Source organism: Paenibacillus qinlingensis (genome assembly GCF_031455095.1).
In the GTDB taxonomy this organism is placed as follows: Bacteria; Bacillota; Bacilli; order Paenibacillales; family NBRC-103111; genus Paenibacillus_E; species Paenibacillus_E qinlingensis_A.
On sequence record NZ_JAVDSB010000003.1, the window covers coordinates 403,002 to 460,672 of the forward strand.

At 44.9% G+C, this 57,671-nt stretch carries 50 protein-coding genes, 2 tRNA genes, 1 pseudogene and 1 other annotated feature (2 of these 54 cut by a window edge); of the genes and pseudogenes, 43 read left to right on the plus strand and 10 right to left on the minus strand.

Annotated elements, in window-relative coordinates:
• The 24 genes from J2736_RS12620 to ileS all read left to right on the plus strand — a co-directional run.
• On the plus strand, positions 1 to 1,135 hold the final stretch of the coding sequence (locus J2736_RS12620) for a penicillin-binding transpeptidase domain-containing protein (protein ID WP_310227009.1). 1,154 nt of this gene lie to the left of the window's left edge; 1,135 of the gene's 2,289 nt are visible here — the last part of the coding sequence; its start codon lies beyond the left edge, outside the window; the stop codon is at positions 1,133 to 1,135.
• An 89-nt stretch (positions 1,136 to 1,224) separates the two neighbouring features.
• Positions 1,225 to 3,153 carry a stage V sporulation protein D gene (locus tag J2736_RS12625; protein WP_310227011.1) on the plus strand — a complete coding sequence of 643 codons (1,929 nt, stop codon included), beginning with the start codon at positions 1,225 to 1,227 and terminating at the stop codon, positions 3,151 to 3,153.
• Positions 3,154 to 3,262: 109 nt separating this feature from the next.
• Complete coding sequence (locus J2736_RS12630) at positions 3,263 to 4,753, plus strand: UDP-N-acetylmuramoyl-L-alanyl-D-glutamate--2,6-diaminopimelate ligase (protein WP_310227012.1); 1,491 nt, start codon at positions 3,263 to 3,265, stop codon at positions 4,751 to 4,753.
• Positions 4,750 to 6,132, plus strand: a complete 1,383-nt coding sequence (locus tag J2736_RS12635) for a UDP-N-acetylmuramoyl-tripeptide--D-alanyl-D-alanine ligase (protein WP_310227013.1) — start codon at positions 4,750 to 4,752, stop codon at positions 6,130 to 6,132. The genes J2736_RS12630 and J2736_RS12635 overlap by 4 nt, the downstream gene beginning before the upstream one ends.
• A 127-nt stretch (positions 6,133 to 6,259) precedes the next feature.
• Positions 6,260 to 7,195 carry a phospho-N-acetylmuramoyl-pentapeptide-transferase gene (gene mraY / locus J2736_RS12640; protein WP_310499114.1) on the plus strand — a complete coding sequence of 312 codons (936 nt, stop codon included), beginning with the start codon at positions 6,260 to 6,262 and terminating at the stop codon, positions 7,193 to 7,195.
• A gap of 3 nt (positions 7,196 to 7,198) precedes the next feature.
• Entirely contained in the window at positions 7,199 to 8,593 is a 1,395-nt protein-coding gene (gene murD, locus J2736_RS12645; protein WP_310227015.1) for a UDP-N-acetylmuramoyl-L-alanine--D-glutamate ligase, read from the plus strand.
• 100 nt (positions 8,594 to 8,693) lie between these two features.
• The gene (gene spoVE, locus J2736_RS12650) at positions 8,694 to 9,791 is read left to right on the plus strand and encodes a stage V sporulation protein E (protein ID WP_310227017.1); all 1,098 of its coding nucleotides are present in this window, start codon (positions 8,694 to 8,696) and stop codon (positions 9,789 to 9,791) included.
• A gap of 7 nt (positions 9,792 to 9,798) precedes the next feature.
• A complete protein-coding gene (locus J2736_RS12655) occupies positions 9,799 to 10,869 on the plus strand; it encodes an undecaprenyldiphospho-muramoylpentapeptide beta-N-acetylglucosaminyltransferase (RefSeq protein ID WP_310227019.1) in 1,071 nt (356 codons plus the stop codon).
• 202 nt (positions 10,870 to 11,071) lie between these two features.
• The gene (gene murB, locus J2736_RS12660; RefSeq protein ID WP_310227021.1) at positions 11,072 to 11,977 is read left to right on the plus strand and encodes a UDP-N-acetylmuramate dehydrogenase; all 906 of its coding nucleotides are present in this window, start codon (positions 11,072 to 11,074) and stop codon (positions 11,975 to 11,977) included.
• Between the two features lie 15 nt (positions 11,978 to 11,992).
• Entirely contained in the window at positions 11,993 to 13,261 is a 1,269-nt protein-coding gene (murA, locus tag J2736_RS12665; protein ID WP_310227023.1) for a UDP-N-acetylglucosamine 1-carboxyvinyltransferase, read from the plus strand.
• Positions 13,262 to 13,356: 95 nt separating this feature from the next.
• Positions 13,357 to 14,169 carry a cell division protein FtsQ/DivIB gene (locus J2736_RS12670; RefSeq protein ID WP_310227026.1) on the plus strand — a complete coding sequence of 271 codons (813 nt, stop codon included), beginning with the start codon at positions 13,357 to 13,359 and terminating at the stop codon, positions 14,167 to 14,169.
• Positions 14,170 to 14,468: 299 nt separating this feature from the next.
• Positions 14,469 to 15,713 carry a cell division protein FtsA gene (ftsA, locus tag J2736_RS12675; protein WP_310227028.1) on the plus strand — a complete coding sequence of 415 codons (1,245 nt, stop codon included), beginning with the start codon at positions 14,469 to 14,471 and terminating at the stop codon, positions 15,711 to 15,713.
• 30 nt (positions 15,714 to 15,743) lie between these two features.
• Positions 15,744 to 16,871: a cell division protein FtsZ gene (ftsZ, locus tag J2736_RS12680; RefSeq protein WP_310227030.1), complete on the plus strand. Its 1,128-nt coding sequence runs from the start codon at positions 15,744 to 15,746 to the stop codon at positions 16,869 to 16,871.
• A 232-nt stretch (positions 16,872 to 17,103) separates the two neighbouring features.
• Positions 17,104 to 18,027, plus strand: coding sequence for a sigma-E processing peptidase SpoIIGA (spoIIGA, locus tag J2736_RS12685; protein ID WP_310227033.1), 924 nt, complete (start codon positions 17,104 to 17,106; stop codon positions 18,025 to 18,027).
• A gap of 139 nt (positions 18,028 to 18,166) precedes the next feature.
• Positions 18,167 to 18,889, plus strand: coding sequence for an RNA polymerase sporulation sigma factor SigE (sigE, locus tag J2736_RS12690; protein ID WP_310227034.1), 723 nt, complete (start codon positions 18,167 to 18,169; stop codon positions 18,887 to 18,889).
• A 160-nt stretch (positions 18,890 to 19,049) separates the two neighbouring features.
• Complete coding sequence (gene sigG, locus J2736_RS12695) at positions 19,050 to 19,832, plus strand: RNA polymerase sporulation sigma factor SigG (protein ID WP_310227037.1); 783 nt, start codon at positions 19,050 to 19,052, stop codon at positions 19,830 to 19,832.
• Between the two features lie 142 nt (positions 19,833 to 19,974).
• Positions 19,975 to 20,274: a YlmC/YmxH family sporulation protein gene (locus J2736_RS12700; protein ID WP_310227040.1), complete on the plus strand. Its 300-nt coding sequence runs from the start codon at positions 19,975 to 19,977 to the stop codon at positions 20,272 to 20,274.
• 118 nt (positions 20,275 to 20,392) lie between these two features.
• Complete coding sequence (gene pgeF, locus J2736_RS12705; RefSeq protein WP_397340590.1) at positions 20,393 to 21,250, plus strand: peptidoglycan editing factor PgeF; 858 nt, start codon at positions 20,393 to 20,395, stop codon at positions 21,248 to 21,250.
• Between the two features lie 42 nt (positions 21,251 to 21,292).
• A complete protein-coding gene (locus tag J2736_RS12710; protein ID WP_310227044.1) occupies positions 21,293 to 21,979 on the plus strand; it encodes a YggS family pyridoxal phosphate-dependent enzyme in 687 nt (228 codons plus the stop codon).
• A gap of 27 nt (positions 21,980 to 22,006) precedes the next feature.
• Positions 22,007 to 22,429 carry a cell division protein SepF gene (locus tag J2736_RS12715; RefSeq protein WP_056612633.1) on the plus strand — a complete coding sequence of 141 codons (423 nt, stop codon included), beginning with the start codon at positions 22,007 to 22,009 and terminating at the stop codon, positions 22,427 to 22,429.
• A gap of 39 nt (positions 22,430 to 22,468) precedes the next feature.
• Positions 22,469 to 22,741, plus strand: a complete 273-nt coding sequence (locus J2736_RS12720; RefSeq protein ID WP_310227047.1) for a YggT family protein — start codon at positions 22,469 to 22,471, stop codon at positions 22,739 to 22,741.
• A 2-nt stretch (positions 22,742 to 22,743) separates the two neighbouring features.
• Complete coding sequence (locus J2736_RS12725; RefSeq protein ID WP_310227050.1) at positions 22,744 to 23,526, plus strand: YlmH family RNA-binding protein; 783 nt, start codon at positions 22,744 to 22,746, stop codon at positions 23,524 to 23,526.
• Between the two features lie 151 nt (positions 23,527 to 23,677).
• Positions 23,678 to 24,154, plus strand: a complete 477-nt coding sequence (locus J2736_RS12730; protein ID WP_310227051.1) for a DivIVA domain-containing protein — start codon at positions 23,678 to 23,680, stop codon at positions 24,152 to 24,154.
• Positions 24,155 to 24,226: 72 nt separating this feature from the next.
• Positions 24,227 to 24,473 (plus strand) — a binding site (T-box leader).
• Between the two features lie 57 nt (positions 24,474 to 24,530).
• Positions 24,531 to 27,299 (plus strand): isoleucine--tRNA ligase, encoded by a 2,769-nt coding sequence (gene ileS, locus J2736_RS12735; protein WP_310227053.1) that lies wholly within the window; start codon positions 24,531 to 24,533, stop codon positions 27,297 to 27,299.
• A gap of 75 nt (positions 27,300 to 27,374) precedes the next feature.
• Here ileS and J2736_RS12740 read toward each other — a convergent pair whose 3' ends face one another.
• Positions 27,375 to 28,112: a TraR/DksA C4-type zinc finger protein gene (locus tag J2736_RS12740; protein WP_310227055.1), complete on the minus strand. Its 738-nt coding sequence runs from the start codon at positions 28,110 to 28,112 to the stop codon at positions 27,375 to 27,377.
• 130 nt (positions 28,113 to 28,242) lie between these two features.
• Here J2736_RS12740 and lspA point away from each other — a divergent pair, with 130 nt between their 5' ends.
• From lspA to J2736_RS12765, 5 genes are all read left to right on the plus strand, one after another.
• Entirely contained in the window at positions 28,243 to 28,770 is a 528-nt protein-coding gene (gene lspA, locus J2736_RS12745; RefSeq protein ID WP_310227057.1) for a signal peptidase II, read from the plus strand.
• Positions 28,745 to 29,695, plus strand: a complete 951-nt coding sequence (locus J2736_RS12750; RefSeq protein WP_310227058.1) for an RluA family pseudouridine synthase — start codon at positions 28,745 to 28,747, stop codon at positions 29,693 to 29,695. Before lspA ends, J2736_RS12750 begins: the two co-directional genes overlap by 26 nt.
• Before the next feature lie 32 nt (positions 29,696 to 29,727).
• Positions 29,728 to 30,882: an aminotransferase A gene (locus J2736_RS12755; RefSeq protein WP_310499115.1), complete on the plus strand. Its 1,155-nt coding sequence runs from the start codon at positions 29,728 to 29,730 to the stop codon at positions 30,880 to 30,882.
• Between the two features lie 173 nt (positions 30,883 to 31,055).
• Positions 31,056 to 32,747, plus strand: coding sequence for a methyl-accepting chemotaxis protein (locus J2736_RS12760; protein ID WP_310227060.1), 1,692 nt, complete (start codon positions 31,056 to 31,058; stop codon positions 32,745 to 32,747).
• 46 nt (positions 32,748 to 32,793) lie between these two features.
• Positions 32,794 to 33,006: a hypothetical protein gene (locus J2736_RS12765; protein WP_310227062.1), complete on the plus strand. Its 213-nt coding sequence runs from the start codon at positions 32,794 to 32,796 to the stop codon at positions 33,004 to 33,006.
• Here J2736_RS12765 and J2736_RS12770 read toward each other — a convergent pair.
• Both J2736_RS12770 and J2736_RS12775 read right to left on the minus strand, forming a co-directional pair.
• Positions 32,987 to 33,376, minus strand: coding sequence for a RidA family protein (locus tag J2736_RS12770; RefSeq protein ID WP_310227064.1), 390 nt, complete (start codon positions 33,374 to 33,376; stop codon positions 32,987 to 32,989). The two genes, J2736_RS12765 and J2736_RS12770, sit on opposite strands and share 20 nt — an antisense overlap.
• A 369-nt stretch (positions 33,377 to 33,745) precedes the next feature.
• A complete protein-coding gene (locus tag J2736_RS12775) occupies positions 33,746 to 34,402 on the minus strand; it encodes a helix-turn-helix transcriptional regulator (RefSeq protein WP_310227065.1) in 657 nt (218 codons plus the stop codon).
• 177 nt (positions 34,403 to 34,579) lie between these two features.
• On the opposite strand from J2736_RS12775, the gene J2736_RS12780 reads away from it, so the two are divergent.
• Together J2736_RS12780 and J2736_RS12785 are read left to right on the plus strand one after the other, a co-directional pair.
• Positions 34,580 to 35,686: a D-TA family PLP-dependent enzyme gene (locus tag J2736_RS12780; protein ID WP_310227067.1), complete on the plus strand. Its 1,107-nt coding sequence runs from the start codon at positions 34,580 to 34,582 to the stop codon at positions 35,684 to 35,686.
• A gap of 157 nt (positions 35,687 to 35,843) precedes the next feature.
• Entirely contained in the window at positions 35,844 to 37,127 is a 1,284-nt protein-coding gene (locus J2736_RS12785) for a glycosyltransferase (RefSeq protein ID WP_310227069.1), read from the plus strand.
• A 300-nt stretch (positions 37,128 to 37,427) separates the two neighbouring features.
• On the opposite strand, the gene J2736_RS12790 is transcribed toward J2736_RS12785, so the two are convergent.
• The 4 genes from J2736_RS12790 to J2736_RS12805 all read right to left on the minus strand — a co-directional run bounded on the left by J2736_RS12790 (position 37,428) and on the right by J2736_RS12805 (position 42,965).
• On the minus strand, positions 37,428 to 38,549 hold the full coding sequence (locus tag J2736_RS12790) for an N-acetyldiaminopimelate deacetylase (protein WP_310227071.1): 1,122 nt from the start codon (positions 38,547 to 38,549) through the stop codon (positions 37,428 to 37,430).
• Positions 38,550 to 38,580: 31 nt separating this feature from the next.
• Positions 38,581 to 39,291, minus strand: coding sequence for a 2,3,4,5-tetrahydropyridine-2,6-dicarboxylate N-acetyltransferase (dapD, locus tag J2736_RS12795; protein WP_310227073.1), 711 nt, complete (start codon positions 39,289 to 39,291; stop codon positions 38,581 to 38,583).
• A 72-nt stretch (positions 39,292 to 39,363) separates the two neighbouring features.
• On the minus strand, positions 39,364 to 41,244 hold the full coding sequence (locus J2736_RS12800; RefSeq protein WP_310227076.1) for an ABC transporter ATP-binding protein: 1,881 nt from the start codon (positions 41,242 to 41,244) through the stop codon (positions 39,364 to 39,366).
• Positions 41,241 to 42,965, minus strand: a complete 1,725-nt coding sequence (locus J2736_RS12805; RefSeq protein ID WP_310227078.1) for an ABC transporter ATP-binding protein — start codon at positions 42,963 to 42,965, stop codon at positions 41,241 to 41,243. Before J2736_RS12805 ends, J2736_RS12800 begins: the two co-directional genes overlap by 4 nt.
• Before the next feature lie 408 nt (positions 42,966 to 43,373).
• Here J2736_RS12805 and pyrR point away from each other — a divergent pair, with 408 nt between their 5' ends.
• From pyrR to pyrE, 7 genes are all read left to right on the plus strand, one after another.
• Complete coding sequence (gene pyrR, locus J2736_RS12810; protein ID WP_056612614.1) at positions 43,374 to 43,922, plus strand: bifunctional pyr operon transcriptional regulator/uracil phosphoribosyltransferase PyrR; 549 nt, start codon at positions 43,374 to 43,376, stop codon at positions 43,920 to 43,922.
• Positions 43,919 to 44,827, plus strand: coding sequence for an aspartate carbamoyltransferase catalytic subunit (locus J2736_RS12815; RefSeq protein ID WP_310227082.1), 909 nt, complete (start codon positions 43,919 to 43,921; stop codon positions 44,825 to 44,827). The genes pyrR and J2736_RS12815 overlap by 4 nt, the downstream gene beginning before the upstream one ends.
• A gap of 124 nt (positions 44,828 to 44,951) precedes the next feature.
• A complete protein-coding gene (locus J2736_RS12820; protein ID WP_310227085.1) occupies positions 44,952 to 46,235 on the plus strand; it encodes a dihydroorotase in 1,284 nt (427 codons plus the stop codon).
• 183 nt (positions 46,236 to 46,418) lie between these two features.
• A complete protein-coding gene (gene carA / locus J2736_RS12825; RefSeq protein WP_310227087.1) occupies positions 46,419 to 47,585 on the plus strand; it encodes a glutamine-hydrolyzing carbamoyl-phosphate synthase small subunit in 1,167 nt (388 codons plus the stop codon).
• Entirely contained in the window at positions 47,578 to 50,787 is a 3,210-nt protein-coding gene (gene carB / locus J2736_RS12830; protein WP_310227088.1) for a carbamoyl-phosphate synthase large subunit, read from the plus strand. Before carA ends, carB begins: the two co-directional genes overlap by 8 nt.
• A 15-nt stretch (positions 50,788 to 50,802) precedes the next feature.
• Positions 50,803 to 51,531 (plus strand): orotidine-5'-phosphate decarboxylase, encoded by a 729-nt coding sequence (pyrF, locus tag J2736_RS12835; RefSeq protein WP_310227090.1) that lies wholly within the window; start codon positions 50,803 to 50,805, stop codon positions 51,529 to 51,531.
• A 39-nt stretch (positions 51,532 to 51,570) separates the two neighbouring features.
• On the plus strand, positions 51,571 to 52,212 hold the full coding sequence (gene pyrE, locus J2736_RS12840) for an orotate phosphoribosyltransferase (RefSeq protein ID WP_310227092.1): 642 nt from the start codon (positions 51,571 to 51,573) through the stop codon (positions 52,210 to 52,212).
• Positions 52,213 to 52,397: 185 nt separating this feature from the next.
• On the opposite strand, the pseudogene J2736_RS12845 reads toward pyrE, so the two are convergent.
• Positions 52,398 to 53,327 (minus strand): annotated as a pseudogene (locus J2736_RS12845) (LysR family transcriptional regulator).
• Between the two features lie 67 nt (positions 53,328 to 53,394).
• Between J2736_RS12845 and dapA the strand changes: the two are divergent.
• Together dapA and J2736_RS12855 are read left to right on the plus strand one after the other, a co-directional pair.
• Positions 53,395 to 54,279 carry a 4-hydroxy-tetrahydrodipicolinate synthase gene (gene dapA / locus J2736_RS12850; protein ID WP_310227094.1) on the plus strand — a complete coding sequence of 295 codons (885 nt, stop codon included), beginning with the start codon at positions 53,395 to 53,397 and terminating at the stop codon, positions 54,277 to 54,279.
• Between the two features lie 20 nt (positions 54,280 to 54,299).
• Complete coding sequence (locus J2736_RS12855) at positions 54,300 to 54,689, plus strand: RidA family protein (RefSeq protein WP_310227096.1); 390 nt, start codon at positions 54,300 to 54,302, stop codon at positions 54,687 to 54,689.
• A 461-nt stretch (positions 54,690 to 55,150) separates the two neighbouring features.
• On the opposite strand, the gene J2736_RS12860 is transcribed toward J2736_RS12855, so the two are convergent.
• Entirely contained in the window at positions 55,151 to 55,654 is a 504-nt protein-coding gene (locus J2736_RS12860; protein ID WP_310227098.1) for a GNAT family N-acetyltransferase, read from the minus strand.
• 33 nt (positions 55,655 to 55,687) lie between these two features.
• Positions 55,688 to 57,082 carry a dipeptidase gene (locus J2736_RS12865; protein ID WP_310227100.1) on the minus strand — a complete coding sequence of 465 codons (1,395 nt, stop codon included), beginning with the start codon at positions 57,080 to 57,082 and terminating at the stop codon, positions 55,688 to 55,690.
• 222 nt (positions 57,083 to 57,304) lie between these two features.
• Here J2736_RS12865 and J2736_RS12870 point away from each other — a divergent pair, with 222 nt between their 5' ends.
• From J2736_RS12870 to J2736_RS12880, 3 genes are all read left to right on the plus strand, one after another.
• Positions 57,305 to 57,469, plus strand: coding sequence for a hypothetical protein (locus tag J2736_RS12870; protein ID WP_164483565.1), 165 nt, complete (start codon positions 57,305 to 57,307; stop codon positions 57,467 to 57,469).
• Positions 57,470 to 57,558: 89 nt separating this feature from the next.
• A tRNA-Met gene (locus tag J2736_RS12875) sits at positions 57,559 to 57,635 on the plus strand.
• A gap of 10 nt (positions 57,636 to 57,645) precedes the next feature.
• Positions 57,646 to 57,671, plus strand: a tRNA-Ile gene (locus tag J2736_RS12880) (it continues 48 nt past the right edge of the window).

Genomic DNA, 57,671 nt, shown 5'->3' on the forward strand with positions numbered 1-57,671 from the left:
TGAGAAACTGACTCAGACAAAACTTAGTAAATACATCGAAAAGTTTGGCTTCGAACAGAAAACAAACATTGACATGCCAGGTGAAGTTTCAGGCCTTATTGATATGAATTATCCATCGGAGTTTGCAACAGCAACCTATGGACAAGGGAAAGTCGTGGTAACGGCCATTCAACAAACGGCAGCTTACGCAGCCATCGCCAATGGGGGTAAATTGATGTGGCCACACATTGTCAAGGATATTGTCGATCCGAAAACTGGTAAAGTGGTAACTGCTTTTGAGCCGCAAGTGATTAGACAAGTGGTGAGCCCTCAGACAGCTGCGACGGTAAGTGGCTATCTAGAGCAAGTCGTTTCGGACCAAGAAGTCGGGACAGGTAAACTTGCTTATATGGAGGATTATCGGATAGCGGGGAAAACAGGGACGGCGAACATCGTACTTCCTGGTGAAAAAACGTACTCATCTGATACGTGGGTGATCTCGTTTATTGGCTATGCGCCAGTAGAGGATCCTCGCATTTTAATTACATTGATCGCAGATCAACCTGATCTTGGCGGAAACTATCATTTAGGTGGACAGGTTCTAGCACCTGCCTTCAAAGAAATCGTAGGCGAGTCCCTGCAATATATGGGTGTGCCGTCAAGTAAAAAACCGAAAACTGTTACCAAAGAAGCAAATCGTCTGAATGTACCGAATTTAATGGATGTTTCTTCTGCGAATGCCAAAGGAACGGCCAAGGATATCGGTCTGTCCCTTGAAGTATTTGGTAAAGGGGAGAAGGTAGTTGATCAATTCCCGAAGGCGGGTACTCAAATTTTGTCTACACAGCAAATCTATGTTGCTATGCAACCTGTTGAGGAGATGCCGCTGCCGAATCTAGTAGGCAGATCGCTGCGTGATGCTGTAGAGACATGCTCCTTCTTCAAGATTGATTGTCAAACATCTGGAGAAGGCTATGTATCTGAGCAATCTGCAGCTGATGACAATCGTGCAGTTACCCTGCAACTTAAGCCGCTTGGGGATAAATCAGCAACGACAGGGTCTACATCTAATGCAACGCCAGCTGGCTCACCTACGCCTTCACCATCACCGAATGCCAAAACAGAAACGCAAAGAGCAACCGCAAAAAAGCCGTGATCGTGAACAGCTTGTTCTAACCCCTGGTTGTCCCGAATAGTCATGTTAGGAATGAACATGACAATAGTGGGAAGGGAGACTGAACGTTCATGCGGGCTTCTAACGTTACCGTTCGTCGCAGATTATTTACGGCGTTAATCATTGCAACTGTTATCTTTACAGCACTTATCATTCGTTTAGCCTATGTTCAACTTTGGATTGGACAAGAACTCGCGATTAAGGCGGAGGAAAGCTGGCGAAGAGAGATTGCTTTTGCACCTAAACGGGGTGAAATTCAAGACCGCAACGGGTTAACCTTGACGTATAGCATGAGTACACCTACGATTGTGGCTATTCCCGTGCAAATTAAAGATCCCCGTGCCACTGCAGTTAAGCTGGCAGAAGTGCTCGAAGGCAATGAAGAAGATATTTTCAAACAAATAACTAAAAAAACCTCGCAAAACAATATAAGACCTTCTGGTCGTAAAATTTCGATTGAAAAAGCGCAAGAGGTTAGAAAGTTGGAATTGCCAGGTATCGTTGTAGCAGAAGATAATAAGCGTTATTATCCCTATGGATCTCTTGCAGCGCACATTCTTGGATTTGCGGGGATAGATAAAGGTCTAACAGGAATAGAATCCAAATATAATTCTCAGTTAACAGGACTTGCAGGCAGTATTTCCTATATGACAGATGCGGCCGGTCGCAAACTATTAGGTACCACCGATGTGTATACACCGCCTAAAGATGGATTGAATGTGAAGTTAACCATCGACAGTCATTTGCAATCAGTTATGGAACGCTCGTTAGATCAAGCCATGGTCCAATATCAGGCGCAAAACGTCATTGCGATTATGATGGATCCGAATACCGGCGAAATCTTATCGATGGGTAGTCGTCCGACCTATGATCCTAGCAAATATATGGAGTCACCAGCAGAAACGTATAATCGAAATTTACCTATTTGGAAAACGTACGAGCCCGGTTCTACGTTCAAAATTATTACCCTTGCTGCAGCACTTGAAGAAAAGAAAGTAGATCTGAAGAATGAGCAATTTTTTGATCCAGGTGCCATTGAAGTTGGGGGCGCTAGGTTGCGTTGTTGGAAACGTGGTGGACATGGCAGTGAAACGATGCTGCAGGTAGTTCAGAACTCATGTAACCCGGGTTTCGTCGTGATGGGACAACGCTTAGGGAAAGAGAAATTGTTTGATTATATTTCCCGATTTGGTTTTGGTAAAAAGACTGGTATTGACCTAGGCGGAGAAGAGAACGGAATCATGTTCAAACCGTCCCAGGTAGGACCTGTTGAATTGGCAACGACGGCTTTCGGTCAAGGGGTTTCCGTTACACCGATACAACAGATTACAGCTGTTTCAGCTGCAATCAATGGTGGGAAGCTGTTTAAACCCTATGTGGCCAAATCCTTTTCCAATCCAGATACGGGAGAGGTCGTCGATGTTGTTGAGCCAGAGCTAGTGCGCAATGTCATCTCTGAAGATACGTCTCGACAAGTTCGTGAAGCGCTGGAGAGCGTTGTCGCGAAAGGGACGGGTCGCAATGCATTTATAGACGGGTACCGTGTAGGCGGGAAAACAGGGACCGCACAGAAAGTTATCAACGGACGCTATTCGCCAGATGAGCATATCGTGTCATTCATCGGCTTCGCGCCAGCGGATAATCCCAAAATTGTTGTGTATGCGGCTGTGGATGATCCGAAAGGGATTCAATTCGGAGGTCTGATTGCAGCACCTTTGGTAAGGGATATTATGGCAGACGCTTTACGCTATATGAAGGTAGAACCTGACAAAAATCAACTTGACAAAGAGTATCGCTATGGAGAAATTCCAGTTGTTGAAGTTCCGGACTTGGTTGGAGCGTCAGTTGATGATATATTAGAAGACCTGAACATGAATTTCAAGCTAGCTAAGTCAGGGAATGGGAAGTACGTCATCTCTCAAGCGCCTAAAGCAGGTTCAAGAGTAGATCAAGGCTCAACGATCCGTATTTTCTTATCCGATGTGGATCCTGAGAAGTAGGAATTCTAATAGAAATAAAAAAAGATTTGCCAAGAAGACATGTTTGGCTTTTCTACACGCATAAAATTGTCCATAATAGATAGGGAATTCAAGGAAGAGAGGGTTGCTTATGAAACTGCAGGAGCTTGCTTCCGCACTGCTCATTACCCATATACATGGCGATAACAATACGGAGATTACGGGAATTGAGGCAGACTCTCGTAAAATAAAGCCTGGGGATTTGTTTTTCTGTATTCCCGGATTACTAGTAGATGGTCACGACTACGCCCCTAAAGCGATTGCGCTAGGGGCTTCTGCGCTTGTAACGGAACGTGTATTGGACGTTACTGTCCCGCAGCTTGTTGTGAAAGATGCCCGTTATGCGATGGCAGCTCTTTCTGCTCACTTTTTCGGGTATCCGAGCAAAGAGATCAAAATTATCGGTATTACCGGAACGAATGGGAAGACAACGTCCACGTACATCCTTGAGAAAATCATCGCGGATCAAGGCTATGTGACAGGGTTAATGGGCAATATCCATATCAAAATTGGTGAGAGCTATATCGTAAATAAAGCGACGAATACACAGGAATCGATTGAGCTTCAGCGTATACTGCGAAATATGGCTGATCGAGGCGTGCAATACTGTGTGATGGAGGTTACGTCAAACGGCTTAGATATGGGAAGGGTGAAAGGGGTCCATTTCCGTTCGAGCATTTTTACGAATCTAACGCAAGACCATCTGAATGAACACAAAACGATGGAAGCCTACGCTGCAGCCAAAGGTTTGTTGTTTGGAAGACTTGGGAATGGTTTTTCCGCTGATCCAGATGCCAGACAATACGCCATTCTCAATGTAGATGATGAAGCGTCGCACATGTTGCACAAATTAACAGCTGCACAAGTCATTACATACGGGATTGAAAAAGAATGCGATGTACGGGCTACGAACATTCGTATCTCAGCCAAAGGAACTGAATTTCAATTGAAATCTTTTGCTGGTGATGCGTTCTTACGCATGCAGTTAGTAGGGAAATTTAATGTATATAATGCACTGGGAGCCATTGCAACTGCGTTAGCAGAGGGGTTCGCACTGGAAGCCATTCGAGATAGTCTAGAAGGCATCGCATTTGTGGAAGGCCGGATGGAAGTTGTGAATGAGGGTCAGGATTTCCTGGTTCTAGTTGACTACGCACACACGCCAGACGGTTTGGATAATGCCCTTTCTACAGTACGTGAGTTTGCTGAAGGTAGGATTATTACCGTTTTTGGGTGTGGCGGTGATCGGGACAGAACGAAGCGTCCTATCATGGGAGAAGTCGTTGCCAAGTATAGTGACTTTATATATGTGACGTCAGATAACCCGCGTACAGAAGATCCGGAAGCGATTCTTGCGGATATTGTACCAGGTTTAATAGGTATGCATTACCCAGAGAATCAGTATATGTTACTGGCAGATCGCAAAAAAGCGATACAAAAGGCTATTGAAGGGGCAGGCCCTAAAGATGTAATATTGATAGCGGGAAAAGGCCACGAAACGTATCAGGATATCATGGGTGTTAAGCATGATTTCGACGATCGTTTGGTGGCTAAGGCTGCGATAAGGGAGAGAACACAATGATTCAGCGTACATTAGGTCAAATTGCAACGATGCTCCGCAGCGAAGTGCCCGGTGTTCATGGTGAGATTGCGATAACAGGTGTTTCAACAGATACGCGTTCCATTCAGGCTGGCAGTCTCTTTATCCCGCTAATAGGTGATAATTTCGATGGCCATGATTATGTAGGAGATGCTTATCAAAAAGGAGCTGGGGCTATTCTTTGGCAAGCGGATCACGGCGCGGTGCCAGCTGGTATTCCCTTTATCCTCGTTGAGGATACGCTTACGGCTCTCCAAGACTTGGCCAAAGCCTATCGCAAAGAGCTTTCTGTACGTATCATCGGGATTACGGGAAGCAACGGAAAGACGACGACCAAAGATTTGGTTGCCGCCGTGCTGGGCAGCACTTATCAAGTTCATAAAACGAAGGGCAACCTGAATAATCATATTGGTTTACCCCTAACACTTCTGCTACTAGAAGAATCGACGCAATTTGCAGTCGTAGAAATGGGAATGAGTGGACGTGGGGAGATTGCACTGCTGTCAGAACTGGCGGAGCCAGAAGCTGCCATTATTACAATGATCGGCGAATCGCATATGCTGCAACTAGGCTCACGAGATGAGATTGCACGGGCCAAGGCTGAAATCGTGACAGGCATGCCACAGGATAGCTTGATCATTTATAATGGCGATGAGCCATTAATTGAACAAGCACTGGGCGAACTTGATCTACCGACAGGTTTGCGCCGCACTCGCTTCGGCCAAGAACAAGGCAATGATCGCTTCCCAACGGATATCCGAATGGATGCGGAAGGGGCATATTTCTCTATTAATTCACCGGATTACCCGGAATTGTTCATTCCGTTGCTCGGCACGCATAACGTCGTGAATGCGTTAGCGGCTATCGCACTTGGCGAGACCTTCGGTGTCTCGCCAAGTGCGATTGCAGCGGGGCTTCGCGCGCTGCAGATGACAAGCATGCGCATCGAGAAGCTCACGGCAGCCTCTGGGCTGACCGTGCTTAACGATGCGTACAACGCTAGCCCCGCCTCCATGCGGGCGGCGATTGCCCTGACCGAGCAGCTGAGCGGCTTCGGTCGGAAGTTCCTCGTGCTCGGCGACATGCTGGAGCTTGGCGAGCACGAAGAGCAGTTCCATCGCGGCATAGGCGCGATGTTGTCTCCGGAACGTGTAGACTACGTCTTCACGTTCGGGCGTCTTGGCCGCTTCATCGCAGACGAAGCGGCTCTGCACTTCCCGGCGGCGCAGGTGCGCGCCTACGACGACAAGGCGCAGCTCGCGGAGGAGCTAGCAGCGCTCGCTCGCGCCGAGGATCTCGTGCTCGTGAAGGGCTCGCGTGGCATGCGGCTTGAGCAGGTTGTCCATAGCTTATTAGCCTAAAAGTACTACCCTCAAATTGGCTGTGCCAATTTCGAGGCTTCCATAACGCTGTCCCCTTAGGAGGACATCGTTTTTACAGGAGAAATGAGCAGGGGGAACCAACGTGGAAAACGCAGTATTATTAACAATGGGTGTGGCATTTGTGCTCGCGCTGATCATGGGGCCATTATGTATACCTATTTTACGACGAATGAAATTTGGGCAACAAATCCGTGAGGATGGCCCGCAAGGACATCTCAAAAAACAAGGTACGCCAACAATGGGCGGCGTCATCATTTTGCTTGCGCTTTCTTTGGCTACACTTCGATTTGCGGACAGAAACATAGACTTGCTAATCCTTTTACTAGCCTCGTTGGGTTACGGTCTAGTTGGATTCTTAGATGACTATATCAAAATTATTTTTAAACGCTCTTTGGGACTCACGGCAAAGCAAAAGCTTTTCGGTCAATTATTGATTTCTGCCATTGTCTGTTATTTACTTATTATGCAAGGACATAGCACTGATATTTATATTCCTTTTGTTTCTTATCATATGAATGCAGGTTGGTTGTATTTCCCACTTATGGCAATCCTAATGCTAGGGGCTTCGAATGCCGTTAACTTCACAGACGGTTTGGACGGCTTGTTAGCGGGGACAAGTGCAATTGCATTTGGTGCCTATACGGTCATCGCAATGAATAACACACAGCCAGAAGCAGCCATTTTCTCAGCAGCCATGGTTGGTGCCGTACTTGGATTTCTTGTTTTCAATGCTCACCCAGCTAAGGTGTTCATGGGAGACACGGGTTCACTAGGAATCGGCGGTGGACTTGTCGCAGTAGCGATCTTAACGAAAGCAGAACTGCTTCTTGCAATTATTGGCGGTGTATTTTTGATCGAGATCCTATCCGTTGTAATCCAAGTCGTATCGTTCAAAACAAGAAAGAAACGTGTATTCAAAATGAGTCCGATTCATCATCACTTTGAATTGGTTGGTTGGTCCGAGTGGCGAGTTGTTATTACGTTCTGGGTTGTGGGTCTCGTACTTGCTGTGCTGGGATTATATATGAATGAGGTGTTGTAGAACATGAAGCATCCGCGGGATTATCGTGGACTTGAAGTGGTTGTACTTGGCTTGGCTCGCAGCGGTGTCGCTGCAGCTAAGCTTTTTCATCAAAAGGGAGCAATCGTCACTGTCAATGACAAAAAGGATCGTAGTGCATGCCCTGAAGCCGACGAACTGGAGGCTCTGGGTATTTCTGTTGTATGTGGGTTTCATCCGGAGTCCCTCGTGCATGATGGGGTTGCGCTCGTTGTGAAAAACCCTGGTATTCCATATTCCGTAGATCCCATTCGGAAAGCGGAAGCACTCGGCATTGAGGTCGTGACAGAGGTTGAGGTCGCCTATCAATTCTGTGAAGCTCCCATCATTGGGATTACAGGCTCAAATGGGAAAACCACGACAACCACGCTTATCGGCTTGATGTTGGATAAGGCTGGTTTGAAACCGGTAGTGGCAGGGAATATTGGCCGCGCGTTAACCGAGGCTGCTCCTGAAGTCACAGCGGAGAATTGGATGGTAGTGGAATTAAGCAGCTTCCAGCTGAAGGGGACAACAGCGTTTCGTCCAAACATCGCGCTATTTCTAAATCTCTATGAAACTCATTTGGACTACCATGGTAATATTGAAGACTATATTGCGTCCAAGGCCAAAATATTCGAGAATCAAACAGATTCGGACACTGCGATTCTGAACTGGGACGACGAGGTATGTCGTCGATTGGTACCAACAATTAAGGCGAAGCAGCTTCATTTTTCATTGCAAGAAAAGCTGGCCTTAGGTGCTTATATGGATGCGGAAACGAACTGCCTGGTCTATGCGAATGGCCAAGGGGATGTTCAAACGATTTTACCTGCGGACGAGATGGGCATACCAGGTAGCTTTAACGTAGGGAATGCATTAGCAGCGGCTTTAGCGGCGATTACAGCAGGTGTAGAACTGACTACGATTGCTGAGGTGTTAAGGAACTTTGAAGGCGTAGAACATCGTCTAGAGCTTGTTAGAGAACTTGATGGTGTTACCTTTTATAATAACTCTAAATCAACGAACGCCAGCGCGACGATTAAAACGATAGAGGTCTTTAAACAACCTGTTGTTCTCATTGCAGGTGGCTTGGATCGCGGATCGGATTACATGGAATTGCTGCCGATTTTACGCGAACAGGTTAAAGGCGTGGTTTCCCTGGGGCAAACCAAAGAAAAAATCAAGCATATTGCCGAATTGGCAGGGATTAGCAAGGTTCAAACCGTCGATACTGCTAAGGATGCAGCGGACGCGGTTTCTCAAGCCGTTCAGCTTGCCTGGCAAATGAGTGAAGGAGGAGACATTGTTCTTCTCTCACCTGCTTGTGCGAGTTGGGATATGTTTCCATCCTATGAGGACAGGGGACGCATGTTTAAGGAGTCCGTGCATAACCTTTAAGTAGGGCTTATCCACACGAAAGGACTAGTTTTCGATGACGAATCGTTGTCTGTTAACTTGTCTTAGTAGGGAGCCCACAACTGACAAAGAGGTGTCTGCAATGGGTAAAGCACGCTCCGCTCCTGACATTTGGATTATTATTCCAACCTTGCTGCTTTTGACAATCGGCGTTATTATGGTCTACAGCGCAAGCAGTGTACTTGCATTTCGTGAGTTTGGTGATTCTTTTTATTATTTAAAAAGACAACTCATCTTCGCCGTTCTAGGAATCGTCGCGATGTTCTTCACCATGAATGTTGATTATTTGGTATGGAAACGTTTTGCCAAATTGGCACTGATTATTTGTTTTGGCATGCTCGTTATTGTATTGATTCCCGGTATCGGGGTCATTCGTGGTGGCGCCAGAAGCTGGTTAGGGATTGGTGCATTCGGGATTCAACCATCTGAATTTATGAAAATCGGGATGATTCTCTTTCTTTCTAAAATGTTGTCCGAAAATCAATCCAAAATCACTACATTAACCAAAGGGTTAATGCCGCCGCTAGGAATTATGGGATTAGCATTCGGTCTCATCATGCTTCAGCCTGATTTAGGAACAGGGGTTGTCCTTGTCGGTGCTTCCCTATTAATTATCTACACAGCGGGTGCAAGATTGCTTCATCTCTCTTATCTAGGTATGATAGGGGTTGCGGGTTTTGTTGGGTTAGTCATCGCCGCCCCGTATCGCCTGAAACGGATCACAGCCTTTCTTGACCCTTGGCAGGATCCGCTTGGCGCAGGCTATCAATCTATTCAATCCCTGTATGCGATAGGACCAGGAGGTCTTGTAGGCCTTGGACTTGGCATGAGCCGGCAGAAGTATAGTTACTTACCAGAACCGCAGACTGATTTTATTTTTTCTATCATTGGCGAAGAACTCGGTTTTATTGGCGGCAGCTTAGTCCTGTTGCTCTTCACCATCTTAGTATGGCGGGGAATGCGTGCAGCGATTACGGCGCCGGATACGTTTGCCAGTTTAATTGCAGTAGGAATTATCGGCATGATTGCCGTTCAAGTTATTATTAATATCGGTGTTGTTATTGGGATGTTTCCAGTAACGGGAATTACACTGCCTTTCATAAGTGCAGGGGGGTCTTCATTGACACTCATGCTGACATCTGTCGGTATCCTGCTTAATATATCCCGCTATTCGAGGTGACAGGGGAATGAAGACGATCGTATTTACCGGAGGAGGCTCCGCTGGGCATGTAACCCCTAACTTAGCGCTGATGCATAAGCTGAAGCAGTTAGGTTGGGATGTGAAGTACATTGGTTCTGCTACAGGTATTGAAAAAGACATCATTGATCGAGAAGGGGTTCCTTTTTATCCAATCTCATCAGGGAAATTGCGTCGGTATTTTGATCTCAAAAATATGAAAGACCCGTTCAAAGTCATAAAAGGTGTCTATGAATCCTATCGGTTGCTCAAACGTTTGAAGCCCGCCATTGTCTTCTCAAAAGGCGGGTTCGTTTCCGTTCCCGTCGTTCTTGGGAGTCGAATGAACAATATTCCTGTCATTATTCATGAATCCGACATGACGCCAGGATTGGCGAATAAAATTTCAATTCCATTTGCAACGAAGGTCTGTGTAACGTTTCCAGAATCCCTTTCGCATATTAAGGGCGGAAAGTCAGTTCTTACTGGCTTGCCGATCCGTGAACATATCAGCAGTGGTAAAGCATCGCGAGCACTTCAGTTATGCGATTTCCATACACAGAAGCCCGTTATCTTAGTCATGGGTGGAAGTTTAGGCTCGCAGGTACTGAATCAGGCTGTACGTGCTAACTTAGGTCGTTTGCTCCAACAATTCCAAATCGTGCACCTGTGCGGCAAAGGGAATGTAGCTTCAGAGCTGCTTACGACTCGTGGTTATAAGCAATTTGAGTATTTGAACGAGGAACTCCCAGATGTGTTAGCGATGACAGACCTTGTTATTTCTCGTGCAGGGGCAACGTCTATTTTTGAATTTCTGGGCTTGGAGAAGCCGATGCTCCTCATACCGCTTTCCCGCCAGGCAAGTCGTGGGGACCAAATTTTGAATGCTGCATCCTTTCAGAAGGCAGGATATGCCGATGTGATTCAAGAGGAGGACTTAACCGCCGACGGACTTGCCTCGCACGTTGAGGAGCTATACAAGAACCGAGAGACTTATAAAGCAGCGATGCAATCACGCAATGAGAGTGATGCCGTTGCAACCATCGTGAAATTAATTGAAGCGCATAGCAAATCGTTTTGAATTTGTTAAAGCGTATAGGCGATTGTCACACTCTATCCGATTTTACATAAACTACACTATAACCGTGACAGACACCTAAGGCTTCCTAAGTGAGCAAGATCGAAGACCGGCCAACTTCGTAAAGCTCCTTATGAATGAAATGTTGGAATTCCTAGTTGAAGCTCATACATTTCGCCCTATGTTCTGTGAAGGAGGTTTTCCCATGCAGAAGTTAATAGCCGACTTAAAGGCATCAAATATTGGCGAGATAAGAACGAATGAACGACTGGCTCCCTATACCACTTGGAAAATCGGCGGTCCGGCTGATTGCTTGATTATTCCCCATTCCAAAGAGCAGGTTGCTGCTGCCATCAAGTTTCTTCATGAGCGTGGCGAACCTTGGACAATAATTGGGCGGGGCTCCAATTTGCTAGTTCGAGATAAAGGAATTCGTGGCGTAGTAATTAAACTAGGTCAGGCGTTGGATACCCTGCGCTTTGACGGAGCGATGGTTTACGCAGGAGGTTCCTATTCGTTCATTAAATTGTCTGTACTCGCAGCCAGAGAAGGATTAACCGGTCTGGAGTTTGCTTCAGGGATTCCCGGTTCTGTGGGAGGCGCCGTCTACATGAATGCAGGGGCTCACGGGTCCGATGTGTCACGCATACTCAAGCAGGCTGAAGTCATCCTGGACACAGGGGAATTGGTCGTCATGCAGGCAGAAGATTTACAATATGCTTATCGACATTCTATTTTGCACACATTGCCTGGCATTGTAACCGAAGCTGTCTTTGAATTACAGGTTGGAGACCGCAACGAAATCGCCGGTGCCATGGCTGCTTACCGAGATCGCCGTTTACGTACGCAACCACTGCAATTAGCTTGCGCAGGAAGCGTGTTTCGCAACCCCGTAGGGGGCTTCGCAGCCAAACTCATCGAAGAAGCAGGTCTTAAAGGCAAACGTGTCGGTGGAGCCGAGATCTCTATGCTTCACGCCAATTTCATTGTTAATACAGGAGAAGCTACAGCCGAGGACGTTCTCACGCTTATCAGTGAGGTGCAGCAGATCGTAGAGCAAGTTTACGGGATTAAGCTGGTACCTGAGGTTCTGGTAATGGGTGAGAGGTAAATCGGAGGTGGAATTTTGGAGAAGCTCGTTATCGAAGGTGGAAGACCCCTCACGGGTGCCATCCAGATACACGGCGCTAAAAACGCCGCATTACCCATATTAGCTGCGTGCTTACTCGCTAGTGGCACGCATACTTTACACAATGTTCCTAATCTGCTCGATATCGACACCATGCTGCGTATTCTACGCTCACTTGGTTGTCGAGCTGAGCAGCAAGGAGATACGGTAACCATTACAACGTCCACAGTTCATTCCTCCCACATCCCCGAAGAATTGATGGGGCAGATGCGCTCTTCCATCTTTCTTATGGGTCCACTACTCGCTAGATTCGGCAGTGTCACTGTATATCAACCTGGTGGCTGTGCGATCGGCGAACGTAAAATCGATTTGCACCTCAAAGGTTTGCAAGCTCTCGGAGCTGAAATTGAAGAATTTTCCAATAGAATCGTATGCACGGCAGAAACTCTCTTAGGTAATGAAATCTTTTTGGACTTCCCAAGTGTTGGGGCGACCGAGAATATTATGATGGCCGCCGTGAAAGCGGAAGGCACAACAACGATTTATAATGCTGCGCGCGAGCCAGAGATTCAAGATTTACAGAATTTTTTGAATGCGATGGGTGCTGACATTATCGGCGCCGGATCGGATACGATCACGATTCGCGGTGTTACTACGCTTTCGCCTTGCACGTATCGGATTATTCCTGATCGAATTGTTGCAGGTACCTTTCTAGTCGCTGCTGCGGCAACCAGAGGGAACATTACCCTAGAAAGAGTAAATCCTGCTCATTTGACCTCGGTCATCCATGTGCTTAAGCGTGCAGGTGTTCAAATCATTGCTGACGGTGATATAATACATGTAAGCTGCAAGGCAAGGCCCAAGGCAGTTGAACGTATCGTGACTTCGCCGCATCCTTCTTTCCCGACGGATTTACAATCACAGGTCATGGTGCTGTTATCTCTAGCAGATGGACTTAGTGTGATGAAAGAAACGATATTTGAAGGTAGATTTAAGCACGTGGATGAATTGTCTCGAATGGGAGCAGATATTCGCGTAGACATGAGTTCAGCCTTCATCCGTGGTGTTCCAAGGTTGTATGGAGCAACGGTTGAGGCCACTGATTTACGGGCTGGTGCTGCTCTTGTAATCGCCGGTCTAGCTGCGCATGGCACAACGATCGTTGAACAAATTCATCACATTGATAGAGGTTATGATAGGATTGAACATATGCTAGTCAGACTTGGGGCATCTGTGCTTCGACAAGCGCCGGTTCCAAGTGAGTAATATCTTGTGTCTAATCGCGCATCCCTTCCTGTTATCAGGAGGGGATTCACGATTTCCCATTACGTCGTCATTCATATAACTAGGTGGTGCCCCTCTTGTCCGAAGATAACAAAGTACCAACGCTGCCGGTACCTAAGCCGCGAACACGTACGAATCGGAAACTGCTTTCATTTTTAATTATTTTCTTCCTTACTGTGTTGATAATTTTGTTTTTTCAATCCTCACTTAGCCGGATTAGTCGTATTGAAGTAGAGGGAAATGTCTTATTAGGGTCTGACGTAATTGGACAAGCCAGCCAAGTTGCTATTGGGGATCGGTTCTTCGCAGTGAGCTCAGCAACAATAGGTCAACGCATCTCTACAGTGCCTATGATCAAGAAGGCCACCGTGAAGAAAGTATTTCCTGGCTTGATTCACATTCAAGTTGAAGAATTCCCTAAGGTGGCTTTTCAGATTGACCCTGATGGGAAGAAGCAAGCCGTTCTTGCTGATGGCAGCGTCATTACACTGCCGGCTGGCAGTGGTGTTCCACTCGATATGCCAATCTTAACTGGATGGGCGGACAATGATCCGAATAAAGCAGCGCTTTGTAAAGTACTTGGAGAAATCCCGCAGAGTGCTTTATCCGATGTTTCCGAAATTAAGCCAGATCCTTCGGAATCTTACCCGGATAAGATTAAGATATACACACGCTCCCAGTTCGAAGTTCATACGACGATTGCCTATTTGCCAGATAAAATTGATAACTTACCAGGTTATGTAGCTAGTTTAGTAGAGGATCATATTACAAATGGAATCATTACGATGCTTGAAGCTGAGTACCATTCACCGTTCGCAACTACTAGTGAAGGCAAGACGGATTCCAAAACAGATACCAAGACGACACCGAAGCCAACGCCAAAACCATAACAACTGTAACTGTGCGGGTTTTCTTACAAAAAATCGCAGTAGAGACTACTCAATCTCTGAAAAAAATGTTAAAATTAGTTTTATGGTTAAATAGGCTCTATCTGCTTACTGTATTTTTTCTTATGATTACTAGACAAGTTCACATGCATTTCACAACAATTCGATGAGAAATTAAAGCTGGTTTTTAAATGCAAAAAAAATGTAGAAAAAAGAGGGAATATGGCGGTTGTGTGGAATACGTATAGGAGTATTTGTGAAGATTTTGCAATCTTACCTAAGTTACAGGAGGTGCCAGGGGCTTGAGCAACAATGATATCATTGTTAGTTTAGACATCGGTACATCCAAAGTTCGAGCTATTATTGGGGAAGTTGTTAACGGAACCATTAATATAATAGGAGTGGGATCTGCCGAGTCAGAGGGTATTCGTAAAGGCGCAATCGTTGATATTGATCAAACTGTGCATTCCATTCGCAGTGCGATTGATCATGCAGAACGAATGGTCGGTATACAAATTTCCGAGGTTTACGTTGGAATTTCAGGAAATCATATTTCTCTTCAATCGAGTCACGGCGTTGTTGCAGTCTCAAATGAAGACCGCGAAATCGGAGAAGAAGATATTGATCGTGTCATTCAAGCGGCAAGGGTCATCGCATTACCTCCCGAACGTGAAATAGTTGGAGTTGTACCTAAGCAATATTTGGTTGATGGTCAAGAAGGCATTAATGATCCACGCGGTATGATCGGAGTTCGTCTGGAAGTAGAAGCGACGATTATTACTGGCGCGAAGACGGGCATACATAATTTAATCCGAGTTGTGGAAAAATCCGAACTGAAGGTTGCAGGGCTTATATTAATGTCTCTCGCATCTGGTAATTTGGCACTTTCCAAAGATGAGAAGGCTGTGGGAACTGTATTAGTGGATATCGGTGCTGGAGCTACAACAATTGCTGTCTTTGACGAAGGTAATTTAGTTGCAACGTCAACGATTCAAATTGGTGGAGAATTTGTCAGCAATGATATTTCAATTGGTTTGCATACACAGTTAGAAATTGCTGAGAAGATCAAGCTAAAGTATGGCTGTGCATGCGTTGATGATGCCGCGCCCGATCAAGTGTTTAAAGTGACGAGAATGGGCAGCAATGTTGAAAAAGAGTTCTCTCAAGTTGACCTTGCTAATATCGTTGAGCCTCGTGTCGAAGAGATTTTTCAATTAATTCGCGCCGAAGTTCATCGTTTGGGATATGGTAATCTTGCAGGTGGCTATGTACTCACTGGCGGCACGGTTTGTATGCCAGGCATTCTGGCGATTGCACAATCCGAACTGTCTACATCGGTTCGTATTGCAGTGCCTGATTTCATTGGGGTACGTGATCCTTCCTATACAAGTGGTGTTGGTATTATTCAATTCGTCTCCAAATACATGAAGAATCGTAATTCAGGTTCAACCAAAAAACCAGTGACCAAGACTACCAAAAAATCCTCCGATAGTCAAAAGCCTGGTTTGGTAGAACGAGTTAAAAATTTCTTCAGTGAATTCATTTAGTGAACGTTAAGTTAGGGGGATATGGCTCATATGTTTGAATTTGATATGGATTTAGACCAATTGGCTCAAATTAAAGTCATCGGTGTTGGTGGCGGCGGTAGTAATGCAGTTAATCGCATGATCGAAAATGGTGTTAAAGGTGTTGAATTTATCACCGTTAATACGGATGCACAGGCGCTTCACTTGGCCAAGTCCGTACATAAATTGCAAATTGGCGATAAATTAACCCGCGGTTTGGGTGCAGGAGCGAATCCTGAAGTCGGGAAGAAAGCAGCAGAAGAGTCAAGGGAGACGATTCTGAATACACTTCGCGGCGCAGACATGGTTTTCGTAACAGCTGGGATGGGCGGCGGTACAGGTACTGGCGCAGCACCGGTTATTGCGGAAATCGCAAAAGAGGTTGGGGCACTTACCGTTGGTGTTGTAACACGACCGTTTACTTTCGAAGGACGCAAGCGTTCTTTACAAGCGGAGCAAGGGATTGCAGCTTTGAAAGAGAAAGTAGATACGCTTATCATTATCCCGAACGATCGTCTACTTGAGATCGTTGACAAAAAGACGCCGATGCTGGAAGCATTCCGCGAGGCGGATAATGTACTTCGTCAAGGTGTTCAAGGGATCTCAGATTTGATCGCTGTACCTGGACTTATCAATTTGGACTTTGCGGATGTCAAAACGATTATGACGGAACGCGGTTCTGCCCTTATGGGGATCGGTGTCGCGACAGGTGAGAATCGTGCAGCAGAAGCAGCGAAAAAAGCGATTTCAAGTCCATTGCTAGAAACTTCCATCGAAGGGGCACGTGGTGTTTTGATGAACATCACAGGCGGTATGAACCTTAGCTTGTACGAAGTTAACGAGGCTGCTGATATCGTAGCATCTGCTTCTGACATTGAGGTTAATATGATCTTCGGTGCTGTAATTGACGACAAGCTAAAAGATGAGATTCTAGTTACGGTTATCGCAACGGGTTTCGAACATAAAGCGGCGCCAATTCATCAGTCTATCAAACGTCCGGTTTCACCTGGTCAGCCTGAGCCAACGTCAGCTCCTGATAATCGTTTGAATAATCTCAAACCATTTGGTGCTCAGCCTTCCAATGATCAATTAGATATTCCGACTTTCTTACGCAATCGCGGACGGAATACTGACAAATAATAACATAATAATTGTCTAGAGACCGAAGCCCTACTTGATGTAGAAGCTTCGGTTTTTTGTTGTTCCATAAGCTTTTCTCCTGTGGACGAGACCGCGTCAACTGACAAAAAAAGTAGATTCCTACTAGCATGTTTAGACAGACTTTGAACTTGGAATCCAATATACTGATTTAGAAGCGGAAAGTTTTGTCAGGAAATTGCTAGATAGTGTCCTTCGTGGAGGTGAGCATGGCATGGTCGTCTATGCGGATCTCATCTTCCTACTTAACTTTGTGGTGGATGCGGCCTTACTATTCGTGACGGCAAAAACGCGAAAAATAGCGTTCACATGGTGGAGGATTGCACTTTCTGCAGCATTAGGAGCATCCTATGTCGTCATGATGTTCTTACCAGTGCCAACCTTGCTTTTTACATTTTCTGTGAAATGTATGTTTTGTATAGGCATGATTATGACCGCTTTTGGTTACGGTTCCTTACAAAATTTATTGCGGAATATGGGGACATTTTTGCTCATCAATTTTGCTGTTGCTGGAGGCATGTTCGGCATCCATTATGTGCTCGCTTCTTCTTCGGATGTGATGAAGGGAATCGTTTTTACTCAATCAGGCGTGGCGGTCTTTCAATTTCAAATTGGGAGCATCCTGTTTGTGATTCTTTTGTTACTTCCGCTTGTGTGGTGGTTTCGAACGGTGTTCCAAAGTAGTAAGCAACGTGAGGTTATGACGACGTATTTGGCAGAGGTCACCATTCATATAGGTGATTTCCGGGCTACGTGTAAAGGTTTAATCGATACCGGTAACCAACTGTACGACCCACTGACGCGTACGCCTGTTATGGTCATGGAGGTTTCAGAATGGGGAGATATACTGCCTGACCAATGGTTGCAACGAATACGCTCATCCGATGTAGATCAGATCATTAGCGGTCTAGGTGTTGAGGAATTTATCTGGCAGGATCGGTTGCGACTCGTACCTTACCGTGGCGTCAATCGAAATACCCAATTCATGCTGGCTATTAAACCTGATAAGGTGGTGATCATTCATAATGATTCGCATTTGGAGGCGACGAAGGTGCTGATTGGGCTAGATGGAGGAAAGCTGTGCAGCGATGGTACCTATCAAGCCATTATTCACCCTGCTTTGATTCAAGCTGGTTAATAGACCAACATTTAATGACCCAAGAGAGCTTCGACGGCAAAACACAGTTCATTTTTACAAAGTCAGTTTTCCAATGGAAAACGCAGCTTAGCTTACGATGAAAGTTTTGCCATGGCAAAACTCTTAGGAGGAAACTAACATGTTCTTGAAGTGGAAACTGCTATTTCAGCTAATGTACTATCGTATTTTGATGATGCTAGGACTCAAAGGTGAGGAAATCTATTACATAGGTGGTAGTGAAGCCTTGCCACCACCGCTTACACGAGAAGAAGAAGAATACTTATTGGAAAAATTACCATCCGGGGATGCGGCTATTCGAGCTATGTTAATTGAGCGTAACCTGAGATTGGTTGTCTATATAGCGAGGAAATTCGAAAACACAGGAATTAACATCGAAGATCTAGTTTCGATTGGCGCTATTGGTTTGATTAAAGCTGTCAACACATTCGATCCAGAGAAGAAAATTAAATTGGCTACCTATGCTTCACGGTGTATTGAGAATGAAATTCTGATGTACTTGCGCCGGAATAGCAAAATTCGAACAGAAGTTTCATTTGACGAACCTCTGAATATTGATTGGGATGGCAATGAATTGCTGCTGTCCGATGTGCTTGGGACCGAGAATGATACTATTTATCGTAACATTGAAGAACAAGTGGATCGGAAGCTTCTGCATAAAGCACTTGATAAACTAAGTGAACGTGAGCGAATCATCATGGAGCTGCGCTTCGGATTACAGGATGGGGAAGAAAAGACTCAAAAAGACGTTGCAGATCTACTCGGTATTTCGCAATCTTATATCTCTAGATTGGAAAAACGCATTATTAAGAGGCTTCGCAAAGAGTTTAACAAGATGGTCTGAAAATTTTTTTTGGCGGTAAATGTCGAAATTGTTCAGCAGTCACGGGAGGGAGCGAGTCAGTACCCTTTTGTCAAGTGGCTGAGCAGGGGATAGGGCAGGAATAAATCGACCGCTCACGGGGATAATTAACAGTAATGTTTCTCCTTGGGAGGTAATCACGGTGACCCGAAATAAAGTTGAGATATGTGGAGTTGACACCGCCAAACTGCCTGTGCTGACCAATGCAGAGATGCGTGAGTTGTTCACTGACCTGCAAACGAAAAATGAGCGAACAGCAAGAGAAAAATTGGTCAATGGCAATTTAAGGTTGGTATTGAGTGTAATTCAACGGTTCAACAATCGTGGAGAGTATGTGGACGATCTCTTCCAAGTTGGCTGTATTGGTTTGATGAAAGCCATTGATAACTTTGATTTAAGTCAAAATGTCAAATTCTCGACCTATGCTGTTCCGATGATTATAGGTGAGATACGCCGCTACTTACGAGATAATAACCCGATTCGCGTTTCTCGTTCCTTGAGAGATATTGCTTACAAAGCATTACAAGTTAGAGACAGTCTAACCAATCAAAACTCACGCGAGCCATCTATTTATGAAATCTCTGAAGCTTTGAATGTACCGAAAGAAGACGTTGTGTTCGCGCTTGATGCGATTCAAGATCCCGTTTCCTTATTTGAGCCGATCTATCATGATGGGGGCGATCCCATTTATGTGATGGATCAAATCAGTGATGAGCGGAATAAGGATATGTCTTGGATCGAAGGTATTGCCTTGCGTGAAGCGATGCATAAGTTAAACGCCAGAGAGAAGATGATCCTTTCCATGCGATTCTTCGAAGGCAAGACACAGATGGAAGTGGCTGATGAGATTGGTATATCTCAAGCACAGGTGTCCCGGTTGGAGAAATCAGCGATTTGTCAAATGCAGAAACATGTAAAATCCTAAAAGCAATTAACAAAGACTGGAACGGCCTTGGTAGACAAGCCGTGAAGGTCTTTTTTCATATTACAGGACATTTTGCCCATAAGACACATATACTAATAAAAAATCAGTACAAATTCTAATGAGATATGTGGTGATAGGCCTCATGAAAATATCTGATTTCCAAACGAAGGACGTAATTAACATTGTCGATGGTAAAAAGCTTGGTCAAATCAGTGATTTGGAGCTTGACCTCCGCCAGGGGCGTATTGAATCCATCGTTGTTCCCAATCAGAGTCGATTTTTTGGACTGTTTGGAACAGGAACCGATGTCATCATTCCTTGGAAGCATATCGTAAAAATTGGTGCTGACGTTGTGCTCGTGAAGCTTGAAGACGTTCGGCCCTATCGTCAAACGGACGACACAGAAGGGGTATATGAGTTTAATCGTCAGTTCCGCAATTGACGGTAGGCACACGGGGTGAGGCTGCTTAGCAAGAACGGCAGCTAACGCAGCCATCGTGTGTCTTTTCATTTTGTGTGCTAAAGTAGAGAGATATAAGAACGAATGGAGGAGAATGGAATTGGAACCATTTGTCGTTCAGCCCACTTTACAGCCTACTGAGGATCTCCCGGTCCTTTTACCTATAGCCCCTTGGATGTTATCTTTTCCAGAGATTACTGCGGGTTTCAGTTCTCGCCTAGGAGGAGTAAGTCAAGCCCCCTTTTCAACGTTGAATCTCGGCTTGCATGTGAATGATAATGACCTAGATGTTATACATAATCGTGAACGCGTTGCAGCGGCCTTAGGACAGTCATTTACGTCCTTTACGTATGCAGAGCAGGTACATGGGAAAGACATCGCTATCGTCACACTAGATGAGCAAGGAATGGGGCGAGAAAGCCGAGCAACCGCCTTACAAGCGAAGGATGGTTTTATAACGAAGGAGAAGGGGATTGTGCTTTGTGCGCAATTTGCCGATTGTGTGCCCTTGTATTTCTATGACCCTGTACAACGTGTAGTGGGTCTTGCGCATGCCGGCTGGAAAGGGACTGTGTTAAACATTTCCATGGCTACAATATCCTTAATGACACATACTTTTGGTAGTCAACCCTCAGATATTTATGCAGCGATTGGTCCTTCGATTGGCGCCTGCTGTTACGAGGTTGACGCAACAGTTGCAACACGCGTATGGCTTGCTTTTGAGGAAGCGCAGATCCCACAAGAGGAACAAGAAGCTATTATTACTGATAAGGGTAATGGTAAGTATATGTTGAATTTGCAACAATTGAATCGAAAATTAATCGAGCAAGCAGGAATTTTGTCGTCCCATATCGAAGTAACTCAGTTATGTACGAGTTGCCGAACCGATCTTTTCTTTTCTCATCGAAAAGAAGGGGGTTCCACTGGCCGAATGATCGCTTGGATTGGTCTTCGTTAAGTGGAACTGGCAAGGTTGTGCCTGAATTGAGGTGTAGAGATCATGAGCGTTTTGGAACGCAAACTAGAAGTTGAAGCTAGAATAGCAGATGTATGTCGGCAGTCAGGCCGTCAAGAAGATGAAGTTAACATCATTGCAGTAACCAAATATGTCTCTTTAGAAACGACAGAACAAGTGTTGAACACGGGGCTGCTGCATATTGGCGAGAATCGTTGGCAAGATGTGAAGCCGAAGTGGGAAGCCCTTCACGAGCGAGGTACTTGGCATTTTCTAGGTCATCTCCAAACGAATAAGGTGAAAGATGTTATCGGTAAATTTGCCTATATTCATTCCTTGGATCGGATGTCGCTTGCCAAAGAGCTGGACAAGCAAGCTGCTGCATTAGGGATCGAAGTCAATTGTTTCTTGCAAGTGAATATTTCTGGTGAAGCAACGAAGTACGGTGTATCACCCGAAGATTTCTTTCCATTTGCTGAGGAAGTAAGTAAGCTTACGCATATTCGTGTTTGTGGCCTGATGACCATGGCACCATATGAGTTAGAAGCTGAAGAAACAAGGCCTGTTTTTCGAGGCTTACGTAGTTTAAGGGATCAATTGAATGAACGACATATTTTCCCCTATGAAGTAACAGAGTTATCGATGGGAATGTCAGGCGACTTTGATGTGGCGGTTGAAGAAGGCGCTACCTGGGTGCGGTTAGGAACAGTTTTGGTCGGCAAAGAGAACTGATTAATGAATCGTTAGGAGGGAACAACGATGGGTGTGTATAACCGATTTATGAATTTTCTGGGGCTCCAAGAAGAGGAAGAAATTGTAGAGCGTGAACGGATTGTTGAAGCAACAGAAGAACCTGAAACCAATCCATATGAATTACGTAATAAAAATAAGGCGAATGTCGTTAGTATACATTCACAGAAGAATTCACGCGTTGTCTTGAGTGAACCTCGTACTTATGAGGAAACACAGGACATTGCGGACCATCTACGTGCACGTAGAGCCGTTGTCGTTAATTTGCAACGTGTTCGTGGCGATCAAGCCATCCGAATCGTAGATTTCTTGAGTGGTACGGTTTACGCATTGAATGGGTCTATCTCTAAGCTTGGACCGAATATCTTTCTCTGTACACCAGATTCCGTAGATATTCATGGCCACATCTCTGAGATGATGGGCGAGGAATAGACGCATATCCCAAACACATAGACAGAGGTGGAAAACAAGGTGGATACCGTTTACTCTTTATTAAGCGTTTTAACAGAAATTTATTATTTTATGATTATTGGTTATTTGATCTTATCTTGGTTTCCAAACGCACGTGGCAGTTTTGTCGGTGGACTGCTCTCGAAGCTGGTTGAACCGTATTTGAGCCCATTCCGCAAAATCATTCCAAGCATTGGTTTCATTGACCTCTCGCCAATCGTGGCGTTGATCGCATTGAAATTCGTCGTTATGGGTATTTTTGCAGTTCTTGATTTCATCGTGGGGATTTTCTAGTCTTGGCGAAAGATATCTATGGCCATTTTCATCCCGACGAACATCATTTTGTCGATAAGGCCTGGGATTGGGTGGAGCGAGCTGCCGAACAGCATGCCGTGAAGTTAACCGATTTCCTCGATCCCAGACAAGCTTTTATCTTGCATTCACTCGTCAACCGACATCCGGATGTTCATTGCCGACTGGATGGCGGTTATGAAGCAGCTGAACGTAGACGAGCTATTATTGCTCCTGACTATCGCAGCTTAGAGAGTGAAGACATGGCTATGGCCGTGTTGGCGGTATCCTCAGGTGATGGTAAATTTCTAACTCTAGAACATGGAGATTACATGGGCGCCATTCTTGGACTCGGCATGAAGCGAGACAAGGTTGGCGATATTCATGTTATAGAGGGTGGCTGCCATTGCTTGGTAACCCAAGATGCAGCTGATTATTTGCATTTGAATTTATCACAAGTACATAGAGTGCATGTTCAGACGGAATTGCTCTCTTTAGATAAGTTAGAGCTAGCCCAAGTACAATTAGAGGAGCTGCATCTGTCTGTTGCTTCCATGCGAATGGACGGGATTGTAAGCGATGTATTCCGGCTAAGTCGAGCGAAAGTGCTGGTACCGATCCAAGCGGGGCGTTGCCGCGTGAATTGGAAGCTGGAAGAAGATCCAAGTAAGCCTCTGAAGGAGGGGGATATGATCTCCTTGCAGGGTTTTGGTAGATTTAAAGTGCTTGAAGTGGAAGGCGTATCGAAAAAAGGTCGTATTCGTGTGAAGATAGGCAAGTTTATTTGATCGTGGATAATTTATCCACGAACTTTGCAGGAATTGCTAATTTTCTGTCGAACTGAACTGTATAGACATGGGTGTAGGCTAAGCTTCAGACAAGCTCAGCTTATACTTACGAAGTCAGTTTTGCTGCGCAAAACGCTAAGGAGGGGCACTGATGCCATTAACACCGTTAGATATACATAATAAGGAGTTTTCACGCTCGTTTCGTGGATATGATGAAGATCAAGTGAATGAATTCCTAGATCAAGTCATCAAGGATTATGAAGCGCTCATTCGTGAAAATAAGGATCTTCAGAATCAGACGATGGCCTTACAAGAACGTTTGGATCATTTCACACATATTGAAGAGTCTCTGAGCAAGACAATTATTGTAGCCCAAGAAGCTGCTGATGAAGTCAGAAGCAATTCGAAGAAGGAAGCTCAGTTAATTCTGAAAGAAGCGGAGAAAAATGCGGATCGGATTATTAATGAATCCCTGACACGCTCACGCAAAGTGGCGCTTGAGATTGAAGAACTCAAGAAACAAGCTTCCATCTATCGCACACGCTTCCGGACGTTGCTTGAAGCTCAACTTGAATTATTGAACACAGAAGGCTGGCAAAGTATGCAGTTTGAACATAAGGAAGAGTAACCGATAGGGTACAGGCAGTTCTCATATTGACTATGCTTGCCAGATTGGTTATACTCCATGTAAATGTATCGCAATAAAGCTATGACTGGAACGAGTAGGACGTTTGAGCAGTGTCAGCGAATTAGGGTTTTAGTGTGAGCCTAATCTCTGCAGCGTACCGAATATCCCCCAGGAGCGTCTCTTGAATGAAGTAGGGAGAAACGGGTCATGCCGTTACACATGATCGAGTGAAGAAGCGCTGTTCGACTACCATGAGGTGGTTGTTTCATATAGCTTTTTAACGAGGGTGGTACCGCGAGTTGAGTTTCTCGTCCCTTTTTGGGGATGAGAGGCTTTTTTTGTTTGGACAGATTGAAGTAGGGATGGAGTGGTTAGGATGGATTATGGCAAAACATTAAATCTATTACAAACAGAATTTCCGATGAGAGGAAATTTACCGCAAGCGGAACCAAAAATGCAAGAGCATTGGGAATCCGAAGACATTTATGCCAAAGTACAAGAAAGCCGTAAGGGCAGAACGAAGTTCATTTTACATGATGGGCCTCCCTATGCGAATGGAGATATTCATATCGGTCACGCACTGAACAAAGTGCTGAAGGATATTATCGTACGTTTCAAAACACTGCAAGGCTTCGACGCACCGTACGTACCTGGTTGGGATACGCATGGTTTACCGATCGAGCAAGTGATTACGAACAGCGGTAAAGTCGATCGCAAGAAGATGACTGTCCCTGAGTTCCGTGAATATTGCAGGGAGTATGCACTGCAATCGGTTGAGAAGCAGAAGAGTCAATTCCAACGCCTAGGTATTCGCGGAGACTGGAAAAACCCGTATATCACGCTACAACCTGGTTATGAAGCACAACAAATTCGTGTTTTCGGAACGATGGTGCAAAAAGGCTTTGTTTACAAAGGGTTGAAACCTGTTTACTGGTCCCCGTCCTCTGAGAGCGCATTGGCTGAAGCCGAAATTGAGTACAAAGAGAAAACGTCAACATCCATCTACGTAGCGTTTCCTGTGAAAGATGGCAAAGGCAAGCTTCCAGCAGATGCAGCTATCGTGATTTGGACAACGACAGCTTGGACGTTACCTGCGAACTTGGGTATATCCTTACATCCTGAATTTGAGTATGCGGTAGTTCAAGCGAATGGGAAGAAGTACGTGCTTGCACAAGGCCTTCTTGCTACAGCGGCGAAAGAAATCGGCTGGAGTGAATACGAAGTCTTGTCGACAATCAAAGGCAGCGAGTTGGAGTATGTAACGTGTCAACATCCTTTCTACGACCGTGAATCCCTCGTTATGGTTGGCGAACACGTGACATTAGAAGCGGGTACAGGTTGTGTTCACACGGCTCCAGGACACGGGGAAGATGACTTCGCGATCGGACAACGTTACAACATTGGCGTGTTGTGTCCAGTAGACGATCAAGGTCATTTTACAGCTGAAGCACCTGGCTTTGAAGGGTTGTTTTATGAAAAAGGCGGCAAGCTGATCATTGAGAAGCTGCAAGAGTCAGGTCTACTGCTGAAAGCTGCTGATATTCAGCATCAATACGCGCACGATTGGCGTACAAAGAAGCCTGTTATTTATCGTGCTACGGAGCAATGGTTCGCTTCGATCGATAAGTTCAGAGCTGAAATGCTGGAAGAAATTAAGCAAGTGAAATGGACGCCAGAGTGGGGCGAAGTTCGCTTGCACAACATGATCGCAGATCGTGGAGACTGGTGTATCTCTAGACAGCGGGCATGGGGTGTACCGATCCCGATTTTCTACTGCCGCAGCTGTAACGAGCCGCTTGTCAATGAGCAAACGATCGAGCATGTCGCCCAGTTGTTTGAGCAAGAAGGCTCTCAGGCTTGGTTTACAAAGGAAGAGAAGGAATTGCTTCCACATGGGACAACATGTTCTAAGTGTGGTCACGGCGAGTTCCGTAAAGAAACAGACATCATGGACGTATGGTTTGATTCCGGTTCCAGTCATGTCGCTGTGCTTGAGTCCCGCCCAGAGCTTCAATGGCCTGCGGATCTTTATCTTGAAGGTTCTGACCAATATCGTGGTTGGTTCAACTCTTCCCTCATCACTGGTGTGGCTACGAGAGAGAAATCACCGTATAAAGGCATTCTGAGCCATGGATTTACACTAGATGGCGAAGGCCGCAAGATGTCCAAATCCATCGGTAACACGATTGATCCCAATGTGGTTTGCGGGAAGCTAGGCGCGGATATTCTTCGACTTTGGGTATCTTCGGTTGATTATCAATCGGATCACCGGATTTCGGATAATATCTTGAATCAAACGACGGAGGTTTATCGCAAAATCCGTAACACGATGCGCTTCTTGCTTGGAAATTTGAGTCAGTTCAATCCGGCTACAGATCGCGTTGCGCTTGCGAATTTATCCGAGCTTGATCGCTATGCGTTAATTCGTTTGAATCGCATGGTCGAGAAGGTTATCAAAGCATACGAAGCGTATGAGTTCCATGTCGTGTACCAAACGATTCACCACTTCTGTGCGGTGGAGATGAGCTCCTTCTATTTGGATATCATCAAAGATCGTCTCTATGCGAACGCAGCCGAAGATCAAGCACGCAAAGCTTCACAAACCGTGCTATACGCAGCATTAACTGCCATTACAAAACTAATCTCACCTATTCTTCCACATACAGCAGATGAGGTTTGGAAGTACATCCCTGGTGTTGAGCTAAGTAGTGTTCAACTTGCGGAGTTGCCAGAAGTAGATGCGAATGTGTATAACGAGGAATTGGAAAATAAATGGAATTCCTTCTTGGAAGTACGTGATGATGTACTTAAAGCGCTAGAAGAAGCGCGTAAAGAGAAAGTCATCGGTAATTCTTTAGGAGCAGCAGTGAATTTGTATCCAAATGAAGCGATGTTTGCTTTGCTAACACAATTCGAGCAATTGGATCAATTGTTCATCGTGTCCGCTGTTAACTTGCACCCAGCAGGCACATCAGCTCCAGATGGTGCTCTTCAGTCCAAAGATGTTGCCATTGCTATCGCTGTTGCAGACGGTGAGAAATGTGAACGTTGTTGGATAGTGACACCAGAGGTTGGGCACAGTAAAGAGCATCCAACACTTTGTGTCAGATGTAATGATGTTGTGACTGCTCATTATCACGAGTAGTAGTGGAACCAAACGAGCTTACGCGAAATGCGAAGCTCGTTTGTCCTGTTTTTAATCAGGGTAGTATCCGTTCCATTACTCTTCGTCTAGATCAATTGCTCTGTCGGGTTCAAGAAATGGATCACCTTCATCACTGTGCATATATTCGTTGTAAGCTTTACTTCTTACAATGGTAACATGCTCACCATATAGATCTGTCGCTACAAAGCTTTCGAAAGATTCTACATAGCCAACCAGCTCATCCGACTCGACGTACATGTCGTTGTAGTCTTCCACTTGATTGCTTTCAGCGAAAGCCGGCGTGTTCGAGGTTCCCCAGCTTTCAACGATTTGCCAAGCGTCTTCGCCATCGAATTCCGTTTCGTTGTTCTTTTCATCGAAGCTTGTACGACCGAATGGTGGGTACAGTATCTGCTCTTCAACTGGCCGACGGAAAGATAGATCTGGATCAGGAACATGCTCGATGCTGTATAATGTAGTGGGAATGGCTTGCAGTCGCTCATAGGGAATGGGTTGGTGGCTAAATATACAAATGCCATATTGGCCGCTTTCCATACGTGCTAAAGCTTCATTGACTTGCTGTAAATGCATCTCGGCATGCTCATTAAGTGAAATATCTTTCGCGCGTTCGAATACTTCGGAACCGATATCACCGGGATGATTATCATACATGGAGAGTTCGCCTATCGAATCTGAGAAAGAACTAGCGAGTCCGAATTGATCATTACTTGCAAAATGTTTTTCAAGTGCAACCTTTTCCTCCAATAGTTGTACATATAATGTGTTTAATTGCTCTTCGGTTAAATGGCTCATAGGTCATATAGCTCCCTTCTAACAGCTCATTCATACCGTTTAGGATGCCGATAGACACCTTTTTTTAGTGAGGTAATTCCTTGAAAATAAGGAATGGACAAGCTTTTCACCCTGTAGGAGGTACAATTAGATGAAATATTTAAAATATTACTTGTACGCGCTTCTCGCATTTATTCTTGATCAAGTTACGAAATGGATTATTGTTAAAAAGGTTCCACTCGGCGAAGAACGCCCCGTCATTGGAGATTTTTTCATGATAACATCCCATCGTAATCGTGGTGCGGCCTTCGGCATTTTGCAAGACCAACGCTGGTTCTTTATTAGTGTTACGATTGTCGTTCTGTGCGGGATTATTTGGTACATGCAGCGGACAATTCGTGAAGACAAAGTGCTGCTACCATTCGCATTATGTTTGCTTCTAGGAGGAGCTTTTGGTAATTTCGTTGATCGTGCCCTATTCGGAGAAGTTGTTGATTTCTTTCAATTTACATTTGATTTCAACTTCTTCGGTAAAGAAGTCGACTATATCTTCCCTATTTTTAATGTAGCGGATTCCTGTATCGTTGTTGGGGTTATCCTCATCTTTATTGAGTCGCTGCTGGCATCACGAAAAGAGAAAAAAGGAGCAACACATGAACACAAACCAGACCTCACCTGAGACCGTGTCGCAAGACGCGATTGAATGGACAGTGGAAACTCAATTTGGCGGCGAACGGATCGATAAATTTATTACAGAGGCGTTGGAAGAAGATATTTCAAGAACGCTTGTCCAACAATGGGTGAAAGACGGTCACGTGAAGGTAAACGGGAAAGTCGTCAAGCCTAATTATAAATTATCGGTGCAAGATGTGATAGCTTTACATATTCCTGAGCCCCAAGGGGTTGAACTGGCTGCAGAAAATATCCCGTTGAACGTCGTCTACGAGGATAGCGATGTGATTGTGATTAATAAGCAGCGAGGTCTCGTTGTACATCCGGCGCCTGGCCATTATTCGGGCACGTTGGTGAATGCTTTAATGTATCACTGCAAAGATTTATCAGGTATTAATGGCGAACTGCGTCCAGGTATCGTGCATCGCATTGATAAAGATACGTCTGGTCTCATTATGTCAGCCAAAAATGATAAAGCTCACGCAAGTCTTGCTGAGCAATTAAAGGCGCATACCGTAAACCGTAAGTATATTGCTTTGGTACATGGCTATATTCAACATGATCAAGGAACGATTGATGCACCTATTGGACGTGATTCTCATGATCGTAAGATGTACACCGTTACGGACAAAAACAGTAAGACCGCGGTAACGCATTTCGTCGTAATCGAACGGTTTGGTGACTTTACATTAGTTGAGTTAAAGCTAGAAACAGGCCGCACTCATCAAATTCGTGTACACATGAAGTTCATCGGGCATCCGTTGGTTGGAGATCCAATGTACGGTAAAAGTAAAGGCATGCTAATGGATGGTCAGGCATTACATGCGGCGATTTTAGGATTTAAGCATCCGAGAACGGGAGAATGGATGCAGTTTGAAGCGCCAATTCCACCTGATATGGAAAATCTAATACAAACGATCCGGACAACATAGTTCTTATTCATGGGAGGGGAGAGCTACTTATGTTGGAGCATTTGGTAAACCCACAAGTCAAAGATATTCAAATTTCCGGTATTCGCAAAATATCCAACCTGGTCAGCACGATTCCTGGTGCGTTGACGTTAACAATTGGACAGCCTGACTTCCCAACGCCGCGGCATATTATTGAAGCGGGCCAAAGAGCATTAGATCAGAACAAAACCGTCTACACGCAAAACCCTGGGTTAATTGAGCTTAGAGAAGCTGTCTCCAATTTCGTCAAGGTCAAATATGGTCAAGAGTATCGTGCAGCAGATGAGATTATCGTGACGGCCGGTGCTAGTCAAGCTGTGGATATTACGCTGCGAACGATCCTAACGCCAGGTGCTGAGGTCATCATTCCAGCTCCAATCTATCCTGGTTATGAGCCGTTAATTCAGCTAGCAGGTGGAGTGCCTGTATACGTGGATACACGTGAGAATGGCTTGAAACTAACAGCGGACCTGTTGAAGCCTTATCTTACAGAGAAGACACGTTGTGTCATTCTATGTTACCCATCGAATCCGACAGGTCAAATACTTACGGAGCAGGAAATCGCTGATTTGGCTACATTATTGGCCGATCGAGAACTCTTTATTTTATCTGATGAAATCTATAGTGAGTTGGTTTATGATGTTCGTCATCACTCTATTGCTACTGTTGGCAATTTGCGTGAGAAGACAATTGTGATTAACGGCTTGTCCAAATCACATGCCATGACAGGCTGGCGTATCGGGTTTACCATGGCTCCTGCGTACCTCACTGCGCACATGGTGAAGGTTCACCAGTACAATGTGACCTGTGCGAGTTCTGTAAGCCAATATGCGGCATTGGAAGCATTGACAGTAGGCATTGATGACGCACTTCCGATGCGTGAAGCTTATGCAGCACGTAGGGATTATGTCTACGATCGCTTGATTGCAATGGGATTCGAGCTGGAAAAGCCGGATGGCGCCTTCTATTTGTTCCCTTCCATCACGAAGTTCGGTTTATCCTCACAAGAGTTCGCGATGCGGCTATTGCAGGAGGAACATGTCGCCGTCGTGCCGGGGGATGCCTTCACTTCCTATGGCGAAGGGTATATTCGTATTTCATACGCTTATGCACAAGAAGTGCTGGAGCAATCGTTGGATCGGTTGCAGCGGTTCGTGAGCAAGCTTTAATCCAATGAAAACGCACCTAATCGGGAATCGATAGGTGCGTTTTTTATTTATTTTACAACCAGCTTGAAAAAGGGAGGTGAAGAGTTCGACTATGTCGAAAAGTGTATGGCGAAGCTCGAATAATGTCGATTAATAGTGGCATCTTCTAAGAAGAGGGAAGGGGAGATATAAACATGAAAATTCGCATAAAGCTATTTTTATCTTTTACGGTTATCGTGATCTTGTTAATTGCGCTTTCTCTGTTCACGACAAACTACTTGACTAGAACATCATCTTCTTACGAGGAAATGTTGCAGGACGGTGATTTTCATTACGATTTACGAACGATACAGTTTAGTCTTACAGGCAGGTCTAACGATGAGCGTGCTTATTTGTTGAATAAGGATGAACAATTTCCAATAGCAATGGCAGATAAAGATAAGCAGATAAGGGAGCTATTTACCAAAATAAAATCATATCCGACACTTGACTCTGATGATATCGACGGAGTGAATTCGATTATTAAGCTCTATGAAGATTACTTTGGCTTAAGCCAGCAAGTCCTTACAGCTGTAAAGACAGGGAAAGCAGATAGTGCTATGAAGCTTCATTTCAATGAAGAAAGAGATATCCGTAATCAGCTTGATACGTTAACGATAGAGGTCCTTCAGAAGTTGGAAAATGAAATACATAGTGACAAGGTTGACCGCAAAGCTGAAGCTGAGCGTCAAAATACGCTTATGCTTATGATCGTTATAGCTGCGGTTATTATTGCAGTGGTGATTGGGCTGGTGCTCATTCGTTCCATTACTCGTCCACTTCGTGCTATTCATCGACAGATGCAGGAAATTGCCCAAGGTGACGGTGATTTGAGCCGCGAAATTGTTATTACCTCTCGAGATGAAATAGCTGAGGTAGCCACTTCGTTTAACCAAATGGTAAGCAAGCTGCGCCAGATTCTTTCACAGTCGATGGATACGGCGGTTCAAGTGGCAGCATCTTCGGAACAGCTCAGTGCAAGCAGCGAACAAACGACGAAGGCGACAGCGCAAATTGTTGAGGCCACATTGGTTATTTCGGCAAGCGCAGAAAAAGAACAACAGCATATGGAAGAAGCGATTGAGGCTATCCAGCAGATGACGGCAGGCATCGAGCAAGTAACTGTAGGCAATGTGGAAGTGTCTAGACTCACGCAATCGGCCGCTGATGCATCCAAACAAGGTGCTATCGCGGTAAGTGCCGTTCTGAGTGAGATGGAGGAGATCAACGAAACGGTACAGCACGCGTCTGCGAACATTCAATCACTTGGTGAACAGTCCCAGCAAATCAGCGGCATTGTTAATATGATCAAAGACTTGGCGAGCCGCACGAACATGCTTGCGCTTAACGCTTCCATTGAAGCAGCGCGGGCAGGTGAACATGGCAGGGGATTCGCTGTCGTTGCGCAGGAAGTACGTAAACTGGCGGAACAATCGGGGCAATCTGCGCTTCAAATTGCTGAATTAATTGAAGAGATTGTATTAAGAACGAACAATGCTGTAGTTTCAATGGATTCAGTATCCAATAAAGTGAGTACAGGTCTGGAGAAAACAACACAGGTGGACGAAGTCTTCCACACGATCGAAGCTACTGTTTCTGCTGTCTTCTCCCAAGTGAAGCAAACGACAATTACCACCGAGGAGCTTGCTGCTTCCAGTAAACAAGTGGTTGCACTAGCGGAAACGGTATCCGTTGCTAGCGATCAAGTTGTGGCATTCTGTCAGAACAATGCAGCTTCGACTGAAGAGCAACTGGCAACAATGGAGGAGATAACTTCATCTTCCGTTGCATTGTCTAGATTAGCTGATGATCTGCATGGCGTGTTGAGTCGCTTTAAATTGAATTAGACGATATCTTTTAGAGTTAGATGTAAGAGTACAAGAACATATGTGCATGAGAAGCCGCGGTTTACGCGGTTTTTTATTTTTATGGATACAACTTCTTGTCCTTTCCGAAAGACAAGAAGTTGCACAGGATTCCGCAGAAGGACATAAAATTGATATGTTCTCCAAAGAAGCAGAAAAATACATGATTAGGGTTCTAGTGAAAAACAAGGAAAAGATCACCGCTACTTTATATAATTTGATTAAATTTGCTTCTGTTTAATTGCTGCAACGGCTTCGATTTCTATTTTAAAGTCAAAATGCAGATTTTTTGTAGGAACGATAGCTCTAGCTGGCTTATGGTCCCCGAAAAAATTGCTATAAATCCTATTTACAGAATCCCAAAGTGAAATATCAGGAATATATATAGTAGTTTTTAAAACATCATTTTTACTACTTCCTGTCTCTTGAAGGATAAGTTCAAGTGCTTCTAAAACTAAAAGAGTTTCTTCTTCTATTGTCCCAAATTGTTTCTCATTAGTAGCTGGATTAATTGCCAATAAACCCGAAACAAAAACCAAATCATTATGTGTTACAGCTAGTGAGTAATGGCCATTGGATTGGAATTCATTAATTTTATTTATAAATTTCATGATGACGTCACTTCTTTCTTAGAGATTAAAAGACAAAATGCATTGATTTTACATATTAATTTATATAAAATTCTGCTATTTTGATCGTATTATCATCGATTTTATATAATTTTTTATACAAATTCAAGTGCTTAACGTAAAAAATTATCTGTTTTTAGAACCCGTCTCTCCGGCAAGAGATCTTTCAGAAACCGATCCCCAGTTTACACGTGGCAAAGTATTTGAGTCTTGACGACTATTTTAAAAGATGCAAAAAGACCGTTTTTGGCCTGTGAGGTGGCTTAAACGGTCTTTTCTTTGTTTCCTTTTTTTTAGTTATTCAGTTGTAGAAAAAAAGAGGACCCAAGTCCTCCATGAAACTTCAGACCTCTACTCCTCATCTAGTAAATCTCTCTTTTTTTTAATTTCATCTAAATAACTATATACAGTGACTTTTGAAATACCAAGTTTATCTGCTACTTTATCTACAGATCCTTTGATTAGAAAAATACCTTTTTCATCCATAAACTTGATTAAGTTGATTTTTTCTCTTCTTTTCAAATCATCTTTTGCATGATTTGCGATAATTCTATCGATCAAATCATCTGCGATTTCAACTACATTTTCCATAAGTTCAATATTTTCTTCTTCTTCCTTTTCTTGCTCAATAGCCATAAATTCATCTATAAATTCTTTGAAATTTACCATGCTTTCCAAATTATAATTTATACATAGTGCTCCTATTACCGTTTCATTTGAATCTCTGATAAAAGCGGTAGAAGATTTAATTTCTCTGCCATCCTCGGTAAATGTTTTGTAACCTGCAACATAATCGTTGTCAAATTTTCGAGATAATAGTACCTGTTTCACTAAATGATCAAACGCTTGCCCAACTTTTCTCCCTGTTACATGGTTATTAATTGCATAAACCACGGAATTTTGAGGAACTGTTAAATCATGAATGACAACCTCACAATTTTTACCGAATGTATTAGCTATCAAATTTGCTATTGGAATATACTTTTTCAGTTCTTTGCTTATTTTCATAAAAAATTACCACCTTATCTTATATTGTATAATTTATTATATATTTTATTAAAAACATTGACATTTATATAATTTTTTATATAATTAATTTCATAAATGCCGATTTAATCTTAATAATATATAAATACTTATATGTTAGCAAGGTTTGAGTTATTGAATTATAAAGGAGAGGTACAAATGAAATATTTCGAGTTAGAAACTCCGGCACTTGTAATTGATAGAGAAATCATGATTGAAAATCTCCGTTTCATGCAAAATTATGCGAACGAAAACAAAGTGAATTTACGCCCACACACAAAAACGCATAAAATGCCTAAGCTTGCTAAATTACAAGAGAAATTAGGTGCTAAAGGGATTACAGTAGCAAAAGTTGGTGAAGCCGAGGTTATGGCTAAAAATGGGTTGAAGAACATCTTTATTGCCAATGAGATTGTCGGTAAATCAAAAATTGAACGAATTAGAAGACTATCTGAGACAATTGATATCTCTTTTGGTATCGATAATATACATCAAGTACATGAGATTGAGGAAGTTTTTGAAGGGGCCGAGAAAAGAGCTCAAGTGCTCGTGGAAATTGAAGTAGGGGAAGAACGCTCCGGGATTATCGAAGAGAGTGATTTCCGAATGTTATTGGAAGCTGTAAAAGGTTGTAAAAATGTTGAGGTTAGAGGCATTTTTTCTCATGATGGACACTCTTATGCAGCAGAAAATATGGATGAATGCAGAGAGCTTTTTTTTGAAAGTGTAAAAAGAACATTACGTTTCGCAGAAATTGCAGAAGAGATGGATCTGAAACCAAAAGTCGTAAGTATAGGTTCCACCCCTCCATTCATGTTTAAATTCGAAATTCCGAAAGGCGTCACTGAAATTAGACCGGGGACTTATATTTTTATGGATTCCTCACAGGCAAATGTAATCGGTACTTATGACCGCTGTGCAGCTTCGGTTCTTACTACAATCATTAGTAAGCCCACTAATGAACGGGTCATTACGGATGTAGGTGCGAAAGGAATTACAGCTCAAACTAGGAGTAAAGGTCATACAACAACAAAAGGTCTCGGTCGTATTAAAGAGTTTGATGACGTCCATATTTTTAAAGTGTTTGACGAGCACGCTATTATTTACAATGAAGATTTCAGTAATAAAGTGGCTGTAGGAGATAAAGTACAAATTATACCGAATCATATTTGCCCTGTTTGTAATTTATACGAAAAAGCTTACTTAGTCTCGGAAGGCGAAGTTGTGGAAGAGATATCGGTTGAATGTAGAGCGAAATTGCAATAGATGCTTCTAGTCTTTATACCGGATTATTTGGTAACTAAATGGATAATATGCGTGGAGATATCAAGATTAAAGCTGGATTCTTCTAGGCGAAGCTCCCTATGACATAAGGCTAGTAAAATTAATAATTGAATAAATATGGATGGATAGGAGAAAGACAATGTCTAAATTCTTATTTGCTGCTATGCCTATACAAGGACATATTTCTCCAGGTCTTCCGATTGCCAAACGACTGGTAGAATTGGGACATGAGGTTATGTGGTACAGTACTTCTAAATATCGAGGGAAAATTGAAGCAACGGGTGCGCTTTTTAAGAAGGTGCAGTCAGCTAAGGACTTGGATGATAGTCGGTATGAAGAGTGGTTTCCCGAACGAAGTAAATTTCAGGGAGTAAACCAAATGAAATATGATTTGAAACATATTTTCTTCGGAGAAATGCCTGCATATGCCGCAGATCTAACAAGAATATTAAAAGAGTTTCCCGCGGATGTTGTTGTCGTGGATGGGGCATTTACCGGGATGTTGCCATTAAAGCTAACAGGCAAGGCTCCAAAGATAGCGGCATACGGAGTATTTCCTATGACTCTAAGTAGCCGTGATACTGCGCCTTTTGGTCTTGGGATCTCGCCAAGCACAAGCGCTTTGGGTCGAATGCGAAACAAATTGTTAAATGGTTTGGTCGAAAACGTCATGTTCGCGGATGTACAAAAGCATGCAAACAAATTGTTATCACATATTAACGTGCCTAAACTCCCGTACTTTGCATTGACTGCCCCAGCGATGGTAAGTGATTTGTTCCTTCAGGGAACCAGCCCTTCTTTTGAGTATCCTCGCAGTGATTTGCCGAGCCACGTTAAGTTTGTAGGTCCGTACTTACCAGCAAAACAAACGGAATTCACCCCTCCTTCTTGGTGGGAAGACATGAATAAACGTACAGTTGTGCATGTTACACAAGGAACGATTGCTAACGAAGATTTTCGTCAATTACTTATCCCCACAATACAAGCATTAGCTGGTGAAGATGTGTTGGTTGTGGCTACGACAGGGGGTAGACCCCTAAAGAATGTGGACATTCCATTACCGGACAATGTTCGTTTGGAAAGTTTCGTTCCTCATCATGAACTATTACCTCATGTGGATGTAATTGTGACTAACGGAGGATACGGCGGTGTACAGCAAGCGATTTATTTTGGGGTTCCTATCGTCACAGCAGGTAAAACCGAGGATAAACCGGAAGTATGCGCACGTGTTGAATGGTCAGGGGTAGGTATCAATTTGAAAACTGACCGTCCATCAAAAGAGAACATTTTGCATGCGGTGAAGCAAGTGCTGAACCAACCTCAGTATAAGAAAAATGTTATGCGATTATCCAGGGAGTTCCAATCGATGGATGCGATTGAGAATACAATGAAGGAATTAAGTAAGCTTGCCATTTCCAACTAATAAAGACTTGCACTGGTCGGGTAGGAACGTAGGCACATCACCTCAACAAAGAGGGATGCGACAGTGCAGGTAACCGATGGGAACACTATACAAAGAAATACTGCCGAAACAAAGTCCGTGGACACATTCAATTCAGTTATATTGGTTATTACGTGGATAAAATGAAAACGGAAAAGGTTACGCTTCTGAAGCAGTTGTAATTAGAACCTCGCAGGCGTTTCTGCGGGGTTTTCCTGTCGATAATATGAAAAAAAACCTCATCTCCAGCTACAAATAAGTAGTGGATAGAGGTTCTTTTCATTAATTGGATTTATATCGCAGATAAGCCGTAATCGTATCAATTGCTACATCAATGGCACGCTCATCTGGATCAAGTTTGGCATTATGCAAGCCATGAGGTGTATCTACCCCCAACCAGAACATGAAGCCAGGTATTTTCTCTAAAAAGTATCCAAAGTCTTCGCCAGTCATGGCTTCTGTACATTCGAACAACGTAACGTTATCACGTCCACGAAGCCAGTCCATGAATTCTACGGTCAAAGCAGGATCGTTATACACTTGGCGATAATTCGAGCCCCAGTCAATGGTGACTTGGCATTCGAAGGAAGCTTCAATGCCCGCGGCAACCGCTTCAATACGACCTTTGATCTTGTTCATAGATGCAGCAGATAAAGTGCGAATCGTACCCTCTAAGCGAGCCTTCTCCGCGATGATATTCTGCTTCGTCCCAGCTTCCATTTTGCCAATCGTAATCACAGCGGAATCCAATGGATTCACGTTACGAGATACGATGGTTTGAAGCTGCCCAACCATCTGCGTTGCCGCGATGATCATATCATTGGCTTGATGCGGGTAGGCCGCATGGCCACCTTTACCAAGCAGATCAATGAACAACTCTGACGTGTTGGCGAACAAGATTTCAGGTCTGACCGCGATTGTACCGACAGGATACTCAGGCGCAATATGGAGCGCGACCATTTGGTCAGGCATCCAATCTTGCAATTCCTCTGCAGCCAACATCGGTAACGCGCCGCCAGGACCTTCTTCCGCCGGTTGGAAGAGCACGACAAGATCATCCTGCATCGGATTTTCTGTGAAATGCGTGACAACCCCAATACCAATGGACATGTGAAAATCATGCCCGCATGCGTGCATATAGCCCGGATGCTGAGATGGAAAGGGGAGAGTTGTCTCTTCCGTAATCGGAAGCCCATCCATATCTGCGCGATAACCAAATCGTTTGGATGGATTTAAGCCTTTGATATAGACTAGAATGCCTGTACGCCATGTGCGGATCGTTAGACGATCTTGCGGCAGCTTGGCCAACTGGTCAAGCAGAAGCTGCTGCGTTTTGAATTCTTGGAATCCCGGCTCCGGGATTTGATGAAGCTGACGTCGCAGTTCTACGAAAGGACTAAGCATAAGGATTCCTCCAGATGGGATCTAGATTACCTTATAGGGTACGCAGGTCTGCTAGAATTTCGGTTTTGGATTTCGTTTTGTCGTCTACTTTTTTGATAACACGAGCAGGTGCACCTGCAACAACAGTGTACTCTTCAACATCTTGCGTTACGATAGCTCCCGCTGCAACAACGGAACCTTTACCGATGCGTACGCCTTCTAGGATAACCGCGTTAGCGCCTACTAGAACGTCATCTTCGATCACACATGGTTGTGCAGAAGGTGGCTCGATAACGCCAGCTACAACGGCTCCAGCGCCGATGTGACACATTTTACCTACTTGAGCACGACCGCCTAGAACTGCGTTCATGTCGATCATTGTGCCATCACCAACGGAAGCGCCAATGTTGATTAGTGCACCCATCATGATAATCGCGTTATCGCCGATATGTACTTTATCGCGAATAACTGCGCCTGGCTCGATACGAGCATTGATGTGTTTCAAATCTAGCATTGGAATAGCAGAGTTACGACGGTCGTTTTCAACAACGAAGTCAACAACTTTATCTTTATTCGCTTCTAGAATAGGTTGAAGAACACTCCACTCTCCGAAAACGACGCCGCTACCGCCAGTAATGAAAGATTGGCTGCCTTCTCCGAACTCAAGGCCTTCAAGGTTTCCTTTTACATATACTTTCACCGGAGTTTTCTTTTTGCTTTCTTTAATAAACTGGATAATTTCTAGGGTATTCATTTCTGACATGGTGACATCTCCTTCAAATTTATGATTGACTCTCCTATATTAGCAGAAAGAAGGCGATTGAGCCAATCTGTTTTAGACAGCTTTTTGTGCAAATTGACTCTGATAGAGATCCGCATAGAAGCCTTGCAGTTCAAGCAACTCGCTATGTGTACCTTGTTCGATGACACGACCTTGATTCATAACAAGAATTAAATCAGCTTCTCGGATCGTGGATAACCGATGAGCAATGACGAAACTTGTACGATTCGCCATCAAATTATTCATTGCACGTTGGATAGAGACTTCTGTCCGCGTATCCACGCTGCTCGTCGCTTCGTCCAGAATCAAGATAGCTGGGTCTGCTAGAATCGCACGCGCAATAGTAAGCAATTGTTTTTGTCCATGGGACAGGTTGGAGGCTTCTTCATTCAAAATCGTATCATACCCATCCGGGAGTGTTCGTATGAAATGATCTGCGTATGCCGCACGCGCTGCCTCAACAATTTCATCTTCCGTGACATCATGTCGTCCGTAGGCAATATTGTCGCGAATCGTACCATTAAAGAGCCAAGTATCCTGCAGCACCATGCCGAATAATCCACGTAGATGATTTCGCGACATCTCGCGTGAATCCACGCCATCAATCGAGATTCGACCGTTTATTAATTCGTAAAATCGCATGAGCAAGTTGACGATGGTTGTTTTGCCTGCACCCGTTGGCCCTACGATTGCTACGGTTTGGCCAGGTTTTACATCAATATTCATATGCTCAATAAGCGTAGTGTCTGATTTATAAGCGAAAGAGACATCTTCAAATTGCACGTGTCCATGCACTTTTGATACGAATTGTGACTCTTTTTTCTCCAAAATCTCTTCTGGCTCATCTAATAATTCGAAAATACGCTCCGCCGCCGCGATTGTAGATTGAATCACATTCGCGATATTTGCCACTTGTGTGATTGGCATACCGAATTGTCCAGAGTATTGAATGAACGCGAGGATATCCCCAATTTTGATAGCGTTATGCGTGACCATAATGCCACCGATCACACTTACGAGCACATAACCAATGTTCCCGATAAAAGACATCAAAGGAAAGATAAGCCCCGAGATAAACTGTGCTTTCCAACCCGAATGATACAAACGATCATTAATCTCATTGAACTTCTCGACTGAATGTCGTTCCCGGCCAAAAGCTTTCACGATAGTATGACCTGTATACATTTCTTCAACGTGTCCATTGAGCTCGCCTAATGTGCGTTGCTGCCCTTTGAAATATTTCTGGGAGCGGGAAGCGATCATTTTCGTTCCCCAAATACTGAGTGGCAGCGTGATAATGGTAGCGAGCGTCAACAAAGGTGAGATCGTCAGCATCATAATAATGATACCGAGTAATGTAACAACGGAAGTTATAAGCTGTGTTAAGCTTTGCTGCATCGTGGAACTAATCGTATCCACATCATTCGTCGCTCGGCTCATCGTGTCGCCATGGCTTCTTGCATCGAAGAAGGAGAGCGGAACACGCGTGAGTTTCTCACTGATATCTCTTCGTAAGTTGAAGACAATACGTTGCGTTACGCCAACCATGATCTTTTGCTGAATATATAAAAGAACGGAACTGAAGATGTAGAGTACAGCTAATGTAAGTACAATTTTTAAAATAGCATCAAAATCAATAGCGGCACCCGCGACGCCTTTTAGCTTAGCCATAGAGCCTTCGAAGAGAATCGTTGTCGCATTTCCCATCAGTTTGGGACTAACAATACTAAACACTGTGCTTAATATAGAAGCTAGCAGTACGCCAAAGATTCGAACGCGAAATGGCTGCATATACGCAAGCAGTCGTTTTAATGTGCCTTTAAAATCCTTGGCTTTCTGAACAGGCATTCCCATGCCAGCCATCCCGCCACGGCCAAAATGTCCTGGATTAATACCAGCTGCGGGACGCTGTGGTTCTTTAGGTTTCTCACTCATGCACTTTCCTCCTCTGATAGCTGAGAAGCAACAATTTCTTGATACACTTCACAAGTTCTCATAAGTTCAGTATGTGTACCGATTCCAGCGATTCTGCCTTCATCCAAAACGATAATTTGGTTCGCGTCCATAATTGTGCTCACACGCTGTGCGACGATGATCATGGTTGCTCGTGCGGTTTCTGATTGGAGAGCGGCGCGAAGCTTGGCATCTGTTTTGAAATCAAGCGCGGAGAAACTGTCATCGAACACATAAATACTTGGCTTACGTGCGAGTGCCCGCCCAATGGCAAGCCGCTGCTTCTGACCACCGGATAGGTTGGTACCGCCTTGTGCAAGTGAGGCATGGAAGTTATCTTTCATGCCGCTGATAAAGTCAGTAGCTTGGGCTGTAGAAGCAGCTGAGTTCAGTTCCTCATCGGTTGCCTGATCGTTGCCGAATCGCAGGTTATCTGCAACTGTACCCGAGAAGAGGACAGCTTTCTGTGGAACATAGCCGATGCGATTCCGCACGCTTTCCAATGAAAGAGAAGGTAACGCCTGACCATTCAACGTAATCGAACCGGAGTCCACATCATAGAAACGCAGTAACAAATTGATGAGTGTCGTTTTGCCTGAACCAGTGCCTCCAATAATCGCAGTAACTTCGCCAGGTTTAGCACGGAAGGAGATATCTTGAATGGCAGGCTGTTCGGCCCCAGGATAACTGAAAGTCACCTGATTAAAGGCAACAATGGTTTGATCATCTTGATAAGTTTGGGCGTTAGCTGAGTTATGAATGTTGGACTGAATGTCAAATACTTCATTAATACGTACAGCAGAAGCGGATGCACGAGGAATCATCATAAAGATCATGGTCATCATGAACATGCTGAACATAATTTGCATCGCATATTGTATGAATGCCATCAAATCGCCAATTTGCATTTGGTTGCTGTCAATCCGAATTCCGCCATACCAAAGGATGACGACGATCCCCAGATTGAAGACGAGCATCATGATGGGCATCATTGTCGCCATAATCGTATTGACTTTGATCGCAGTTTGCGTAAAATCGCTGTTTGCACTTTCGAATTTCAGTTTCTCATGGTTCGAGCGGTTAAAAGCACGGATTACGCGAATACCCGTCAAATTCTCCCGCAAAACAAGATTAATACCATCGATTTTCAATTGTAAGGTTTTAAAGAGAGGGAGACTTTTGCGCATAATTACGGCAATGACAAGCACGAGGATAGGAATGACGGCATATAGCACAGTTGCGAGATGAGTATCCTTGTAAGAGGCCATAATGACGCCGCCAACGAGCATCGTTGGAACCCCGATGAACATGCGCATCATGACAATCAATTGTTGAACTTGTGCAATATCATTCGTCGTTCTAGTAATGAGGGAAGAAGTTCCGAGTTTATCAAATTCATGTAACGAAAAGCTTTCAACATGCGTAAAGAGGTTACGCCGTAAATCGCGTCCGAAGCCTGTAGCTGTCTTAGCGAGCAAATAACTCGCTACCATGACACAAGCCATCGCTCCCATGGCAACGATAAGCATATAAGCGCCGTATCGGATAATGTAACCAACGTCCCCCTTCACAACGCCGACATCCACAATGTCGGAGAGAAGAGTTGGCAAATACAGTTGAGCTAGTGATTGCAGAAGCATCAACGTAATGATAACAACCACTGATGCTCGGTAAGGCTTCAAAAACCTAAACAATTTGAACATAGTTTCCTCCTTAACCTTTTGGCGACAACGATACTAAATAGTTGGAAATAAAGATAGTTTTATATGTAAATTATAACACATGGTCCGAATCTTGCCCAAAGAATGATGTAGGTGATCTGCCAAAAAAACATTGACATATCATGTCGAAAGTGGCATAATTCTTTTAATTACATATGTACCTTTAAAAACAGTCCAGAGAGGCTGGCAAGGTAAAACGATAAGAAAAGTCGGGACATACTGAATCGAGCATTCAGTAAGCTTACGGATGTGCGCATCCAACAGCCCCGCTCTATCTCTTTATGCACTCGTAAACTCCTTGCCAAGAATTGGGCAAGGAGTTTTTTGGTTTTACCACCAGAAAACGTATGTGAATGCTGACGAAGATAGTTTTGCCAGGAGGCGAAATCGATGAATGAGACCACCGAACACACCATTATTGATGAAATGGGAATTCGTAGAGCACTTACGCGGATTGCACACGAGATACTGGAAAAGAATAAAGGTGTAGAAAATTGTACCTTGATTGGTATTCGGACCCGAGGCATTTACTTAGCGAAGCGAGTAGCAGAACGGATTTTAGAAATTGAAGGCGTACCGATTCCGGTAGGAGAGATTGACATCACGTCGTATCGCGATGATCGCGTGAAAGTCAGGTCGGTGGAGAATGTGCAAGAAGGCGGCAAAATGCAAATCCAAGATCGCAAAATCATCCTTTTCGATGATGTGCTCTATACCGGAAGAACGGTAAGGGCTGCGATGGATGCGCTCATTGATTTAGGCAGACCGCAAATGATTCAACTGGCTGTACTTGTGGATAGAGGGCATCGAGAGCTTCCGATTCGGCCTGATTATGTAGGTAAGAATGTACCGACGTCCAAAAGTGAGAGCATTGAAGTGATGCTAACGGAAATTGATGATAAGGATGAAGTTATTATCCAAAGGGGGAAACAGGAGTGAGTAGCGTGAGCACATATACAACTAGACATTTCTTGGGACTGAAAGGCGTAAGTGCAGAGGAGATCACAAGCATTCTTGATCGTGCAGCCTATTGGGAACAAAGCCCTAACAAAGTAAATAACCAATTCAATGGGAAATTCGTGTCCAACTTATTTTTTGAAAATAGTACAAGAACCCGGTTCTCCTTCGAGCTAGCGCAAAAACGTTTAGGTGCAGATGTGCTGAACTTCTCGTCAGCTGAATCCAGTGTGCAAAAAGGTGAGTCCATCTACGATACGGTTCGCACGCTTGAATCCATGGGGATTGACGCAGGTGTGATTCGTCTAAAGCCGAATGGCGTGCTGCAAGAGCTCGCTGAGAAAATCAAAATCCCGCTCATCAACGCAGGGGATGGCAACAACGAGCATCCAACGCAAGCGCTGCTTGATTTCTATACGATGCGCAAGCAATTCGGCGCGATCAAAGGTTTGACCGTCTCCATCATCGGAGACATCCTGCACAGCCGCGTAGCGCGATCAAACCTCTGGGGCTTGATCGCCTTAGGGGCCAAAGTACAGTTCTGTGCTCCTGCTAGTATGCAGGCTCCCGAGCTAGCGGAGTTCGCGCCATATGTCAGCTTTGAGGAAGCTTTGAAAGCAGACGTCGTAATGATGCTTCGTGTCCAGTTAGAACGCCATGACACAGGATTGTTGAACTCAGCCGAAGAATATCGCGCACAATATGGGTTAACTGTAGAACGTGCCAGCCGTATGGCGCCACATGCCATTATCATGCATCCTGCACCTGTTAATCGCAATGTTGAATTGGATGACGAGCTTGTTGAACATGAGAAGTCTAAAATCTTCACCCAAATTGCTCACGGCGTGCCGATTCGCATGGCTGTCATCGAACGAGCATTATCATAAAAGGAGAGACTTTGATCTCCGATCAAAGATCCCTATAAATCCCCACAAAGTGAAGCCAAGCTCTGAAGTTGATTCCGATTACTTTGCGGGGACCCCAAACGAATACTAGGAGGACAATATCACAATGGGAATTTGGATTCTGAACGGACTTACCGTTGATGTTAATAATGTAGAGACGAAGAAACACATTTTAGTAGAGAATGATAAAATCGCACAGGTTATAGATGCTACGACAGGTGAGACCCCGCAAACAGTTCATCATGAAATCATTGATGCTGGAGGCAAGCTTGTATCACCGGGATTCATTGATATGCACGTTCATTTGAGAGAGCCTGGCTTTGAACATAAAGAAAACATTGCTACGGGTACTCGTTCTGCTGCAAGAGGTGGTTTTACAACAATCGCTTGTATGCCGAATACACGCCCGGTTATCGATACCGTAGACACCGTTAACTACATATTGGACAAAGCGGCTACAGAAGGCGTCGTTCGTGTCATTCCTTACGGAACGATCACGAAAAACGAGCTAGGTCGTGAATTAACTGACTTCGCAGCATTGAAAGAAGCAGGCGTTATCGGTTATACCGATGATGGCGTAGGTGTTCAAAGCGCCCAAATGATGAAAGATGCGATGGCATTAGCTGCATCACTTGGCATGCCGATCATCGCTCACTGCGAAGATGACACTTTGGTTGTAGGCGCGCCGGTAAACGAGGGGACATTCGCAACGAAGCATGGCCTGAAAGGGATCCCGAACGAATCCGAAGCGATTCATGTTGGCCGCGATGTGTTGCTAGCGGAAGCAACTGGGGTACACTACCACGTATGTCACGTCAGCACAGAGCAATCCGTTCGATTGATCCGTCACGCGAAACAGTTCGGCATCAAGGTTACTGCAGAAGTGTGCCCGCATCATCTGCTTCTTTCCGAAGAAGACATTCCAGGGATGGACGCGAACTGGAAAATGAACCCGCCGCTTCGTACACCACGTGATGTACAGGCTGTTATCGAAGCGTTAGAAGATGGCACGATCGACATTATCGTAACAGACCATGCGCCGCATACCGAAGAAGAGAAGGCGAAAGGCATGTTGTTGGCACCATTCGGTATCCTAGGTTTCGAAACAGCATTCTCCTTGCTTTATACAAAATTCGTGCTTACAGGAAAATGGACACTTGGGTTCCTTGTAGATCGTATGACGAAAAAACCTGCTGATGTATTCGGACTTCCGTACGGAACTTTGGAAGTGGGCAGCGCGGCTGACATTACGATCGTTGATTTGGATACAACACGCGCGGTTTCCAAGGAAGAAATCGTTTCCCGCAGCAAGAACACCCCATTCATCGGTTGGGAGCTGCAAGGTTGGCCAGTTGTCACGATTGCTTCGGGTAAAGTTGTTTACTCCTAAGTTCAAGAAATAGCCTTAAATTTAAAGCCCAAATCATGAGAAGCATCTATACGATGAATGAAAAATCGTGTATATTTATACAAGAAGATTTATGTTTATGCAAGTCCGTGATATGTATTATCGTAAGCATGACATCTGCGGTTCGTGAGAACCGCCTGACAATAGCGAAGGAGTTGAAAGAACATGCAGGCAAGATTGTTGCTGGAAGACGGCACTCTTTTTACAGGAAAATCGTTCGGTAGTGAAGGTGAATCCGTCGGCGAGGTAGTATTCAATACAGGGATGACAGGTTATCAAGAGGTACTTTCGGATCCTTCATACTGTGGACAGATCGTAACGATGACCTATCCACTACAAGGGAACTACGGTGTAATTCGCGATGACTTCGAATCCGTGCGTCCATTCATCCATGGTTTCGTTGTGCGTGAGCATGAAGAAATCCCAAGTAACTGGAGAGCTCAGTACACACTTGGCAGCCTGTTGAAAGAATACGGCATCGTAGGAATCAGCGGCATCGACACACGCATGTTGACTCGTAAAATTCGTCACTATGGCGTTATGAAAAGCATCATCACTACGTCCAATAAATCCGTTGAGGAATTAATGGCAACATTGAAAAACACACCGCTTATGACGGATCAAGTTTCCCGTGTTTCTACGAAAAGCGTGTTCGGTGCGCCTGGCCACAAAGAGCGTATTGTACTTGTTGACTTCGGAGCAAAAAGCGGGATTATCCGCGATCTAAGCAAGCGTGATTGTGATGTTGTGGTTGTTCCACAAAACGCAACAGCTGAACAAATTCGTCGCTTAGCACCTGACGGCGTATTGCTTTCTAACGGCCCTGGGGATCCCAAAGATGTTCCACACGCAGTTGAAATGATTAAAGGCTTGCTTGGCGACATTCCACTATTCGGAATTTGCTTAGGCCACCAATTGTTCGCACTAGCTTGCGGCGCTGATACAGATAAATTGAAGTTCGGTCACCGCGGCGGTAACCATCCGGTTAAAGATTTGATCTCCGGACGTTGTTACATTACATCGCAAAACCATGGCTACACGGTGAAGGAAGATTCCGTTCAAGGAACGAACCTTGAAGTGACCCACATTAACAATAACGATCGCACGATCGAAGGCTTACGCCATAAGCAGTACCCAGCATTCTCAGTTCAATATCACCCAGAGGCAGCTCCTGGACCATTCGACTCCAGCTACCTGTTCGATGATTTCATCTCGCTGATTCGTCAGCACAAACTAGATAACCCACAGCAGCCGCGCCAAGCGCAAATGCTTGCTCAGTGGAATGCTTCCACGGCATCGACATCTGTGAAGGAGGAACTGCAAAATGCCTAAAAACAATACACTCAAAAAGATTCTCGTGATCGGTTCCGGTCCGATCGTTATCGGTCAAGCGGCAGAGTTCGACTACGCGGGTACGCAAGCTTGTCAAGCATTGAAAGAAGAAGGCATGGAAGTTATCCTGATTAACAGCAACCCAGCTACGATCATGACAGATACGAACATGGCTGATAAAGTATACATCGAGCCGATCACGTTGGAGTTCGTGACACAAATTATTCGTCAAGAGCGTCCAGATGGTTTGCTACCAACATTAGGTGGTCAAACGGGTCTGAACATGGCCGTTGAACTAGCTCGTGCAGGCGTTCTTGAGAGCGAGAACGTGAAGCTTCTAGGAACACAGCTGACAGCGATTGAGAAAGCGGAAGATCGTGATCTTTTCAGAGACTTGATGAGAGAACTAGAGCAACCGGTACCAGATAGCGTTATCGTAACGACAGTGGCTCAAGCGGTTGATTTTGCAAATGAAATCGGCTTCCCGATCATTATCCGTCCTGCCTACACACTAGGTGGAACAGGCGGCGGTATCTGTAACACGATGGAAGAACTTACGGAAATCGTTGCTTCCGGGATTCGTTACAGCCCAATTGGTCAGTGTCTTGTAGAGCGCAGTATTGCGGGTATGAAAGAAGTCGAGTACGAAGTTATGCGTGATGCGAACGATAACTGTATCGTTGTGTGTAACATGGAGAACTTTGATCCAGTTGGCGTACATACAGGCGATAGTATCGTAGTAGCACCTAGCCAAACGTTGTCGGACCGCGAGTACCAAATGCTGCGTTCCGCATCCTTGAAAATCATTCGTGCCTTAAACATTGAAGGCGGCTGTAACGTACAGTACGCGCTTGATCCACATAGCTTCCAATACTACGTCATCGAAGTTAACCCGCGAGTTAGCCGTTCATCGGCGCTTGCTTCCAAAGCAACGGGCTATCCGATTGCGAAAATGGCAGCAAAAATTGCAATTGGTTACACGCTTGATGAGCTTGTTAACCCAGTAACTGGGCAAACGTATGCTTGCTTCGAACCAGCACTCGATTACATCGTATCCAAAATCCCACGCTGGCCGTTCGATAAATTTACTGCGGCTAACCGTAAACTAGGTACACAAATGAAAGCGACAGGCGAAGTTATGGCGATTGGTCGTACTTTCGAAGAGTCCATTCAAAAAGCTGTCCGCTCCCTTGAAATCGGCGTTCACCGCTTATTCTTGAAAGAAACGGATTTGCTGGATAAAGAAACATTAGAACTTCGTCTTCAAAAACCAGATGATGAGCGTCTGTTCTTACTAGCAGAAGCGTTCCGCAGAGGATATACCGTGGAGCAACTGCAAAATTTGACGAAAATTGACTGGTGGTTCTTGAACAAAGTAGGCGCTTTGATCGCTTTTGAAGCTGAAATTTCAGGTAGTGATCTGACGGCTGAACATATTTTCGACATTAAGCGTAAAGGCTTTACAGACCGTGCTGTAGCGGAAATTCGTACATTGGCTGGTTGCTCGACTTTCACGAAAGAAGCAGATGTAAGAGCATTCCGTTTGCAACATAACATCAAGCCTGTATACAAAATGGTAGATACGTGCGCAGCTGAGTTCGAAGCTTCAACGCCTTACTACTACTCCACATATGAGCAAGAAGATGAAGTGACTGAAACGACGAAGCAAAAAGTTGTTGTTCTAGGATCGGGTCCAATTCGTATCGGTCAAGGGATCGAGTTCGACTACTCCACGGTTCACGCTGTGTGGGCGATTCAAGCAGCTGGTTACGAAGCGGTAATTATCAACAACAACCCAGAAACAGTTTCAACGGACTTTAACACATCAGATCGCTTGTACTTCGAGCCATTGTTCTTCGAAGATGTGATGAACGTTATCGAGCGTGAGCAACCTATCGGTGTTATCGTACAATTCGGTGGACAAACTGCGATTAACTTGGCAGCACCACTACACAAAGCTGGCGTACGCATCTTAGGTTCTGACCTTGAAAGTATCGATACAGCGGAAGATCGTAAGAAATTCGAAGCACTTTTAAGCAAAATTTCAGTTGCACAGCCTCCAGGTGGTACAGTAACTTCTGTTGATCAAGCGGTAGGTACAGCAGCGAAATTTGGTTATCCGGTTATCGTTCGTCCTTCTTATGTACTTGGTGGACGTGCTATGGAAATCGTCTACTCGGATGAAGAGCTTTTGAGCTACATGGAGTATGCGGTGAAAATTAACCCAGAACATCCGGTTCTAATTGACCGCTACATGCTTGGTAAAGAGGTAGAGGTTGACGCGATCTGTGATAGAGAAACGGTTCTAATCCCAGGGATCATGGAACACGTGGAACGCGCAGGGGTTCACTCTGGTGACTCCATTGCGGTTTATCCACCACAATCCATCTCGGATGAGATTAAGCAACAAATCATTGATATCACGACGAAAATCGGTCTAGAGCTGAATGTCGTTGGTCTTGTAAACATCCAGTTCGTTATTCATAACGATCAAGTGTATGTGATCGAGGTTAACCCGCGTTCATCCAGAACAGTACCTTTCTTAAGCAAAGTGACGAACATCCCAATGGCGAACGTGGCAACACGCGTAATCATGGGTCAATCACTTGCCGATATGGGTTACCAAAGTGGTCTATGGCCAGAAGATAAATATGTTTCTGTCAAAGTGCCTGTATTCTCCTTCGCGAAGCTTCGCCGTGTAGATACAACACTCGGGCCAGAAATGAAGTCCACTGGTGAGGTTATGGGTCGTGATGTTAACTTTGCAAAAGCCCTATACAAAGGCCTTATCGGTGCTGGTATGAAGATTCCTGCTGCGGGTTCCGTCGTGGTAACTGTAGCGGATAAAGATAAAGAAGAAGCGATTGAAATCTTGAAAGGTTTCTACCGTCTTGGCTACAAAATCATTGCAACAGGCGGAACTGCAGAAGCGATTGCACAAGCAGGTCTTCCAGTAACGACTGTTAACAAGCTTAGCGAAGGTTCACCGAACATTCTTGACCTCATCCGCAGCGGTGATGCTCAGTTCGTCGTGAACACGTTAACTAAGGGCAAAACGCCTGAGCGTGACGGTTTCCGTATTCGTCGTGAAGCAGTAGAGAACGGTGTCGTGTGTATGACATCCCTTGATACTGTAAGAGCGCTAGTGAATATGCTTGAAGCTATCAACTTCTCCTCACGTGCAATGCCAATACATGTCTAAAGGACGGTGCCAAAGATGAGTACGTTAACTCGCAACGATGTTACCGGACGCATTATGGTCGCCTTGGACTACGCGAACGCGGAAAGTGCCCAAGAGCTGCTTAAGCAGCTCGAAGGCATTCCGTGTTATGTAAAGGTAGGAATGCAGCTGTTTTATGCTGCAGGTCCTACCTTTGTCGCGAGTCTGAAGGATCGCGGCTATAAGGTGTTCCTCGACGTGAAGATGCACGACATTCCGAACACGGTCAAGGGCGGGGCGGAGAGCGTGACGCGCCTAGGGGTTGATGTGTTCAATGTGCATGCAGCCGGAGGCAAGTACATGATGGAGGCCGCCTTGGAGGGGATCGACAAGGGGCTAGCAGTTGGGGCAGCACGCCCGATCGTCATCGGCGTGACGCAGTTGACCAGCACCTCGCAGCAGGTGCTGAATGACGAAATCGGCCTTGCCGGTACAACCGAGCAGGCCGTCATTCGGTATGCCCGATTGGCGCAAGCCGCGGGGCTCCAAGGGGTCGTCGCGTCACCGCTTGAGGTGACGGCGATTAAGGCGGCGTGCGGTGACGGCTTCGTCACCGTGACGCCAGGCATCCGCCCGGCGGGGGCTGACGTAGGCGACCAGTCGCGCATCATGACGCCGGCTGAGGCGTTTGCGCAGGGGACGGACTACGTTGTGATCGGGCGTCCGATCACAGGCGCAGCGGATCCGAGAGCAGCGATTGAAGCGATTATTGATTCAATCGTGTAGGCATTTGCTTTATAACCTTGAAAGGAACGGTGAACGTGTATGAGTAAACTAGAAACCATCGCGCAGCATATTGCAGCGTCGTTATTAGATATTGAAGCGGTAGCGCTTCGTCCGCAACAACCTTTTACGTGGACATCGGGATTGAAATCACCGATTTATTGTGATAACCGTTTGACGATGTCCCACCCAGCGATTCGCGAAGCGATTGCTGATGGCTTCGCCCAGTTGATCAAAGAGAAGTTCCCAGAGACTGAGGTTGTTGCAGGAACAGCTACGGCTGGTATCCCTCATGCTGCTTGGGTAGCTCAAAAGCTAGGCCTTCCGATGATTTACATTCGCGACAAAGCGAAAGGGCATGGCAAAGAGAACCTGATCGAAGGCAGCGTGAAGCCAGGTCAAAAGGTCATAGTTATCGAAGATCTGATCTCCACAGGTGGAAGCTCATTGAAAGCAGCTGTTGCAGTAAAAGACGCAGGGGCAGAAGCACTTGGCGTGCTTGCGATTTTCTCCTACCAACTGGATAAAGCGACAGATGCGTTCGCGGCGGCTGAAATGCCTCTTCATACGCTTTCAAACTACTCAACTTTGCTTGAGGTCGCTTTGGAAAAAGGGAAGATCCAGTCCGAAGATATGGAACTCTTGCGTTCATGGAGAGTTAATCCATCCGCTTACGGCGTATAATTGAAGCTTCTGTGAAGAGATTTGACGAATGGTGTAGGATTCCTCTATACTATAGTGGTCTTGTAACAGACGACAAGATTTGGCGAAACCATGCAGGTTACCGTACATTCGGCACCACATTGGGGTGCAAATCTTATAATTAGAAGAAGCTCTACCTTTTCGCAAAGGAGAGCTTCTTTTTTACGTTATTGCGATAGTTGTGTTTTCGTTAGCAATTGAAGGAATGTATGCAGGGGCTGTGACATCCATTTTTTCGGATGAAGGATGACTTGTAAGTCCACAGAAAGCTGTGTATGGGTAAAAGGGAGCTTTACGAGTGTGCCGCTAGCTAGTTCACTCGCAACGGTGATATGGGGTAATAGCGCGAGCCCTTAGCCACTCATGACACAGTGTTTGATCGTTTCGATATTGCCTAACTCAAAGCCGATCTGTAAAGCAACTGCATTGTCCTTCAGCAACCGTTCGAACTTCCCACGATAGATACAGCCATTTTCTGTAACGATAAATTCTGTATGACCAAGGTCCGTAAGTTCAATCTGCGGTTGTTTCGCCAAAGGGTGGTCCAGAGGCGCTATAATCACGAGTTGTTCTTCCCGGATACGTGTACACGCGAGAGTAGGGTCAGCAGGATATTGATCCAACAAAAGTCCAATATCATAGTCTCCTTCTTTGACCTTGTTGAGGATAGAGGATTCACTGTCAGGAAAAAGTTGGATATTCAGCCCAGGGTGGAGTTGTTTCAGCTCATGCAAAAAAGGAGGCAAATAATACGCAGCTAACGAGTTTATCGTCCCGATTGTCAACGTTCCACTGACTTGATTGGCTATCATTTCTTTGGATTGATCATATAGCTCCAGCATTTGTTGTGTTAGCACAAGTAAGCTTTCACCGGGAGGAGTAAGACGCAATTGTCGGCCATACCTTTCGAATAAAGGGACACCATATTCACGTTCCAGTTTTTGAATTTGCATCGTAATGCTTGATTGCGCATAGCCCAATTCCTCTGCAGCACGTGTAAAGCTTCTCCGGCGGGCAACTTCCCGAAAGGTGCGGAAATAGGTCAGATCCATGATTTTCCTCCCTTTATTATCAATATTTTTGATGAGTTCTATCATTTATTATAGCTAACTGTGATGTTAAGTTCCATGCTAAAGTAAATGTACAAACAAACGATGCAGGGAGATGGTTATTTTGCTACAAGAAAAAGACCTACTGGGGATTTATGTACCCATCATTACCCCCTTTGATGAAGAATTTGAAGTGGATGCCGCATCCTTTTATAATCAATCGTATAACTTGTTTCAAGATGAAATAGATGGGTTGGTCGTCAACGGGACAACGGGAGAATCACCAACCATTTCGCAAGACGAGTTGGGTGTTTTATTTGCTGCCGCACAAGCCGCTCGTGAAGCAGCACATGCTGATGTGCCTATCATTGTAGGAACAGGAACGAATGATACACGTTCAACCGTACGAAAAACAGAGGAAGCAGGCAAACTAGGTGCGGAAGCCGTACTAGTTGTGGTTCCTTATTATAACAAGCCAAGTCAGCAGGGGATTATTGAACATTTTCGTCGGGTGGCGGAGGTTGGTGTGCCAGTCATCTTGTATGAAGTGCCGCATCGTACAGGTGTGACACTTGAGCTTGATACCGTGCGTTCTATTTTGGATATAAATGGTGTCATTGGGATGAAGGATAGTACACCGAATATTGAACTTGTTACGGAGTTGACTAGACTAGGTTCAAAACCAGTTCTGTGTGGCGAAGACACTTTGCTATATGCTGCGCTACAGGCTGGAGCCAAGGGTGTCATGAGTGCGTCAGCGAATGTGGAGACAGAGAAGTTCGTATCTTTTATCCGCAGCTTTGTTGAGGGGGCACATGCCCAGAGTCATCGGGAATTTGCGGAGTTGTTACCGCTGATTCGTCTGCTATTTCAAGAGCCGAATCCAGCTCCGATCAAATGGTTGCTTCAACAACAAGGCGTCATCGCGTCTGGCGCGTTACGGTTACCCCTTTTGCCTGTGACAGAGGGTTTACAAGCGAAATTAGCAGCTTACTTATAACGTAGGGGGCCTCACAAGCGATGAATCGAACTAGAGTATTTACGGGCTCGCCTTGGGAACCTGTGGTCGGCTATTGCCGAGCCATTCGTGTAGGTGATCGAATTGAAGTGGCAGGCACAACGGCGATGAAGGATGGCGAGGTGGTTGGTGTAGGCAACCCCTATGAGCAAGCGCGATTCATTCTTCAAACGATTGAACAAGCGTTGCAGGAGTTAGGTGGTCAGCTTTCGGATGTGGTGCGAACCCGGATGTTTGTAACGGATATTTCGTTATGGGAAGAGTTCGGCAAGGCGCATGGGGAATATTTCCGCGAAGTGCAGCCAGTGGCCACGATGGTCGAAGTGAAGGCGCTGATTGACCCACAATTGTTGATTGAGATCGAGGTAGAGGCGATTGTGACGAAAGGATAGATGGAATAACGACCAACAAATAAAGCGCCACAACTCCTTATCACCGAAATGATTTCGCATTTCGCAGTTAGGGAGGAGCAGCGCTTCTTAACATAAACGCTCCCGTCCCCGAAGGACGGTGTAGGCGTTTATTTTGTATACAGAATTTATAAGTTTTGGGTTTTGGGTAAGCGAAGCTTACCCCTATTTGGGTTCCCATTCAGCTTCTCGCTATGTGTAGAGAACTGCAAAAATACATCTTTTTTAAGGAGAATAGACCGTTTATCGAGGAATTACTGCAAAAATACATCCTTTTTTACCTATATTCAATAAAAAGGTAAATATGGTGGAAAAAAGATGCATATTTGCATCTTTGCTATAAGACTACGACTTTTCTAGTGGAAAAAGATGTATATTCGCATCCTTTTTAGATTCTGACTTTCCGAGGACGGAGCAGTCGTGTTTCTTATTCGAGTCGCCGACTATCCTACGCGCTTACCGAGAATAATCAGATCCCGCTCAACGCCATCTAACTCAGCGACACCAGGCAAATGCGCCCAATTGGTGAAACCGAATTTGCGGAATAGCTGGAGGCTTGGCTCATTGTGCCCGAAAATAAAGCCTAGCAAGGATTTGAGCCCAAGCCTAGGACTAGCTTCAAGTGCTTGTTCCATCAAGTATCGTCCGATCCCTTGACCACGCGAGGCTTCATCTACGTAAATGCTCACTTCCGCTGTTGCGTTATAGGCAGGGCGCCCATAGAAGGACTGAAAACTCAGCCAGCCGCAGATGCCGTTCTCATTTTCAAGCACCCATAGCGGGCGGAAGTCAGCAGAGTGTTCATGAAACCAGTGCTCACGTGAAGCTGTTGTAACTGGCTCTGTATCTGCGGTAACCATACGTCCCGCAATCGTTGAATTGTAGATACGTACGATTTCTTCTAAATCATCTAATTGTGCATCACGCAAGTGTAATGGCTTCCCCATAGCGTTACTCCTTTGTCCCTGGCTTTGTTGGTGTTAGTTAAATTCTGTTGTAGTTGCAGCCGAACCCGCAAGCTTCAACCAGTAACGACTAATCGTCTCTGTCCCATTGTCCCAATTCATGAGGTGGAAATGCTCATTCGGAGCGTGTAGATTTTCGCCTGGCAGTCCAAACCCCATGAGCACCACAGGTGCATGTAATACACGTCCTAACACTTCGACAATCGGAATCGATCCTCCGCTGCGTGTATATACGGGCCATTCACCGAACGTCTCTTGATAAGCTTCCGCTGCGGCTACCATCACTGGCTCATCGATAGGTGTAATGAAAGGATTTCCTCGCAATTGGCGATCTAATGTGAGGGTCACACCTGGAAGTGTTTGGGCATGAATATGGGTTTCGACCAAATCCATAATTTCCTCTGGCACCTGTGCAGCGACTAAGCGACAGGCAATTTTGGCTGAAGCACGATTAGGGATGATAGGTTTGATTCCCTCGCCCTGAAAGCCGCCGCTCACGGATGTGATTTCAAGCGTAGGTCGGGAGGTCGTTTGTTCATAAAAAGAGAAGCCTTGCTCCCCATAGAGTTCTGCAACGCTCAAATTCGACTTAACCTTGTTCTCATCAGGTTCAACCAGCTTGAACGCTTCTCTCTCTTTATCCGAAAGCGCAATGACTCGGTCATAAAAACCTTTTACAGCCACACGGCCATGCTCATCATGAAAAGAACTGAGAAGCTTGGACAAAGCGTGAATTGGGTTTTGTACCGCACCGCCGAAAAGTCCGGAATGTAAATCACTGTTGGCACCATCCAATGTGATTTCGAATCCTGCTAAACCGCGAAGTCCATACATCAGAGCTGGTTTGCCAGGGCCGTGCATTTGTGTGTCCGAAAGTACAATGGAATCAGCTTGTAATTTGGCGGCATGTTCTTCAACGAAGGCTGGAAGATTCTTACTTGCAATTTCCTCTTCCCCTTCGATGCAGAATTTCACGTTAACCGGAAGCGAGCCTTGTGTTTGTAGAAAGGCTTCAACAACTTTTACATAGAGGAGGAGTTGGCCTTTGTCGTCTGTACTTCCGCGACCGAACAACTTATTATCACGGATAATCGGTTCAAAAGGAGGTGTTTCCCACAACTCTAATGGCTCAGCGGGCTGTACATCATAATGTCCATAGATCAAAACGGTCGGTTTACCGGGCGCATGTAACCAATCGGCATAAACCACAGGGTGACCTTTTGTAGGCATGATCTCAATGTTCTCGAGTCCAGCTTTTTGTAAAGATTGTGCAGTCCACTCCGCGCATTTCTGAATATCCGGTTGGTGCTCGGCAACTGCACTTACACTTGGAATCCGCAAAAATGCCATGAGTTCCTCTATGTGTTGATCCCTATGCGTTTGTAAGTAACTTTTGATTGATTCTATCATGGGTGTTTTCTCCTTTTTCTTTTACCAAAATAGTCTACATCACTTAACTTCCCCAAAAGCAGGGAAATTCCTGCAATTGCTGTAAACCTTCACATTTAATTTATCACATGGTCAAATAGTCATTTTAAAATCCCAAAGTAGGTCTGCACATTACATGCTAATAAGAGAACCTTTTTATGGATAAGCTACATGTAACGATTTGACAGCCATGGAGGGATACGCATGAACTGGATATACTGGGCGAAATTATACGATTCGAAGTTTCAAGCAGGCGTTTTGGCAAAACGAATGGAAGAAGATTGGTGGATCTATGGGTACGAATGCCCGCAAGAAGTAGAAGTGTATAAGTCGAAAAAAGGACGCTTTGGCGTCAGATACAATACGTAAACCAATTCCATCTGCATAAAATTAACGCTTGACTAAGACATCTCCGTTAGTGTATATTTATTTTTGTCGCTGTTGAGCGGTATACATGACGCGGGGTGGAGCAGCTCGGTAGCTCGTCGGGCTCATAACCCGAAGGCCGCAGGTTCAAATCCTGCCCCCGCAACCAAATTTCATTAGGGCCTATAGCTCAGTTGGTTAGAGC

Excerpts from the sequence above, each read along its gene's own strand:
- J2736_RS12625 (WP_310227011.1), top strand. The coding sequence starts at position 1,225 with ATGCGGGCTTCTAACGTTACCGTTCGTCGCAGATTATTTACGGCGTTA.
- J2736_RS12630 (WP_310227012.1), top strand. The coding sequence starts at position 3,263 with ATGAAACTGCAGGAGCTTGCTTCCGCACTGCTCATTACCCATATACAT.
- J2736_RS12635 (WP_310227013.1), top strand. The coding sequence starts at position 4,750 with ATGATTCAGCGTACATTAGGTCAAATTGCAACGATGCTCCGCAGCGAA.
- mraY (WP_310499114.1), top strand. The coding sequence starts at position 6,260 with ATGGGTGTGGCATTTGTGCTCGCGCTGATCATGGGGCCATTATGTATA.
- murD (WP_310227015.1), top strand. The coding sequence starts at position 7,199 with ATGAAGCATCCGCGGGATTATCGTGGACTTGAAGTGGTTGTACTTGGC.
- spoVE (WP_310227017.1), top strand. The coding sequence starts at position 8,694 with ATGGGTAAAGCACGCTCCGCTCCTGACATTTGGATTATTATTCCAACC.
- J2736_RS12655 (WP_310227019.1), top strand. The coding sequence starts at position 9,799 with ATGAAGACGATCGTATTTACCGGAGGAGGCTCCGCTGGGCATGTAACC.
- murB (WP_310227021.1), top strand. The coding sequence starts at position 11,072 with ATGCAGAAGTTAATAGCCGACTTAAAGGCATCAAATATTGGCGAGATA.
- ftsZ (WP_310227030.1), top strand. The coding sequence starts at position 15,744 with ATGTTTGAATTTGATATGGATTTAGACCAATTGGCTCAAATTAAAGTC.
- spoIIGA (WP_310227033.1), top strand. The coding sequence starts at position 17,104 with ATGGTCGTCTATGCGGATCTCATCTTCCTACTTAACTTTGTGGTGGAT.
- sigE (WP_310227034.1), top strand. The coding sequence starts at position 18,167 with ATGTTCTTGAAGTGGAAACTGCTATTTCAGCTAATGTACTATCGTATT.
- J2736_RS12700 (WP_310227040.1), top strand. The coding sequence starts at position 19,975 with ATGAAAATATCTGATTTCCAAACGAAGGACGTAATTAACATTGTCGAT.
- J2736_RS12710 (WP_310227044.1), top strand. The coding sequence starts at position 21,293 with ATGAGCGTTTTGGAACGCAAACTAGAAGTTGAAGCTAGAATAGCAGAT.
- J2736_RS12715 (WP_056612633.1), top strand. The coding sequence starts at position 22,007 with ATGGGTGTGTATAACCGATTTATGAATTTTCTGGGGCTCCAAGAAGAG.
- J2736_RS12730 (WP_310227051.1), top strand. The coding sequence starts at position 23,678 with ATGCCATTAACACCGTTAGATATACATAATAAGGAGTTTTCACGCTCG.
- ileS (WP_310227053.1), top strand. The coding sequence starts at position 24,531 with ATGGATTATGGCAAAACATTAAATCTATTACAAACAGAATTTCCGATG.
- J2736_RS12740 (WP_310227055.1), bottom strand. The coding sequence starts at position 28,112 with ATGAGCCATTTAACCGAAGAGCAATTAAACACATTATATGTACAACTA.
- lspA (WP_310227057.1), top strand. The coding sequence starts at position 28,243 with ATGAAATATTTAAAATATTACTTGTACGCGCTTCTCGCATTTATTCTT.
- J2736_RS12750 (WP_310227058.1), top strand. The coding sequence starts at position 28,745 with ATGAACACAAACCAGACCTCACCTGAGACCGTGTCGCAAGACGCGATT.
- J2736_RS12760 (WP_310227060.1), top strand. The coding sequence starts at position 31,056 with ATGAAAATTCGCATAAAGCTATTTTTATCTTTTACGGTTATCGTGATC.
- J2736_RS12765 (WP_310227062.1), top strand. The coding sequence starts at position 32,794 with ATGAGAAGCCGCGGTTTACGCGGTTTTTTATTTTTATGGATACAACTT.
- J2736_RS12770 (WP_310227064.1), bottom strand. The coding sequence starts at position 33,376 with ATGAAATTTATAAATAAAATTAATGAATTCCAATCCAATGGCCATTAC.
- J2736_RS12775 (WP_310227065.1), bottom strand. The coding sequence starts at position 34,402 with ATGAAAATAAGCAAAGAACTGAAAAAGTATATTCCAATAGCAAATTTG.
- J2736_RS12780 (WP_310227067.1), top strand. The coding sequence starts at position 34,580 with ATGAAATATTTCGAGTTAGAAACTCCGGCACTTGTAATTGATAGAGAA.
- J2736_RS12785 (WP_310227069.1), top strand. The coding sequence starts at position 35,844 with ATGTCTAAATTCTTATTTGCTGCTATGCCTATACAAGGACATATTTCT.
- J2736_RS12790 (WP_310227071.1), bottom strand. The coding sequence starts at position 38,549 with ATGCTTAGTCCTTTCGTAGAACTGCGACGTCAGCTTCATCAAATCCCG.
- dapD (WP_310227073.1), bottom strand. The coding sequence starts at position 39,291 with ATGTCAGAAATGAATACCCTAGAAATTATCCAGTTTATTAAAGAAAGC.
- J2736_RS12800 (WP_310227076.1), bottom strand. The coding sequence starts at position 41,244 with ATGAGTGAGAAACCTAAAGAACCACAGCGTCCCGCAGCTGGTATTAAT.
- J2736_RS12805 (WP_310227078.1), bottom strand. The coding sequence starts at position 42,965 with ATGTTCAAATTGTTTAGGTTTTTGAAGCCTTACCGAGCATCAGTGGTT.
- pyrR (WP_056612614.1), top strand. The coding sequence starts at position 43,374 with ATGAATGAGACCACCGAACACACCATTATTGATGAAATGGGAATTCGT.
- J2736_RS12820 (WP_310227085.1), top strand. The coding sequence starts at position 44,952 with ATGGGAATTTGGATTCTGAACGGACTTACCGTTGATGTTAATAATGTA.
- carA (WP_310227087.1), top strand. The coding sequence starts at position 46,419 with ATGCAGGCAAGATTGTTGCTGGAAGACGGCACTCTTTTTACAGGAAAA.
- carB (WP_310227088.1), top strand. The coding sequence starts at position 47,578 with ATGCCTAAAAACAATACACTCAAAAAGATTCTCGTGATCGGTTCCGGT.
- pyrF (WP_310227090.1), top strand. The coding sequence starts at position 50,803 with ATGAGTACGTTAACTCGCAACGATGTTACCGGACGCATTATGGTCGCC.
- pyrE (WP_310227092.1), top strand. The coding sequence starts at position 51,571 with ATGAGTAAACTAGAAACCATCGCGCAGCATATTGCAGCGTCGTTATTA.
- dapA (WP_310227094.1), top strand. The coding sequence starts at position 53,395 with ATGGTTATTTTGCTACAAGAAAAAGACCTACTGGGGATTTATGTACCC.
- J2736_RS12855 (WP_310227096.1), top strand. The coding sequence starts at position 54,300 with ATGAATCGAACTAGAGTATTTACGGGCTCGCCTTGGGAACCTGTGGTC.
- J2736_RS12860 (WP_310227098.1), bottom strand. The coding sequence starts at position 55,654 with ATGGGGAAGCCATTACACTTGCGTGATGCACAATTAGATGATTTAGAA.
- J2736_RS12865 (WP_310227100.1), bottom strand. The coding sequence starts at position 57,082 with ATGATAGAATCAATCAAAAGTTACTTACAAACGCATAGGGATCAACAC.
- J2736_RS12870 (WP_164483565.1), top strand. The coding sequence starts at position 57,305 with ATGAACTGGATATACTGGGCGAAATTATACGATTCGAAGTTTCAAGCA.